Source organism: Legionella quinlivanii, from assembly GCF_003265995.1.
Classification (GTDB): domain Bacteria; phylum Pseudomonadota; class Gammaproteobacteria; order Legionellales; family Legionellaceae; genus Legionella_C; species Legionella_C quinlivanii_A.
Genome location: NZ_MVJN01000002.1, coordinates 230,687 through 288,357, shown reverse-complemented (window position 1 = coordinate 288,357; position 57,671 = coordinate 230,687). Strand labels below are relative to the sequence as shown.

Sequence of the window (57,671 nt, the reverse complement as noted above, 5' to 3'; positions counted from 1 at the left end):
AACCGACCACCAGAATCAAGTCGGCCTGTGCCGCTAACAGATTGGCAGCCTCCGAGCCAGTAACCCCAATACCTCCTAGATTCATTGGATGTGAGGCGGGAAGGGCGCTTTTGCCCGCTTGGGTTTCTGCCACGGGAATATGATGCCGCGAGGCAAACTCAGCCAAGGTATCTGCTGCCAGGGAATAGTGAACACCTCCACCAGCAATAATTAAAGGTTTTTCTGCTTTCAATAGGAGCATGGCTGCTTCATCAATAGCTTCCTGACTGACAGATTCTCTTTCAATTCGCCATACACGTCTGGCAAAAAAGGTTTCCGGGTAATCGTAACTTTCGGATTGCACATCCTGAGGAAGACAAAGGGTCACGGCCCCTGTTTCTGCAGGGTCTGTAAGAACCCGCAGTGCGTTCATGCAGGCGCTTATCAATTGTTCAGGTCTTTGAATCCTGTCCCAGTATTTACTCACCGGTTTGAAGCAATCATTTACAGAAATTGTGTAATCATGAGGCACTTCCAACTGCTGTAAAACCGGATCGGGCTGGCGGCAGCTGAATATATCGCCTGGAAGCAGCAATAGAGGAATTCGATTGGTAGTGGCTGTTGCCGCTGCGGTAATCATGTTGGTCGCGCCAGGTCCAATAGAGGAGGTGCAGGCCAAAATTCCCAGCCGGTTTTTTTGTTTGGCATAGGCTGTGGCTGCATGCGCCATGCCTTGCTCATTATGACCCTGATAGTATGTCAGACCACTGTCATCGTATTCCAGTGCTTCGCCAATCCCGGTCACATTCCCATGGCCGAAAATACCAAAAATGCCCTGTACAAAACGGTATTCTCTGCCATCAAGTTTAATATACTGATTAGCAAGAAAACGAAGTAGAGCCTGGGCGGTCGTTAATTTTATAGTTTGCATTAAACATCTCTCGTTAAATTAATCGCCATACTCTTTGGTTTGCCGAGTCTCTGCGAGTCCAGTCGTGTTCATCAACAAAAGTTGGATGCTCATAAGGTTCACCCGGCAAATGACGTATAAACCACAGGGTGTAAAGCGAATAGCCTGGAGCAGTGCAGTGGGCATGGGTTTTATTGGGGGCTATCTGATAGGTATCGCCATGTGCTATGCGAATTGTCTGCGTTCCATTTTCTGCCAATGCGAATCCCTGCGGTTCTGAAAATCGATAATGGTAAATTTCAGGCTGAGCATGGTAGTGGGAAGGATAACTCGACCAGCGTCCCTGGAAACTGATAATCTCACCCACGACAAGATTTGATTCTGGCCGATTACGCTTGTCAAAAACCGTACGAACTATGCGATAAGCGGTATTCTCCAATTGCTTTTGTCCGCGGTGATCGGTTTCCAGCATATTGCTTTCTGTAAAAACCATCGGTTCAAAAGGAATAGGATTTTCAGTTTCCATAATTAAGAGCTCGCAATCGCTGTGAGCTAGTACGGAAGCTGTGGTGCCGCTTGAACAGTGTAAGACAATCGGGTTTTCAGCAAAATAATCGCAGCGTTGTGCCCTAAGTTGTTTATCTTCAAAGTGAAAATCAACTCGTCCAGTCATTAGCAGTGCGGCAAATTCAAATAAGGGATTGAACTGAAAACTTTCTCCTTTATTTAAACGCAGTGATTTGAAATTCATTTGCATTTCAAAAGGATTATTTTCCATTTCGACAATTGAATTTATGCCATCATTGAATGGATAAGCAGATGTAAGTAGATTAGTTTTTTCGTGTAACTGATTTAAAGCATGACTTTTCCAAACCAGTGGATTATTAGTGAACTCGCGTATAAAGTACTGATGCTCTTCCCAATAAGGCATTGCGGGCGCACAGCCATGTCGCGTCACCAGCAAGGCGCCGCTGGCATTCCCCCACTGCATAGCAGTTTCCCAACTCTCTTCGCGCAGCAAGCCTCTTAACAAGCCGGCCATAAAACCATCACCAGCCCCTAGAACGTTTAGCACTTCAACCGGAAAAGGTTTTGATTCTAGCGTTGAAGCGTTTTTAAAATAAACCTGGCAGCCCAGCTGTCCGCGTTTGACTACAATCGGAGCCTGGCTAAGGGATTGAATACGATGAATTGCCACAGGCAGATTGTCCGCACTTCCCGCCAATAACACTTCTTCCTCGGTGCCAATAATGAGTGAGCAGTCAGCAAGAACCTGTTGGTAAATAGCGGTGACTTCTGTCGCTGGCAGATAGCGGGTTTCGCCATCACCTGCTGTGGTCAGATTCCATAGAACTGGCCGGTAGTCCAGATCCATAATAATAAGTGTACCGGCATTTTTAGCGAGAGCAATTGTATGCTGTGTCGTTGCAAGCATGGTTTTAGTGGATAAACCTGTGCCGGTGAAAAGAAGGGCCTTGGCCCTTTCCAAATCCTCTATTGAAATATGCTCCGCTTTAAGCTGCATGTCGGCGCAGTTATTTCGATAGAACATCAGAGGGAAATGATTCGGTGGACTAATCCCCAAAAGCACCAGCCCTGTCAGGTGGGCATCTGACTCCTGAAGTAAATCAATATTAACGTTTTCGTTAATGAGGGTGTGCTTTAAAAAAGTGCCCATTTCATCCTGGCCCACACAGGAAAACATCTGACAGTTTAATCCCAGTCTCGCTGCCCCAACAGCAATATTCCCTGCACATCCCCCCAGATATTTTTTAAAAGTGCTGGCTTCAGAGAGGGCAAGGCCTATGTCTTCTGCATAGAAATCTACTGCTACTCGGCCCATGCAAATCAAATCGATAGGCCTTGTTTTTACATAATTTAGTTCTGACATTTATCGCTCTCATTTAGAATTACAATTTGACCGGCGCATTCATTTCCAGTGATTGTTTTGCAGCCTGAGCAATTCTTAATGCCTGAAGTCCGTCAAAGGCTGAGACCAGCGCAGGCTTTTCAGAAATCCAGCTTTGATAGAATGCGGTTAATTCAGCTATAAAAGCCTGCTGGTAGCGTTCCAGAAAGAAATACAGGGGATTAGCGGAGTGAATGCCATTCATTGCATAACTAACAACCTGATTAGAAGGTTGATTTCCAGCGAGCAGCATTCCATCTGCACCCAGGACTTCAATCCGCTGATCATAGCCATAGACTGCTTGTCGGCTATTATTGATAATACCCAGTGCGCCATTCGCAAAGCGGAGTTGTATGGTTGCCGTATCAACATCATTCAAGGCTTCAAATTCAGGGTTTATCAGGATAGCGCCAGCTGCATAAACTTCAACCACCTCTGAATTGGCGAGGAAGCGCGCCATATCAAAATCATGAATACTCATGTCCATAAAAATGCCGCCTGAGGTTGCACAATACTCCTTTGAAGGGCAGGCTGGGTCACGTGAGGTAATGCAGATAAGTTGGGTCTGGCCGATTTCACCTGTTTTTATACGGTTTTGCAAGTTTGAAAAACTGGGATCAAAGCGACGATTAAAGCCGACTTGCAGCAGAGTATTATTTTTATTTACTGCTTCAATTGTCTGAAGGATTTCCTGTTCGGATAAGCCTAATGGTTTTTCACAAAAAACAGCTTTTCCAGACTCGCAGGCCGTAAGAATCTGTTGGCTATGCAAATGAGAGGGGGAAGCAATTAATACAGCGTCGATGTCCTGATTATCAAGTATATCTTCAACCGATTTGCTGCAGAGGGGGATATCCAGTGTTTTTGCCCAGTGAGTATCCAGCTGTGGGTCCGCAATGGCGTTCAACTCAAATTGAGGGAGTTGTGATTTTAAATTGGCGGCATGTAATTTTCCAATCCGTCCTGCACCGATGATTCCTATTCGACATTTTTTATTCATTTGAGACTTCCCAGTTTAATGCTAATTTATTTTTTTGCTTGTTAAGATTTTGCCCAAGATCCCTGATTTTGTGACCTTTAAGCAGATTGTCTTCAATTTTTTCGAGAGAAACACCGCTTGTTTCCGGTATAAAATAATAAATAAAGAAAAAAGCGAGTAAACAGAAGCCCCCGTAGAGGGAAAACGTTAATGAGGGTCCGGTATTGGTAAAGAATGCAAGGAAAGAAACCGATACAAGAAAATTCGCCAGCCATTGAATAACAGTGGCGATACTCATGGCAAATCCGCGAGTGGCTTGTGGAAATATTTCAGAAATTAATACCCAGAATAGCGAGCCCACACTGACGCAATAGCCCATTACATAGGTACAGAAAAGCAGGAGAATGATTGCAGGTGATATGCGGTTAAAGCAGAGTGATATGGCGAACAGGCTGAGACTGGCGAGCATCATCCCGTTTAATAACAGAAAACGGCGGCCAAAGCGGTCCACAAAGCAAAGCGTGAATGCTGTGAAAATAAAATTGACTACTCCAATGACAAAGGTGGCGAGAATAGCCGTTTGGATAGATAGAAATCCTGCGCTTTGAAAAATCATCGGACCGTAATACATCAGCGCATTAATTCCTGAGAACTGTTGAAACACGCCAAGAAGCGTTCCAACTGCCAGCACTGAAAGAAAGGGCTTGCTTAATAACAGCGTTTTAGACTGTTTTAGTGGGGAACTATTATTTTTTATTTCGGCGATCTCACTGCTGAGATCGGCACCTTCTGGTCTTATTTTTTTCAATGCGATAACCGCTTTTTCAAGCCCCTGTTTTTTTACCAGCCAGCGTGGGGAATGGGGCACAAACAGCATACCGATAAACAATAAGAGTGCGGGTATTATCCCGGTCCATAAAATCAAACGCCAACTCGAGGCGGCACTATCATGCAATAAATAGCCGATTAAATAGGCAACAGCCTGGCCAAAGGTGAGGGCTAGTCCATTAATCAAAACCAGTGCGCCACGGTTCTTTGGAGGAGATATCTCCGCGATAAATAAAGGGGCGATATAAGAGGCAATTCCTATGCAGACACCTATTATGAATCGACCAAGCAGTAAATAATTAAGTGTATTGGCAAGCGCACAACAGGCGGTTCCCAGGATAAAGCCAATTGCAACTGTTTTTAGCAGCGTTTTACGGCTAATCTGATCTGAAAGATACCCACTTAGTGGAATGCCGGCGACTGAACCGAGCAGACTAAAACTGACAACGAGAGACCATTCCCAGGAATTAAGGGATAGCTGACGGATAATTTGATCCTGAACATCGGCAATCACGCTTGAATCAAAACCAAAAAGGAAACCACCCAAACCTGCGATTATCGCAACCAGTAACATATACGAATTAATATTGCCATCCATTGCCATATCCTGTTTCACTGTTGAGCAGCCTGTGCTTTCTGAAAAGAAAGGCTTAATCCATCGAGGCAAATAGTATCACTGTCTTTTGCAAATGGAAAATCCTATTGCATTTTTTGTGTAATTCAATGACCATACAAAAATCCCGTTTTAAATTAGTTGCCTATGCTTCGTAAATCCAAACGACACTGGTATTGGCTCTTGCTGATTCCCATTCTGGCGGTTCTTCCTTTACCCTGGTACAACAAGCTTGAACCAATACTATTCGGTTTCCCCTTTTTTTACTGGTACCAGTTAGCATGGATTTTTTTCGGCGCGATAATAATTGCAATCGTTTATTGGATGACAGAGGTTGCAAAGAAGTAAATGATAAAGCCACTTAACTCGTAAACTGGTTTAAAGAATTTGGTGCCTCGGGAGCGTCTTCATTGGATGCTTTTTCAATCGACAGGCGAGATTTGATGCTCTGACTAGTCGCTGCTGGATCCTCTGATATTCGAGTCACAGACTTCACTTCATCAATCTGTGTCTTATATTTTTGAGTAGATGAATCAGTCTCGGCTTTTGACGATCTAAAAAAACTGGCTATTTTATCTACTATCATGGAGATAACTGCTCTGAATGACGGTAATCTCCAAATAAAATGCTTAACCTCCTCCTCGTTAGAAGGGTAGGCGGGCATTTCATCCTCTGCTGAATTGAGGTCATTTGCACTGTCCTGTGCCATGCCTGGTTTTTCGGCAACAAGATTTTTTAATATCTGCAGACATTGAGGATTCCCAGCTTCCCGGGCTATTTCCAGCACATTACCGGAATTAATTAATTGAGCGAGATCCAGATCAGGTACATTATCTTTTAGAAAATTTGTAAACATTCGGATGCAATTAGGATTACGTGATTTTGCCGCATGACTAAGAAGTTCAAGCTGGAATTGCATTCCCTGCTTTTCATTTTGTAGTAATTCACTGATAGATGAAGCAATATCCTGATCATTCAGTAACTTACCTAGTGACTCTGCACGTCCCTTCTTCAATGCTACTTTAACCGCGTCATAATAGGCAGAAAGAGGACTGTTTTCAGGATCGTTTAAGCAATGGCGATATTGATTTTGAAGTAGTACATCCAGAGAATCCAGCCGGTTATCCTGAACTGCAACCAATAAAGCGACGTGTGAAGAGGAGCTGCCTTTTTCAAGCCATAATCTTATCATTTCTGTATCATTCACCCTTGCTGCCATAGCCAATTGATTATAGGGTGCTCCATTGCTATTCATTAAAGCGTTATTTGCGGCGTCAGGATATCTGCTGATAAGATTATCGATGATAAAGCTTTCTTTATCAGGGAATTTAAAATCGATTGTCGCCTGTGGATGTGCTACTACGTCAATACTCAATGCCATTTTGTTGGTTTCCATTGCAAATCGCCTGAATAAAAAATTTTCCAGTTGACCTGCTGCTGTGGATTCAGGTTTTGGATGACCATCTTTGAACACCGCTATTTTACGATAGTTAGGATCATAAACCTCGAAGTTACCCTCTTTGTTGACATGAACCGCCACTGCGTGATCAAGAGAGCCTACGTGCCAGGCAGTATCAGGCGCTCTCATCTTATTGAAAATCTGTTTCCATGCTCCCTTTTCTGCAACCAGTCCCAGCTTGTAAACTGATTGCAATTTCTGGGGTTCAGTGATTCTGGTTACATTTCCATCAGGACTTTCTACAGGCTTTTCTACAGGAACCGTTACCAGATGCACGGCATCAACCTGGCTCAGTTGTTTGTCAAATTCATCAGGCAGAAAGCAATAGACGACCTCCTGAATGAAGCGATTGATATCACTATCTGAAATTTCATTATCTGAACTAGTGGACGGAGGAGGGGATTCATCAATCCCCTCCATAATTGCCTGCTGACCTCTCTGATTGATGGCATTCAGCATGGCTGCAAACTCACTGCTTTTTCCCTGCAAAGCATATTTAATGTACACAGCTGCCAGCCCGTTACATATTCCATCATCATTAGCTGTCAGGTTGATGCCTCCTTTTTCAAGAATACGATTGATCATTGGGATCAGGAAATCCTGGGACATTTCCTTATTACTGGTGTAGCCCAGTGGGGCTTGGGGTTCTGAGCCTGGCATAAACTTCTCATTGCAACAACATATATTACAAATGTAGACCATTTATTGACCAATTAGATATAGGCTATCTTAAATAAGCATAAGACTCAGAACTTACTGGTGTTCGCTTGCATTTAATATTTATAATGAGCAGGTTTCAGGGAGTGATTCACAATAATGGAGTAATTCGTGTCTTTTAGCATGTTGCTGATTTTTCTTTTCTTTTTCCTGTTGGTGAGCCTCATTGGTTTTATGGCTGTTCACTGGCGAAAGGCAGACATGGATTCTCTTCATGAATGGGCTCTGGCCGGGCGCAGTTTCGGAACCATTATCTCCTGGTTTTTAGTAGGTGGCGATTTATTCACGGCGTATACCTTTATTGCTGTTCCTGCGTTTATGTATGGGGCTGGCGCTCTTGGATTCTTTGCTATTCCCTACACCTTTATTGTATACCCGCTCGGCTTTCTTATCCTTCCAAAATTATGGGCAGTGTCAAAACAACATGGGTTTATTACGGCAGCCGACTTTGTCAGGGCTCGCTATGACAGTTCACTGCTCTCTTTACTGGTGGCGATAACCGGGGTTATCGCCACGATGCCCTATATCGCTTTGCAATTAGCCGGCATTCAGATCATTATCGCAGCCTTGGGATTTCCCACATCAGGCCTGGCTGGCGAGGCCCCTCTAATCATCGCATTTATTATATTGTCTGTTTATACGTATCGAAGCGGGGTCAGAGCGCCTGCTCTGATTGCAGTGGTGAAAGATATATTAATTTATATCGCTTTAATTGCAGCCATTCTGATTATTCCGGCAAAGTTGGGGGGATTCTCAGCTATTTTTGCAAAAATCCCCACCGATAAACTGCTTTTAAAAGCCCCGGTCGAAGGCAATATGAATCAATACAGTGCTTATCTTACACTGGCATTTGGTTCAGCATTGGCATTACTGTTATATCCGCACAGCATTAATGTGATGCTGAGTGCTAAAAGTGAAAACGCTATCCGAAAAAATATGATACTTCTTGCGCTTTTCTCAGTGTTATTGGGGATATGCGCTTTGCTAGGCTATATGGCCTTGGCGGCTGGTGTTGAAGCAAACCCTCGGTTTACCGCCTATTTCCAACAATATAAAGCGAATTTTGCAGTGCCCGCTTTGTATCTTGTCAGCTTTCCAGACTGGTTTCTTGGCATTGCTTTCGCGGCCTTTGCCATTGGCGGTTTAGTGCCGGCTGCAATTATGTCGATTTCTGCAGCTAATTTATGTACGCGAAACATTTATAAAGAATATACCAGGGCTTCAGTTTCGCTTAAGGATGAGGCGAAAATTGCCAAGATTATCTCCTTGCTGATTAAAGCAGGCGCATTGGCATTTATCCTTTTTTTGCCGCTGGATTATATCATTCAATTGCAGTTATTGGGTGGAATCTGGATTAGCCAGACATTTCCTTCTGTTATCGTGGGCTTGTATACGCGCTGGTTTGATTATCGTGCCTTGATTTTGGGCTGGATTGTGGGAATTATCAGCGGCACCTGGGGGATCCTGTGGTTAAACTTTAAATCCTCCATCTATCCCTTGAAAATAGGGGATTATATTATACCGGGATATTTATCCTGTTACGCATTAATTCTCAATTTTCTAATTGCTGCTTTGGGTACTTTTTTAATCAAAAAAATGCAGTTAAAACCATCTGATGATTTAACGACATTGATGTTAGAATAAATGTAATTCCCCACGTCATCCCGAGCGCAGCGAGGGATCTCCTCGGAGTGGCACGGTCTTTACCATTTCGAGCTCTAATTCATCCTGCCGGAATTTAACTCACTATTCGAGTGTATGAACTGTAAGGAAATCCCTCGCGGTGCTCCGGATGACGTGATTCAAAAATATGCAAAAAAACAACTGTTTAGGCTATACTAATAATATAGAAACTGTATTTTGGAGCACGCTATGGACATTACAATTTTCCTGGCGAAAGTGATCGGCTGGTATTTGGTGATTACCAGTTTATATGTCTTTTTCCGCCGTAAAAATTTACATCCCTTAATCAATGCGATGGTTGCCGATTCACCGTTGATGCTTTTTATGGCCATCATAACGTTAATCTTAGGATTATTGCTGGTCATTAGTCATAACGTTTGGGTAGTGGCCTGGCCTTTGATAATCACAATTACTGGCTGGCTTATACTCTTGAGTGCTTTATTGCGTTTATTCTTCCCTGATCAGGCAATAAGAATGGCTCACTGGTGGTCAGCACATGCCAATGGATTGATGATAATGGCTTTGATCTATTTGTTGATTGGTTTGTTCCTGTTGTACAAGGGTTATTATTATCTGTTTACAAGTTTTTAATCAGAAATTATCAGGACTGCAATTGTTGTAGTCCTGATATAGAATTGTTGTGTTTTACATACAACGTTTATTGGTATATTTAGTGCAGGTGTGAGCGAAATAATATTTTAAATTAGACACGAAAAGATCCCCTTCATGGTCCATTACGAATATCCTTTCAGGCTGCAGCTCCACATAATTTGAAGAGCGAAGAATTCCAGGATAAATAGAGCTGGCATAGGGGCTAATCCATTTGTCGAGAAAAGGTAAAACGACTTCCGGATCGTTGGAATAAAAACGGCTGTAAATATCGGCTATAAGTTCTTTTTTCAAATCATAATTGCTTTTAAAAAAATAATTTCCACGATCCTGGTGATATAAAGTATAAGTGGTTTTGCGCATGTTATTTTTATAACCGGCATTCAGGTTCATGGAGATAACAACGCCCTTCGCACTTTCAATATTAAAAGAGGTTCCTAGCAGATCAGAACCATTATATTCGGCCAGATAGTTATTTAAATAATCGATAGCATTATCTGAAAGCGGATCAAAATAAGTATTGATTAAAAAGCTGGTGGCCAGACGAGTCTGAGGATCATAGCTGCAGGAAATATAAATATTGTAAGTAAACTTATCAGGAGTTATTTTTGATACCATTGCCTTATCAATTGCTTTATTGACCTCATCACAACTTAAATTTTTATCCGCAAGGCTTCCTTTGATTCGAACAATTTGAGTAGGATAATCTATACTGCGCTGGAAACTGGCCAGATCAGCTGTTTTGTCTTCTGTTGTATATTGGCGCAGCACGGTATTTTCAGGAGCGGCGTTTGCAGCAGGTATTACAGGTTTATTTTCAGGAACCTCATCCGCAAATGCTGACAGGGGAGACAGGAGCAGAGCCGCACAAAATAATCTGAACTTCATTACAACCTCCTTGTTGAGAGTTAAATCCTTTTAACATCTATGAAGCATGTGAGGTTTCAGTATACTCCAGCTGACTCATGAATCAATACATTGTAATTTGTGCATAATAATTCAAAAAGTATTAATATTTTAATATTTTGTTAATTTTTGACCTGTAAACTACTCGAAAATGTTCAGTTTTCACTGAAAGTTAAGATTCAATTTCCGAGGTTTAAAATGCGCCAATCTCAGATTCAAGAGTTAATCCTTAATAGTGCTGCCACACAGCAACCAAAAATTAATATCTCCAATAGTAAAGCAAAAGGGATTGCTCATTATTTAACAGAGACTGGTGTAGAGGATAACGACATCGTCAATAAAATCGTTCCTGCGATAATTAATCAGTTAGCCTTGACACCTGCTGCGACGAATAAATTTCCGCATACTAATTTTATTGATCAATTTATCCGTGAAAATAATATAGCTGTTCCGCCTGAGCCACAAAGAACAAGAAAAAACGCAGTAAAAGCACAACGACGAGTCGATAGCTTGAGTCGTCTTATGGCTGTGCATGATACGATTAGCCCCTGTGTTGCAGTCGTATTGCATGAAGGGAAATTTGTAATAGCCTCTAACTTCCCACGTATTACAGCTACTGACGAAGCGGATACCATCAGCAAGTTTACTAAACTGATGGAGCGACGCTTAAATATCGTACAGGATTTCATCAAAAAAATGGAAGCAGATTTTCTGGCTGATTCTAAATTTGAAGTCTCAGATGATATTGATATGTTTCTTACCGATGGTGAATCGCTTGCGGATGAAAAGTTAAATATTGCTTTTAATGCCAAAGGCCTGGCTCTGGCGGCACTGGCAGTCAGGGCTTTAGGTCAGGAAGATGCGGGCGGTTATGCCACGGTAGTGCCGGAGCGCAATAAAAAGTGTGAAAGCCAAAGAGAGCACCTGCAAAAGGCATTATTAAAGCTGGCATCCTCTTATTTTCTGGCAAAATACTATGGTATAACTGATGCAGGGTTATCTGTCGAGCAAGCTAAAGCATTAACATCTGGCAACTACGAATTATTAGTCCGTTCAGACAGCATTGGCAAAGGGAACTGGCATGCAGAACAATTAATAGTTGACTATCTGCGTCAGAACAACTCGATAAAACCAGAGGAACCTGTTCATATCGGTATATCCAAGCTGTGCTGTCAGGCATGTGATAGTGTGTTATCCGAATTTAAAGGTATAGAGTATCGTGGATCGCACGGTGTTAGTTTTCCGGGTGTGCACAATATGTTAACCGGAGAAGTTCATCAGGGACTCAGAACAGGAAAATCAACGCATCTTTGTGCGAGCGATAGTGAGAGTGAAGTCGATTTAAGCAGTTCGAATTCTTCTTTGACCAGCTCAATGGATTTATCCAGTTCCAGTTCACAGATTACAGGGAGCAGTGAATCAGGGAGGGGAAGTCTGAAACGATCCGTTGATTCATTTTACGGCTGTGGTTCAACATTCTTTATGGTGAAGAAAGCACGAGAGGAACATCGTTTAACGGCATCATGCGATGAAATTTCAGTGCCAATAAAAGTCTAAATATAAAACTTAGTGGATAAAAATTGTTATTTGCTGTAAAATTATCAAAGTAACTTGCCGATTAAGGAGCGACTGTGCCGCGCAAAAGTCAGGGTCATTACATTTTTAAGGGAGATAGAGGTGTGTACAATTCAGATCCCCAGCAGCCTGTGTCTCCCGGCTTTAATAAAAAGCAAAGCTCTTATGAAGAGGAGCTCAATGAAGCCTCAAAAAACATTGAGTATAAACTCGATGGAGATTCAAAAAACAATGAATATAAAATTGGCAAAAAAAATACTAAATGTCTTGAGGCTTTTAATTCTGATATGAATGACATGAATACCTTGATTCAAAACTGGGATAATTTTTTTAAGACTAAACTCCCTGAAGACCTTCCCGGGATTGAGAAAGTTCAGGAGTTTCTTGTCAGTCAGATTGAGTTATTCCTGTTACTATTTGCCGATTCATACAAAGTCTTGGCAAATGATAGTCAGAACCCAGCTTATAGCACCTCCGAAAGGCTTGATGCTCAGAAACCGCTGAAAACACTTCATAATCTTGTGAGACCCTGGCTGAATGAATTGCAAGCTACTTTGAATAAAGAAATCAATTTTTTAAAGACGAATGTTGGAAATTTGAAACTTCATGCACTGCTCATCTTTTGCTTGTGTTTTATGGATAAATGCGCAAAGCTCATCCAGGATGACCTTAGTGAAAACAAACTTCCTCATACCTATTTAGTAGATTTGGAGCTGCACCTGATTGAGGTAGCTAAAGAAACTTACAAGCTGGGTAAGGACAAGCGTATCAGATATAATACTGCCATTCTTGAATCATCTAACTCGCATGGGATAGCTAATCCCGATATTGCTGATAATCTTATTGGTAAACTATTGGACAATATTGCTAAAGTACCTGGTACTGGCTTTAATTTAAAAAATGATTTGTAGCCTGTCTCTTGCTATTGTAAACTTCAGGGATTGAAGTAGGAATGAAAGGATTCAATTCAAGATGCTGGTCAAACACAAACCCTGCAATCTCTTTTTATTCGGCACCCAAGGTGACCTGGCTCGCCGAAAACTCTTACCTGCTCTTTATCAATTGGAAAGTTCAGGAATGCTGCATGCGGATACGCTTATCCACGGTGTAGCCCGCGAAGACTTTAATCTCGAATCCTATAGTAATTTCGTTTCCTCCAATCTTAAAAAGTTTCTCAATACTCCTTTTAATAATGCAGTATGGGATCGCCTGGCTTCGCGTCTTCGTTATTCTCAACTGGATTTGTTACAGACTGATGAGTATCGCAAATTAATACAACAAACAGCAGATCATCTGATTCCAATTGGCTATTTTGCAACACCACCTTCATTATTCGGCCATATTGCAGAGGGTATGGCTAAAAATGGTCTGGCTGATTTTCCTGCCCGCATTGTACTTGAGAAACCCATTGGAAAGGATTTGGCTTCAGCGATTGTCATCAATAATCAGGTCTCCTGTTATTTTGCAGAAAACCAGATTTACCGAATTGATCATTATCTCGGAAAAGAAACCGTTTTGAATTTGCTGGCTTTGCGTTTTGCTAACTCATTATTTGTAAATAACTGGGATCATCAGTCAATTGACCATGTGCAGATTACTATTGCCGAAGAGGTGGGGGTTGAAGGGCGGTGGAGTTATTATGATGATGCAGGCCAGATGCGCGATATGCTGCAAAATCATTTGTTACAGGTTTTATCCCTCATCGCTATGGAGCCTCCAACCAGTCTCGATGCGGACAGTATTCGGGATGAAAAACTAAGAGTGCTAAAAGCACTGCGTCCAATCAATCATGCCAATGTTCAAGCCTCGACTGTTCGCGGGCAGTATACTAGTGGATTTGTGAATGGAAAAGCCGTTCCTGCGTATCTCGAAGAAGAGGGAGCCCGTTCTGAAAGCAGGACTGAAACTTTTGTCGCGATGAAGGTCAATATAGACAACTGGCGCTGGGCAGGTGTTCCATTTTATCTGCGAACTGGCAAACGAATGCCGAAAAAGCACAGTGAAGTGGCTGTTTATTTCAAAGCTCCCCAGCACAACATTTTTCAGAAAACCTACAAACAGCTTGCTCCCAACAAGTTAATTATTCGCCTGCAGCCTGATGAAGGGGTCGAAATTCAAATCATGAACAAGATTCCTGGACTTGGGGAAACAATGCAGCTTCAGGAAAGCAAACTGGATTTAAGTTTTGACAAAACCTTTAACAAACAGCGCATCGCTGATGCCTATGAGCGTCTCTTATTAGAGGTAATGCTGGGTAACCAGTATTTGTTCGTACGCCGAGATGAAGTTGAGCAAGCCTGGGATTGGATTGACGGAATTCTAAAGGCCTGGCAAGAGAGCTCGGAAGCACCTCGTCCGTATCAGGCAGGAACCTGGGGGCCGGCGATGGCAACCAGTTTATTAGCACGGGATGCGCATAGCTGGGATGAGTAAATGGATATACATCGTTTTGATAACTGTGAAATGCTTCACGAGGAATTTGCCAATCGATTGATACAAATTCTTGACGAGGCTATTACTGCAAGAGGTGAAGCCTACCTGGCTGTTTCTGGTGGTAAAACTCCGGCTGCATTATTTGAAGTGATGGCTGGCAAAGATTTAAACTGGGATGCGGTTTCGGTAATTCTGGTGGATGAGCGCTGGAATACCGCACAGGACAGCGATAGTAATGAATGGATGGTGAGGAACTGTCTTTTAAAAAACAAAGCCGCTGCTGCCGCCTTCATCAATTTTTCTACTCAAAATTCAACTATTGAAGAGGCTGTTGGCGAAGCTGAAGCCAAACTTGCCAGGATTCCTCTGTTTGACGCGGTGATATTGGGAATGGGAGAGGATGGCCATACCGCCTCTTTATTTCCTGGCAGCAGAGAGCTGGAATATGGCTTATCGAATTTCGCAAAGGACGTGATTGCACTAACAACAACTCAAGCCCCGTTTCAACGAATCACACTAACCAAACCCCGTCTGCTTAGAACCCGAAAGTTGTTTTTGCAGCTAGTCGGTGAGAACAAGATGCGTGTCTTTCAGGAGGCATTAGCAGACAATGACGCACTGACCATGCCTATTCGTGCTTTTATTAATCAGCCTGCGACCCGATTGCAGGTTATGTTTGCTCCCTCTTGAGGTTGTTATGCATTTTCGTATCAGAGACATCACCGATAAAATTAATGAGCGCAGTTTTCAGCTGCGTGAAAAATACCTTTCACAACTGACAGAGGCCAGAGTGCAAGGCCCCCATCGTAAAGGCCTGCACTGCGGCAATCTGGCACATGGATTTGCTGCCTGCCTTTTGCATGAGAAACAGATTCTCCGTGAAATGAGACAGCCTAATATCGGTATTATTTCCGCTTATAATGATATGCTATCCGCGCATCAGCCTTATGAGCATTATCCTTCACTAATCAAGAAGGCGGTTGCAGAAGCCGGAGGCATTGCTCAGTTCGCCGGCGGTGTGCCGGCCATGTGTGATGGTATCACGCAGGGACAGCCTGGCATGGAGTTAAGCCTCTTGAGTCGTGATGTAATAGCCATGTCCGCGTCTATCGGCTTATCTCATAATATGTTTGACGGCGGCCTGATGCTTGGCATCTGCGACAAAATAGTACCTGGTCTGTTGATTTCAGCCTTATCTTTTGGTCATTTGCCCTTTATGCTAATTCCCGCAGGGCCTATGCCATCCGGGATCTCGAACAAAGAGAAGGCGCGAATACGTCAGTTGTATGCCGAAAAGAAAGTGGACAAAGACAAGCTTCTGGACGCTGAAGCGGCTTCCTATCATTCTCCTGGTACCTGTACTTTTTACGGAACAGCCAACTCCAATCAACTCCTCGTGGAAATAATGGGTTTGCAATTACCTGGCTCTTCATTTGTACATCCAAACACAGCTTTACGTGATGAATTAACCAAAGCCGCTGCACAGAAAATTATTGAACTGACCGATTTAAGGGGGGAGTATTTACCAGTTGGCAAAATTGTTGACGCAAAATCGCTGGTGAATGCAATTATTGGTTTACTGGCAACCGGTGGTTCAACTAACCATACCATGCACCTGATTGCGATTGCGCGTGCAGCCGGCCTGATTATCAATTGGGATGATTTTGCAGAGCTATCGAAGATTACCCCGTTACTTGCCCGAGTCTATCCGAATGGTGATGCCGACATTAATCAATTCCAGCAGGCAGGAGGTATGGGCTATCTGATAAAAACCCTGCTTGAAAATGAGTTACTGCATGCGGATGTGCACACTGTGGCTGGATTTGGTCTTCAGCGTTATACACAAAAGCCGACTCTCGATAACGGGCAACTTGCATGGATTGAAAGTGAACCTCAGTCAGCTGATATGAATGTTTTGCGTCCGGTGAGCGACGCCTTCCAACCCCAGGGAGGATTACAGGTGTTATCAGGTAATCTCGGGCGAGCTGTTTTCAAGACTTCTGCAGTGGCTTCGGAAAATCAGGTGATTGAAGCGCCTGCTTTGGTTTTTTCAAGCCAGGAAGAGTTTGAAACGGCCTTTCATGCCGGCGAATTGGAGAGAGATTGTGTAATTGTAGTGCGTTTCCAAGGGCCTAAAGCCTGTGGCATGCCTGAATTGCATAAACTGACTCCGCCACTTGGTGTATTGCAGGATAGAGGCTTTCGCGTTGCTCTTTTAACGGATGGCCGCATGTCCGGCGCTTCCGGCAAGGTGCCAGCCGCTATTCATGTCACGCCTGAGGCTGCAGACCAGGGGCTTATTTCAAAAGCAGAAAATGGCGATATGATCCTTATCGATGGGCAAAGAGGTATTGTCGAACTGCTGGTATCCGCTCAGGAATTAAAAAATAGACAACATGCTGTCAGAACGCTCGAACCAGTTAATGGTATGGGGAGAGAGTTATTTATTCATTTAAGAAATAATTTTTCAAGTGCTGAGGAAGGGGCCTGTAGCCTTTTTCCTGCGGGAGTTGCAGTAAATGGTGAGTGAGCAGTATGCGGTTGCCGCTGACATAGGGGGTACAAATGCCCGATTTTGCCGTGTTGAGCTGAACAGTCTGGCTATAGATCAGATTAAAATCCTTCCCTGTGCCAATTATCAGCGCATAGAGGATGCCTGGATTCACTATCTGAACAGTTGCGAAGTGGAAGATATTAAGCATGCAGCGATTGCCATTGCCTGTCCCGTCAATGGCGATACAATTTCCATGACCAATTCTCACTGGCAATTCTCAGTTAACTCTGTAAAGCAGAAACTAGGTTTAAACCGCTTATATATGTTGAATGATTTTACTGCCACGGCCATGAGCCTTACTGTATTACAATCTTTGCATAAATTGCAGATAGGCGGCGGTTATCCAGAACCAGATCAAAACATGCTGGTTCTTGGTGCTGGTACGGGTCTTGGAGTGGCTCAGTTAATTCCCGGCAGTCATGGGTATATCCCTGTTGCGGGTGAGGGAGGGCATGCTGACTGGCCAGCCCAGACTGAACAGGAGTGGTTCATTTACCAATATTTGTCCCGAAAATACGGACATGTCTCCTGTGAGCGTGTTTTATCAGGAGGAGGGCTTGAAGATCTTTATCAGGCCTTGGCAATGTTTCAAGACCAACCCATTGAGTTTCGATCTGCTGCTAAAATCGCGGAATTGGCGCTCACTACAGCTTGTCCTCTTGCCGTAACGGCGGTCAATCAGTTTTTTGCAAGTCTGGGAAGTTTTGCCGGGAATCTGGCTTTAACAGGTAATTCTCTGGGAGGTGTTTATCTCGCAGGAGGAATTGTTCCCAGGTTATTGCCATTATTGAGCGGTAGTGAGTTTCGTGAACGGTTTGAAAATAAAGGACGTTTTACAGGCTTTAATCAGAAAATTGCAACATTTGTAATCACTGCGGAACAGCCTGGCTTATTGGGAGCTGCTGCATATTTAAAACAAAGGATGAATGAGAATGGAGCCTTTTAACTGGAAACTATCGGCTGAGAAGGTTTTTTCTGCCAGTGCGCTGATTCCTGTCATTGTTATCAGAGATCTTAATCAAGCCTTGCCCTTGGCTGAAGCCTTGTTAAAGGGAGGCATTTGCATCATGGAGGTGACATTACGCACTGAAATCGCTCTTGAAGCGATTCACCTGTTGAGCCAGGAAATGAAAACGATGATTATTGGCGCGGGAACAGTGCTTAATGACTTACAGCTACAGCAGGTGCTCGACGCGGGTGCGGCCTTTGCATTAAGCCCAGGAGCTACCCCCAGTCTGTTATCAGCAGGGCGAGAAACTTCGATTCCTCTTATCCCGGGAATATCCAGTGTTTCTGAGGTCATGCTGGGTATGGAGATGGGATACAGGCATTTTAAATTTTTTCCCGCAGGCGCAATGGGCGGTGTTGCAGCATTGAAATCATTTTATGGCCCATTACCCGATGCTGTATTTTGCCCTACTGGCGGAATTAATAGCAGCAACTGTATGGACTATCTGGCATTGCCTAATGTACAGTGTGTTGGAGGTTCCTGGATGGTTCCTGAAACAGCAGTGCAGAACAGGGATTGGCAATTAATCACGGATCTTTGCAAAAAAGCCAATGCTCTGATTTCCGACAAAGTGTAGATGGATCAGACTGGTAAACTTGAGCTTAATTAAGGATAAGAAATGGCATTATTAGTTGCAATCATTGGATCATTAGCAGGTTTTCTATTTGGCTATGATGAAGGAATCATTGCAGGCTCCCTTGCTCTGGTGAAGGAGCATTTCGCTTTGAATCATACTGAAGTTGGGGTCATGACTTCCGCTTTGCCTTTCGGTGCACTTCTTGGCTCTATGTTGATTGGTGCTTTGCTGGTCTCTAAACTGGTAAAATATTTTGGCAGACGAAGTGCCTTATCGGCAGCCGGCCTGCTCTTTTTTCTCGGCGCTCTGGGAGCAGCTCTTGCTGCCGAGGAGTGGATTCTGATTGTGTCACGCTTTATTCTCGGTATCGCCATTGGAACTGCGGCAGTTATAACACCGCTCTATCTGGCTGAAACTGCTCCTGAAAAATGGCGCGGAGCAATGGTCGCTATTTATCAGCTTGCGATTACGATCGGGATCGTATGTGCTTATTCTGTTAACTATTTATTGATTGAACAAAATGCCTGGCGCGCAATGTTTGCTTCAAGTGCCATTCCAGCCGGCTTGTTAACTATTTTTATTCTGTTTCTACCTGAATCTCCGCGCTGGTTATATAGCGTTGGAAGAAAAAAAGAGGCTGCCAATGCCTTGCAGCGTCTGAGAAAGGAAAACTGCAGTCACGAATTACATCATATTGAATTAACTTTAAGCCGTGAACCGCACACACAGGGCTGGAAGCAATTATTCAGCCGTTCCATGCTGCCGGTGTTATCGCTCGGTATGATGCTATTCTGCTTACAGCAATTAAGCGGCATTAATGTCATTATCTACTATGCACCGGAGATTTTTAAGAATCTGGGTTTCAACAATGCAACCGGGCAAATTCTGGCAACCATGGGGATTGGTTTGGTTAATATGCTGGTCACCATTGGCGCTATATTCTGGGTAGACCAGCTTGGTCGGCGAAAGCTTCTTTTAATTGGTTTCTCTGGTGCATTTATCAGTCTTTTTGCGCTGAGTCTCTTTTCATTTTACCAGACCTCTTTAATCGCTTCTCTTTCTGTCATTTGCCTGACAGTTTACATATTTTCCTTTGCTATCAGCATTGGCCCCATCCCACATATTGCAATGTCGGAAATCTTTCCTTTGCACGTAAGAGGGGCAGGTATGGGCTTATCCTCAATCAGCAACTGGGGTTTCAATACACTGGTCGTTTTTAGCTTTCCTCTTTTGCATGCCGGAATTGGAATCGAATCTACTTTCGCATTGTATGGAGCAATCTGTTTCTTTGGATTGGTCTACAGCTATTATTTCATGCCAGAAACCAAGGGCCTCAGTTTAGAAACTATTGAAGATTATTTAATGAGCGGAAAAGCGCTGAAAGACCTGGGCCGAAGCGATTCAAGCGCTAAAGCCTATGACAACTGGGTTAAAAATTAATTATTGGCTCCCCCCGCAGGGGCTGTCACAAGTCTTGGAGCAATTTACTAGATTATCGTTAGACAACGTGAGCAGGTGTTGCATTAGATCACCAGGATAACGAGATTAGGAGTCATAATGAAGAAACGCAGTGTTTGCCTAATGACATTATCTTGTCTGCTATCAAATCCTTTAATTGCTCAAAGCACTGGGGGCTGGGTAGTCTCTGTGAGTGGGGGGACTGTTTGGACAAAGGCTGGGAAAACACAGACTTTTTTTTTGGCTCCCGAAATTGAGAACACCTATGCAGCGAAAAAAAATCTCGGCTCAACGGGAGCTGGCGAATTATTTATTGGAATGGAGAAAGTATTAGGCAGTGTCTTGCGTGGTCAATTAGGGTTATCGGGAGCAGTGACGGGCGCTGCGCGATTGGATGGCGAAATTTGGGATGACGCAGACCCGCAGTTTAGTAACCATAGTTATCATTACCGTATTAACCACCAGCGCGTGGCTGTACAGGGTAAACTACTGCTTAATAATGAAGCCGGGATTATACCCTGGATAAGCGGCGGTATTGGGGTGAGTTTTAATCAGGCTCATGAGTTTAGCAATAAATCCTTAAGCTGTGGTGTGTTTCCTGTTCCCGATTTCACCGATCATAAGCAAACGGCACTGGCGCTGACTTTTGGGGCTGGCCTACAGAAAATACTGAACAGGCATTGGCAAATCGGGGGAGGTTATACGCTGGCTGATTGGGGCAAAAGCAGTTTGGGCCGCGCTGAGGGGCAGAGCATGAATTCAGGGCTGAAGCTCAACCACCTTATCGCTCAGGGTATTTTATTCAATCTGACATACATTGGCTGAAGGAACGTTTATGGCAAACTTGTTTATTTCCAAAACTATTGCAATGATGATTGGCACTTCGATACTGACGGCTGCCTATGCAGGAATGCCCGTGTGGACATTTACACCATTAACTCAGACAGCCCTGACTGTGGCTGTGAATGACACAGCCACAGTCCAATATCAGATTACCAATCAATCCCTCAGGCCGCATACCCTCATCATGAGACCGATTCCAGGTGTTTCCCAGGTTGTTAGCAGTCCCTGGGATTGTCCAGGCACTATGTGGCTAGGATATCAGCAATCCTGCATTCTGAACTTAAGGATTCATGGCGGTGCTTTGCAAGGGAGCATTAATGGTGGACCGATACTTTGCGACATGGGTAACCCATTGCGTTGTAGTGAGCCATGTGCAGGGGAACAATTAAATATTTTACAGGGGCCTCCCTTGCCCACAACAAATTACTATACAGTGGGCGGAGTGACAAGCTGTCTGAAACAGGGAACCAGTGCAGTGCTTCAAAATAATAAGAGAAATTACCTTGCGATACCTTCGAATGGTCCTTTCGTTTTTTCAGAGGCCCTGGTGGTCGGCTCCCTGTATAATGTTACTGTATTAACTCAACCTGCAGGCCAACTATGTGAAGTTACAAATGGTTCGGGCATAATTACATCCAATGTGACAAATATTGGACTTACTTGTGAAGCAATATTGGCTCAGGATTCTTTCGCTAATGCATCGGCTGTGTTGCCATGGCAATCCTATGGCAGTGCCTGTTTAACAGCAACAGGTGTGAATAATGGAACTATACCGACTTGTCAGGCAGGTACGCCTGGTGGATTAAATGGGAATGTTCCAGATATAAATGGTCAAGGTACATTACGGCTGACGCTAGCCAATTTATTGGATGGAGGCGGGATTATAACAACCCAGCCTGTTCTGACATCACAGGGAATAGATGTAAGATTTACAACCTATTCCTTCGGTGGCGATGGTGCCGACGGGTTTAGTTTTTTTCTATTGGATGCCTCGCAAGGAGTTCCTGCCAATATCGGTGTTTTTGGCGGCGGGCTTGGATATGCAACAATTCCTGGAGGTTACGTTGGTATTGGGTTGGATGAATTTGGAAACTTTTCTAACCCAACCTGTGATCTCCTTATGCCTATCTGTGCTGGCGGACCTGGAAAGCAGCCAAACTCTATTGCAATCAGAGGGCCATCTCCTAATAATCCCTTTATCACAAGCGTTATTCCCGGGTTCAGTTTATGGCAGAACGTAGCATTACGGAATCAGTCAACCCCGCTGAATTATCACATTACTATTACAGGTTCAGGGATATTGAATTTGTATATTAATGGAGCTCAGTATATATCAAACTATAATTTATTTGCGCAAGCAGGAGCGATTCCAGCAACATTGTATTTTGGATTTTCAGCCAGTACTGGAGCTTTCACAAATATACACGAAATCAGCAATTTCTCTGTTACCACTTTCACTGGAGGTTTTTGCTAGGTTCTCTATTCTTGCATGAGGCAGCGGAGCTGCCTCATGTTTACGGTTGTTCAATGCGCCGTTCACATCGTCAGATTAAGAAGTTATTTCTGGTGCTGGCCGTTTAACGGAGACAGGCTGACCAGATTTGATTTGCGGTTGAGACCTGTCCACTGACTCTCTGGCTTCGATTGCTCTCAATACAGCGACATAACTCCAGGTTAAGGAATAGGCGCCTTGCTGTACTCCGGTTTCAAGATTGATTTGCTCGCTCATCAATAAATCAGGGGCATAGTCTTTGATCAGACGTAAATAAGCATCGCCAAGCTGAATGTATTGTTCGACAGTGCTCTTGTGATGCGTATGTTTCAGTTCGTTTGCTGCAAGGGTATAGTAATATTCAGCGGCAGCGGCCGTTAATATAAACCAGGGGTTTCCTTTACCGTCATTGCGATAGCCGTCATAAGTATCTCCCGGGTAACGTCCAAACAACAGGGCATTACCATATTGCTCATTGATTGGATACAGGGATTTAAATTGATCTTTGAGTGCCTCCACCGTGTGCTTAACATAGCTTGTATCGGCTGAAAAGAAACTGTCATGAGTATTGCCTAACAAGACGCCCAGAATTACTGCGCTATCCAGCTCCAGGTTCTTTTGCGGGCCTGAGTGCGGGGGCAGGGTAGCCTGAATCAGGTTGTTTTTACAATCGATATGTTTATAAAGGCGCTTTTCAATCAATCGAGCCTGTTCCAGATAGAATTGAGCAGCAAGCCTGTCATTGAATCGTTTGGCGAAGGCAGAGCCCTCCAGCAGTGCTTTGCGCTGTACCATAGCAGTAAAGAAATGATCGCCTAAAACCTCTTCCCAGAGATCAAAGTTTTTATCCTGCCAATGATGAGCGGTATACTCGAGATCCATTTTGATAGCGCCCATCGTATCCGGGTTTAAGCCTTCAAAGTATAAGTGCTCACGTACATAATTACTTTCACCATCTGCCATAAGGCTATTTGCAAATCGCATCAGGGTAATCGCCCTTATCGCCGGACCATCATTTTGGGGACGACCCCAGGGGCCTGTGTAGGGCTGGCTGGCTAATGGACTGTCAGGCATATAAAATTTGGGTTCTCCTAATATATCCTGCCCTGGTAACGGATCTTGCTGGTGTTGGAGACGTTCAACCCAACTGACATAGTTAAATAACTTTTGTTTGCTATCCTGATCCCGGTATTGCTCATACCAGGAGGCAATAAGATTCATCGATATTGCTGAGTCACGTGCCCAGTCGAAATAGTAGTCAGGATTACTGCGTGAGGGGGAGGCCATAATCGCACCTTCCGCGCTGATATTCGCTTTGAAATGTTCTTTAAGCGTATTCACATCTTCTGCAGTGAAGATTGATGCTATTGCATTGCTGCCAATAACACTCAGCCATAAGACAAATAAAATCCTTTTCATAATTTCCTCTATCAGAGCATTAATATAAAACGCTCACATACTACAGGAAACCTGTGCCGGTGGCTATAACATGCTCCGGGCTTCGGCACACATTCTAGGGGCAGATAGCGATAATCTCGGCGAGCTCAACTGTTTCGCTTACTACTACCGGTAGTTGTGATTCAGTAACAATATTACTCACTGCAGTATTGATTGTCGTGTTTTCAATTAGTGAAGTGGTCAGGCCGATTGTCTCTGTAGCAATCTGGCTATTTTGCTCTATTGTACTGCTATTACTATTTCCTCCCGTTGTCCCCGCGGAGCTATCCGTACTGGAGGTTTGTGTGCTGTCTGAATATTTCCAGGGAATAGGACCGGGTGTAAAATTTCCACTTCTATCGAATGAGCCGCTGGAAAACTGCTGACCCGGCCCTACAAGCTGATTTCCTCCTTTCACCAGTCCCTGTTTTACATCCAGGTAAGTATTGCTGGGAGTTGCAATGGCCTGAAGCTTTGTACCTAGAATGGCCAGTGCAACTACCGGCGTCTGGATGCTTCCTTTTTTCTTTTTACTGGAGGTATACTCGATCGCACCTTTATTTAATTTGGTTTTAAACTCTACATTCTGCTGACTGGAATAGGAGACAATCTGATAGCTGGTGTTTTCCTGTATACTGACCAGGGAACCATCCGTATATTTTATTTCTGCTTTGGCACCGGCGCCGGTGATGATGGTGTCGCCAGTAAACAGTTGCGATCCCCTACCTAATGTACGCTCCTTTCCTCCCTGCTGTGCGCTGACTTTACTGGTGACCGAAAGCACTAAAGCGGCAGGAGCAGTAAAAGCCGTTCCTGTAAATAATATAAAAATCAGCAGTATTATTTTCTTCACTGTCATTCCCTCATCATTTGCTTACATGTCTGAATGTGCCATCCCAATCCGAAGATGGGGGGTGGCTGATAAATGCATTAATTCGCGCCAGATAGAGGCTATAGAGATAGCGTCCTGGATAAGAAGAATGTAAGGTTTCAAATTGAGTTTTTGCAGCCTGCCAGTTTTGTTTATAGTAAGCCTGCAAACCCGCTTCATAATCCCTGATCTCATCTTTTTTTTCCTGGGGAACCTCCGCATAATACCCTTGAGGCTCATAAATTGTAACTGCTTTATGGGAGCCTTTAACAATTACTTTATCAACCGGCATCCAAAGAATGTCGTCCTGATGATGACGGCTTGCTTCTGAAACTAAAATATCCACTCGATAATATTTGGTTAAATCCTGCAGACGAGAAGCCAGATTAACTGTCTCGCCAATCACTGTGTAGGAAAGGCGAAATTTGGAGCCCATATCGCCAACATTCATGATGCCGGTGCTTAGCCCCATCCCAATTTTTACAGAGGGGAGGTTAAGCTGGTTTAATTGCTGATTAATCTCGGGAAGTTTGCCTCTAATCGCCAAAGCAGCGGCTAATGCATTATGACAGTGCTTTTCATCTACTAAAGGCGCCCCCCAGAATGCCATGACCATATCGCCGACATATTTATCGATAGTGCCCTGATGATCAAAGATAATATTGGTTAAAGGAGTAAAAAAGCTATTGAGCAAACGTTTGAGCTCTGTTGCTTCAAGTGATTCGCTTAAAGTGGTGAAACCACGTATATCAGCAAAAAAAACGGTCATCTCACGTGATTCGCCTCCAAGATTTACCTGTTCCGGATGATCGGTAATTTCTTTCATATAGGAAGGAGGAATATATTGGCTGAACAATTGTTTGATACGATTTTTTTGCCGCCTTTCCTGAATAAAGGAATAGGTAAAGTTAGCGAGAGCCTGTAGGCTAATTAAAGCCAGTAAAAGTCCTGGAGCTACGAAGATATTTTTAAAATGAAAGAAGAGGTAGCTGGCTATTAAAATTATTGTGATGAAGAAAAGAAAAAGAATGGGAAGAAGAACAGGTCCCAGGTAGGGAAATAACAAGGTGAACACAATCCCTGATAACAATATTAAGATAATCCCTGTATTGGTATGCCAGTCAAATTGGCTGGTGATCTGTTTTTCCAGAATTCCGGTAATAATATTGGCATTCATTTCCACGCCGGGAAAGCTTTGAGATAAGGGTGCCTGGTGAAGATCCCCCAGTAATACCATAGTAGAACCTAAAAGGGCTATACTGCCTGATAATTCCTGAGAGGATACTTTATTGTGAAGGATATCCGTAGCGGAGTAGGTTGGAATCGTTGCAGGTCCGCCCCAGAAAGGAATCAGCAGCTGCCCTTTGGAATTAGTAGGTATGAAAAGACCGCCCACGTTGATACCATACAACTCTTCTTTTCCCTGAATCCTACGAGTCATCAACTCGACATTGTCTGCTAATAAATAGCGCATGACACTTGAGAGAGCAAGACTTGAATATAGTTGGTTGTTATAAACTGCTAATAAAAGTCCATGACGAACCGAGCCATCGAGATCAGGAACATTGCTGACAAAGCCAGCATGACCTGCCGCCTTTAAAAATAGATTGAGTATACCGTTATAGCCAGTGAAGTGCAGAAAATTGAGTGTTAGTGTATTGACTGATTGTGAATTGTTAAACAGGAGCGGTGAGGGTAAAGCACCCTTTTTAATATCGGGATTGTCATGGAAAAGAAATCCCAGTACCACTTCGTTCTCTGATAGAGTTTTCGCAAAGGCCTGATCGTTATCTATCAGTGGGGCAGCTTTCAGCAGTAAAGGCATTAGCTCTTGAGAAAGTGTCTGGTTATTTATGCTCTGTAATTTTTTTTCCAGTCCTTGGGCATAATTAATTTCCGCCTCGGATAACACAATATCAAAGGCAATTACCACAACCCCCGCTTTTTTTAGATTGCTTAGCAGGGTTACAAATTTGTCTCTCGGCCAGGGCCATCTTCCTTCAGCCTGGGTGGAATAATCATCGATATCGATAATCACCACACGAGGCGGCAGGCTTTTATTGCCAACAGTCAGATGAAGGATCTGGTCATAGATAAAGCTGTTACTTCGGGTTATGAATTGATCAAGATAGGGAAAGGCATTTTTCTGCAGGGCAAAAATAAAAGCCAGCAGCAAAAAACCAATTCCGAATTGAAGTAATTTTTTTTTAAATTGACCTATCAAACAGAACTCCATTTCAACAAGCGGTAACGAACACTTTTTAAGCCATATTCATATGGAGTGAAAGCATTGTCAGATTACTATGATACACACTGCCTCGCTGGCTATACTGATGTTCAATACGCAGGCTTAATTGCTTATATTTGAATGATAAACCGCCTCCTGCGCGATAACCATTCTGATCCAGATTAAATTCAGGCAAAGCACCCACAAACTCTCCCGAAATGCCGGGGCGATTATTGGAAAATTGCAAGACTTGTATTAATCCCGCATTCACAAATGGCTGTACCCATTCTTTTAACTGGTACCCGATTTCTGCGTTTTCAAGCGAAAAGGCCGATTTGTTACGTAAAAATGGCACTCTGTTTACTATCTGATTAGGAATAAATGAATAGTTAAAACTGTCCTGCTCTATCTGACTGTACAATAATCCAATGCTGCCGAGAAATTTCCAGTTAGAAAATGAACGGCTATAAATTCCGTTTACACTTGTAAACCAGTTATTACTGTTACTGTGTGCACGTCCTAATTGCTGGTTCTCAGTCTGGGCCGCAATAGTAGTGGAATAGGAAAGTGAGTTATAGCCCAGCCCCGCCATTAAATCGATAAGTAAATTGGGCGTAATGGTTTTCAGCAGGTGGCCATAAATAGAATCATTTTTAACCTTTTGGTCCGTTTCACTGGGTAAACCGGGATCGATTCGCATCGATGAATGAACATTGCTTTTGACTTCGTAAATATAAAGGCCGGCAGTTAATCCTTCGCGTAAGCGAAAATTATTACCCCCTGCCATATACAAATTTAAATGACCGCTAAAACGATTAAAACTGGTCGGTTTTGTGGAATCAAATTTAAAGCTTTGATAGCCATAGAGAGCACTGAGATTATACCCTTGTTTGGGGGAGGGAGTGTTTGCCTGATCTTTCTCTATAGTAGAGGCCTCGGCCTGCGTATATAGTAATGTCAGTAAACAAACCAATGATCTTCTAATTATTTTTTTATTCATATTTCTATAATACTAGTTCCTGAATGTCATCAAGCATGGTTTGAGATATCTCAGAATCCAATGCATAACCTTTAATGCTTGTATTTGTAATTCATTAATCTGTCATTGAACTATCCTAATTAATTGCAAGGTAGAGGGGACCCGTTATCAGTGTGGCCCCCGCATTAACACAAGCTCCCAGATTCCCGGTTAGCGAATCAATGGTGCATTTGGTAATGGTTGAGTTACCAGGATTGCTGATGTAAGCAAAGGTGTTGGCATCGTCTAAAACAATTCCAAATGACAAAGCAAGTGCCGTGGCTCCGGAGTCGGCACATGCCAGAAACTGTCCAGTTACTCCATTCACAGTACACTGGCTAACACTAGGCGTATCCTGATTCGTGATATAAGCAATGGTCTCAGTAGAATTAAAGGTCAGTGCTCTCACCCCATTAAGCCCGGTCGCTCCTGAATTAACACAACCACTTAAAAGACCTGTACCCGCGTTGATATTACAGACACTAATCGTATCGGTGCCTAAGCTGGTAATATAGGCACGGGTACCCGCTGAATTGATAGCGATTCCACCGGGAGCGAACCCCACTACCGCTCCGGAGGGTACACATCCACTTAAGTTGCCAGCAGGGGCATTCACAGTGCACTTAGTGGCTCCACCGGTGAAGTTAACAATATAAGCGAATGTGCCTGCAGGATTTAGCGTAATTTGCTGAGGCAGAGAAATTCCCGTGGCCCCCGAAGCCTGGCAATTTGTTAATGCGCCCGTTCCGGGGGTCACATCACATTGAGTTACCGAATTACTACTTTGACCGGTGATATATGCGATAGTACGAGCTGGATTGAATGTCATGCCGACAAGTTGCGCTGGTAACCCCCCAGTATTACTACAGCTTCCTAACTGACCTGTGATGGCATTGATAGTACATTGAGTTATATCCACTTGATCTGGTATATACATATAAGATGACTGAATGCTGATATTCGCAGTGATAATAATGGTGTTATTTCCAAAAACAGGAAAATTGGTAGGGATTACAGTAGTGGTTCCAGCAGTATAACTGATTGTGCAACTTGCACCCGGATTAACTACTGCGCAGTTATTTGCTGTCTCGCTGACATTTCCCGCCAATGCAGTTCCTGTAAAATCAGAATGGATAGAAAACGCCGGAAAAACAGGGGAATTATTGGTAATCGTTAGCGATTGTGTCTCACCGGTACGCATTACGATAGGAGAACCTGTAACTGAAATGCTCAGCTGTGTGGGTGCGACGACAGACATAGTAACCGCCGTTGTCGCAGCATTCACTCCAACGATTGAAACTGAGGCTGGCGGATGTACAGTGTTGCCTGGGAGAAAAGAGAGAGTGCAGCTTGATTGTGGTGGTAAAACATTGCATCCCGAGGCATTCTGCACTACATCAGTCCAGCCTGAAGGCAGAATGGCATGAATTTGGGAAGCGGTTACTCGAGTTGAATTATTAAATAATGTCAGTGTGGCAGGAATTCCTGAAGCAGCGGTCATTTGAATAGAGCAGGCGGTAAGATTTTTTTTGCCATAGCAATACTCCCCTTTGGGTTTTACTAGTAATAAGGCTTTATCTTCTGAAACCACTTTCAGATTAAGCATCGTGTTTCTACTTAAGGGCTGGGCACAGTAGCGTGGTTTTGTATTGTCATTAGAGTCAAATTCGCATAATACGGGACCTGAACTAATCTTATCCGGTAAATGGGCTGCATCTATTTCCAGGCTTAAAACACAGGATTTTCCTTCAGCGAGGACAATTTGTGGATCACAGCTATTTTCCCCGTCAATCAGTTGGGTTATGCCACTGATTGGAATCATCTTTAAAAGCCGCGAAGTATCAGAATGATTCACAAGGCGATATTTTATGATAATTTGACTGTCTTTGGGTAGCTCGCTGGAGGTAGAGTTAAGAGGAATGAACTCAATTTGGTTTTTCGCATGGCCTGAAGCCATTCCCAGGGTAAGTAGTAAAAAACACAAAAGTCTCGTGAATTTTTTTTTTGAAAGGTTATTAATCATTAATTGTAATGTTTTTCCTGAATTATCTTCATGATCTGAATAACACATTCAATAAACCCTATCCATTTTAAGCAATCTACCTATCTACCGCAATTCTAAAAGAGAGTCAATAAACGCTCTCTATGATTTGCTGAAAGAGATCAGTATTCATGCAGGCTGCGTAAAAAGTTGATTGAAATCAATAGATATTATTTTTCAAGGTACTAGAAAAAATGATAGTCTTCGACTATATACTAATAAACCAGACTAATTTAGTTAAGGTCACATCATGGACATAAAGCGATACGTATTATCCCTCTCATTATTGGCTGCTCTGAGTCATCCCGCTTTCGCTACTACCCAGGAAGGGGAAGAGGCCTACAATCAGCAACATTACGATAAAGCCTACATTCTTCTGTCAGAGGAGGCAGCAAAAGGCGATCCCAAGGCACAATACCTGCTGGGTAAGATGTATTACAATGCACAAGGTGTGACCTACAATCCGCAAAAAACTGAAGAGCTCTTACTTGCTTCAGCAAATCAGGGCAATGTGGATGCACAAGTACTTCTGGCAGGATTTTACTGGTATCAGAAAACGCCGGAAGGTTATGCCAAAGCATTAACCTGGTATGAAAAAGCGGCATCACAGAATAACGCAGATGCTCAATACGCTTTAGGTTATATGTACAACTATGGCAATGGTGTACCTCAAAATTATGAAACAGCGATGTCCTGGTATAAAAAAGCCGCTGATCAGAATCATTCGGATGCTTTGTTATCGATTGGCTATATGTATGACACGGGCACAGGGGTCACAAAAGATTTGCCAGAGGCTATCAAGTGGTATGGCAAGGCCGCTGATCTGGGTAATGCCAGTGCACAATACAATTTAGGTTCGATTTATGAATATGGTGATGGCGTGCCTAAAGATGAGAAAAAGGCTTTTGAGTATTTTCAGAAAGCAGCAGATCAGGGACATGCCAAATCGCAGCTTGAACTGGGCAGTTTTTATGATACGGGTAAAACCGGCTCGGTGGATCTGCAAAAGGCAGCCTACTGGTATCAGAAAAGTGCTGATCAGGGGAATCCAACTGCCCAGTATAATATAGGGGATATGTATTTTTACGGAGACGGAGTCAGCAAAAACCTCGATACAGCCATGAACTGGATCAGGAAGTCCGCAGAGCAGGGATTTGGCAAAGCTCAAAATCGTCTGGGTGTTTTTTATCGTGACGGAATCGGTATTACTGCAAACCCTGTGGAAGCCTATGCCTGGTTTAGCACAGCAGTAGCCAATAATTATGCGGATGCAAGCAAAAATCGTGATGAGCTTGAGAAGAAATTAACTCCGGATCAATTGAAACAAGCCAAGGAATTGTCTGATAAGTATTCTGCACAATATCAGGCTCCTAAATAGCAGGTTTCACAGAGAGACGGTTGATTTTAAACCCTCTCTAACTCTCACTGCCATTTTTGTCCTTCCCGCGAAGGCGGGAAACCATTCCTCAGTTGGCATTTAGCGAGCTCAGAGATGGCTCCCCGCCTTCGCGGGGAGGACAGTTTATTGGCGGGGAGAGAGGATTTAAAGAGCGAACTCCCTTGTATATTTTTATCCTTCCGCAGTGAAGCGTTTCTCAACATGGATGGTGCTGGCGGCTGGGGCGATGGCATCTTCTGCTTCTATAAATCTTACAACATCACCAATTTCAAGTTTTTCAAAATCATAGGAAACAACGCTGGCACTGGTAAAGCGAATTCGGCGACCGTCAATGGTTTCGATGAATCCATAATCAGCAGGTGGATAAATTTCGGCAATTTTTCCCTGAGGGGCAGTCTGGTGATGCTTGACATGCCCTCGAACCTTTTTTATGTGGCTTTGAAGTTGCCGTTTCATCGCGTTAAAAGCATCGCGGATAGCAACATAGACGTCTTCATGCGCATGTTCATCACCGTGGCTTTTGCTTACCACCAATTCAGAGCCGGGTAGAGTCAGATCAATTCGTACATGATAGAGGTTGCCCTTATAATGATGCCGATGCTCAGATTCAATCACTACATCACAGCGAGTGATATTCTGATAAAATCGATTCAGCTTTTCTGCCAGGTGAATAGCTTTTTCTTCGGCGGTTAATGAACGATCCATATTTCTAAAAACAACATTGATAGGAAGTTTCATGGGGTCCTACCTCCATTGTAAAGTTTATTATTAAGCGAAATGAAAAATAGATTTTTTCTCATCATTCATTATTAATTGTAGAGGAGTTTTTGAGATAGTAGTAATGTTTCTCTGTTATGGGGTTATTTTAAGGGAGTATAGCAATGTCAGTATCCTGCTTGCACTGTTTTATATCAGGCAAAGTTCAAGGTGTATGGTTTCGGGCTTCTGCCAGAGAAGAGGCCGAACAATTAGGCATTAAGGGCTGGGCCCGTAACCTGGCCGATGGCCGGGTTGAAGTGATGGCCTGTGGTGAAAATGAGAAACTGGAGGCGTTTTTTCATTGGTTGAAGCAGGGGCCAAGTCTTGCTCATGTCACAGACTGTGTCAGGGAGGATCTCCCCTGGAGAGAGTATTCAGAATTTCGGTCTTTTTAGTGAGGGTCTATACTTAGAATAAGAGAAACAGTTTAAGGAGAACCTCATGGCTAATAAAAATAATAGAGAAAAAAAGAAAGTCATTCCAGAGTCTGATGAGAACAAATCCAGAAGGGCAGAAGATCCTATACCCAAAACAGAAGAAGAACTGGATGAAACAATTGAAGATACATTTCCTGCCAGCGATGCGACCGCGCAATACTAGACGTAACAGAAATAAAAATAATAGCGGTTATAAACCGCTATTATTTAGTTAGCTCTACTTACTTTGTAGTGAAATAAGTTTCATCATAGGCATAGCAGGTCCATTGGACTTGTTTTCCACCGACTTCAACGTTAATCACTTCATTGTTAAGAGAAGCAAGAGTGGGTTGTTGTTGCAGGTAACAAACGCGATTCGTTCCACCAATAGTCACATAGTTATAGTCAGTAGTTGCGCTGTAACTTTCGGGCACATAATATACATCACCTTTTTGCTCTAACACTACGGGGGAACCAGTAATAACTACTTTATCAGCAAAGGAAGCTGCACTAAATAACATAGCTAAAGCTGCAAAAGCTATAGTAATAATCTTCATTTTGTAAATCTCCTTATTTACATGACTAAAAGTTTAACTGTAGAGAGATGAATGAGTATATGAAAGAGTTACCTACGAAATTTCCAAACACCTTACTCTACAGAAGATACATTTCGCAAACCTCTCCGGTTTACTTTTTAAGTATAGATTACAATTTAAAAATTTAAACCTCATAATTTTAATTTGCTGCTGGATGTTTAACTTTTCTTTGTGGCTGCACAAATTGGATGCAGATAGATCAATACAAAATCTAAATTATACTTAAAGAAGGAGAAAAATTGGTAGGGAGCTGATTATGAAAATCATGGAAGTGTATGTAAGAAAAGACTGGATTAATACCAACACATCCCGAAGGCGTTACCGTCACTCAGATTTTCAGGACTCCCTCTCCGTGCTGACTAAAAGCGCAAAGGCAGTACCCGCATTTTTACTGGCGGGTGCAGGAATGAGCAGGAATCTCCCCAATCAATCGATGTCTTTATCCAACTATGCTATGCATACACTAAAAGAAGTCCATAATGGCATTGGGAATGTCGGGAAAAATAAAGATTGTCGTTTCAATACTCTTGTCGAGGTATCCGGGCAAAATGAATTGAGAAAAGCAGTTGATTTGCATGGGGCTTTGCCTTATTCCAGGGTTTATATCGTAACAGATGACGATGTCACAGAGGATGATCTTGATAGAGGGGTTGTTTTTCATAGCAAAACAGAGGCAATTAAATTTAGTGAAATGTATAAGGATTTAGAGGATTACAGGCAGTCCAGCTTCTATAAAGAGCCGGTTGGAATCTCGGTTACAATCGATAAAAAAGATATGGGTATTTTTTTAAAGGAAATGACTAACTTTATAGATAAAAGAAACAGAAGCTGGCGAGCTGATATGACGGTTATCCCGGAGATCAATGTGGACAGCTTCGATTTATCTTCGGACGATGATAATTATATAATTGATTTTCCTGTTGATATTACTAAAAAAGAATTTAAAAAATATTTTAAAGGTACTTTTCAGGCCAGTACTCAATCAGAACCAGGGCTTTCATCACTGAATATGGCAGGGGGTAGAAGAGGAAAATGGAACCGATTTTCTGAAGAGGAAAAAGAAAAAGAATCCTATGATTCAAAAGAAAGCTCTTCTGAGGAAGAGTTAGTATTAAAAAGAAAACATCCGAGAAGCTACCCATCAGCCACTACAACAACCACGACTACTTCAGTTCAAGTTCCTGCCAGTGGATTGTTAGCAAAATCAATGAGTAAAGGAGTATTCCAATCCGCAGGCGAAAAAATAGCGGGTCCTCAAAGTAGCGATGAGGTTTCAGCGGAACTGCATAATAAAGGGGCAACGCCTTCTCAATGAGCGGATGAGACAGGCTCGGTGAAATACAGGATAAGAATGGCAACCATAATGGGGATATTCTTTACAACGGAGCCAAAGGGTTCCAGCCAGTAATGAGGCAATTGAACACTGATGATTAAGGTATAAATAACAATAATTATGAGCTGAACAATACAATTGCTACGCGTCCTGAAATTAAATAACAGGCCTAGTCCAAGCAGAAAATTAATAAAGGAAGCACCAAACAGCAGCAGGGATTGCAACGTGTCCGGAACTCCGGCCTGCTTTAAAATTAGATAGGATGTTTCCTGGGCAAAGAATGCGCTGGTCAAGGCACTGGCGAACCACATAAAAACTAAACTTAGACGGAGCAATGGTCTTAGCCATCCTAATTGTGCCTGCCAGCGATCTCCATTGGTACCTGGTTTTTTTTCAAGCCCCTCTTTAAAGGATTCAGGGTTGACGCCTGTAATCTGGTAAAACGCTGAAGTCTCTTCGGCTGTGGCTATATTATTACTACTCAACATGCTGATAGCCGGGGAATTAATTTTTGATGAGGAACTGAAATTACCGAACCAGGCCATTGTCTTAATTAATATCATTGGAACTTGAATAAAAATACTTTCTGGTAACTGAAGCCAGTGGCGTAAACTACCCAGAATTGTTTTTAGTGATATTGCTGCAGGAGAAACTGCCGTTAAAACGTAAGATGGGCCGTGAGGCAAAAAAGCCATGTTTGAAATTGCGGTGCATAATGTATCGATATGAATAGGTTGTAGCAGCTGCTCGCCCTTTCCTGGCAGTGGGATAACCGGAAAAGAGGCCATTGTCATTAACAAGGCCATACCTCCCTCTGAACCAGGCCCGTAAATAAATGAGGGTCTGAAAATCAGCGATTGAACAGGTAGTGTTAGTAAATAATTATCAAGCTCCAGTTTGCTTTTGGCATATTCTGACTCATAGTGTTCGACTGCCAGAGCTGAGAGCTGAATTATTTTTTTTACCCCGGCTTTTAAAGCTGCCTCGAAAATAACACGGGGAGAATTAAAATGAATTTGCCAGACTACGGATGGGTTTCGATGATAAAATATGCCGATACAGTTAATGACTACATCCACATTTTTCATGCGTAACATCCACTCTTCGAGGTTTTGCTGTTCTGCAAAGTCGCATTCTATCAGAGTGGCTGAGGGGAACAGTGCCTGACCTGTCTCAATCGTTCTGACGACTGCATGGATCTCATGCTCTTCATCTAAGAGTTTTCTCGTTAAATGAGTTCCAACAAAACCGGTTGCGCCAAGCACCATGATAATCATTACTTAACCTGCTTTTTCTGTTTTTTCTGAAAACCCAGGTAGCCTCCAAGGCTGCTGCACAAGGCGCCGTAAAAAAAGGTCAGAAAGCTTGCTTTGGGTTCAAGCGTAACCATACTGATATAGCCATGCGAGACTGAGAAACCATCATGTAATTCTAAAGAGGTACGGACTATTCGTATGCTGATTGTCCTGAAATGAGCATTTGAATATTGAATGCCATTATTGAGGATTATGATAAGCACTATTAATACTATAGACCAGGCCAGGAAACCAATGAGAAACCCAAAATACTGCTTTTGTATTCCTGAGGTGTAAAGTCGGCCGCTGATAAAGCCGGTGAAATACATGGCAACAGCATAGGAAAACGCCAAAAGAAAAAAAAGAGAGCTGGTATTGGAACTCTCCGGAGCTATCAGATAAACATTAATTAATATGGCAGCAAAGCCGAAAAGCGGAACCAAAAAGAGACCGCTGCTTGCGCCGATAATCAAAGGGATCCAGGAAAAATTGAGTTTGCTCATACTAGTGATTCAGCATTACTTATAGGCAAGTATATGCTGAATCAGGATTTTTGCGAATGATATTCAGGAAGCTCCAGTAACGTCATTCAAAAGTGTGAAAGAAATCATATTCGGAATCTGAGCCTGCTTCATACTGACTATTATCAACAGTAACAGGAGAGGTACATTCTCTATCAAAAAATCGCATACGGTAAAATTCCGAGCCTGATCGTGTCAGATTGACGGCAGGTTGTTCTTCCTCTTCTTTTTCCAGTTCTTCGTTCAGGTTCATAAGTACCAGATCGTCCTCTGCCTGAAAAAAATCATCCATTCCCTCAGGAGAAGGAGACTTTCTGACTTCTTCCTGTGCAAAAACAAAACCGGAAAGACGTAGTGCATTCTCTTGCTTAACCCGTAAACCAGTTGGACTTATAAGCGATGGCAGGCTGCTGGTGCTGCCAGAATAGCTGGAACTCGCAGAGGTTAATCCCTCGAAATCCATATCTGGAAATTGAATTTTTAATCTCGTTTGAAAGTCCTTTATGTCCGGATTAAAATAGAAAACAATTTCTCCGACGGTGCAGGCCATTAGCTGTGTAAGAGGACTGAACATATTATAAAAAGAAGTGACGGAACTCTCCACAAATGGGTCGGAATGTTCAAGCGCATTACGTAAAGAAATGAGATCTCCCAGTTTATCATGTAAGGTCTGATTGATCAGACTTAAATCACAAAGGCTGGATAATTTATTGATGCAAGAGATAATCTGACCAAGCAAATAGGCAATACTTTGTGAAAAACGGATATCATCCTTAATTCTGGTATGTAACAATTCCTGAAATTCACGAAGTGAATCATCATCGAGCTTTTCTTCTTCCAGCAAGGCAGTGAGCAGATCAAGACGATCGATCAATTTTTCCAGTATTTCGGAAAGATCATTGGAGTCATTTTTCTCAGCTTTCCAGAATGTATGTGCAACTTGAAGAATACCTGGATAAAGATTGGTCATCGCATCAGACTGATTTTGTTTAATACGTTGATTATTAAGCGTATCTTCCTTTCTTTTTTTAGTTTCAAAATCGCTTTTATACACTCTGTATATTTTATCGGCTTTCGTCAATAATTTCTTTACTTGCCTTTTATCTGCATTCTGTTTCTTATCTGTAGAGGATAGATTAGCTGTAATCTCGTCGAAAAGATTAAGGGGTGATTTTTTATTGGCGATGAAAAAACTGACGTCATTGGCAAGACAGTCCTTGAGCATTTTATGATGAGCAGGGAGTACCAGTCCCAATAGGGTATCGCGCTCTTTTTCTTCCAAAAGCGGCTTGGTAAGAATGTGAGAAGATGTTTTTTTATCCAGAGAATAATGCTTTTTAATGGATTGCCAATACAGGTCCATGGCATCTTTCCAATCATCATATCCTGAGCTGGTATCCTCTACTTGCCAGTCCAACTCACTTTCGCGTGACACAACGAGCTCATAAACCGAGCCACTGAAAATCATTAATTCATTATGAAGCTGCTCAAGGAGTACTGGATCTTTTTCCAAATCTTTTATAACCGACAAATACTCTCGTTCTTCAGGATGCGAAAGGGCGCTTCTGATTTTCCCAACCATATCAATGTCGATGATATCCAGTGTTTTTTGCTTATTTCCCCAATTTCTGGGCATAAAAAATTCACCGGTCATCTCCAGTACTCGCAAAAGCGATAATCGATTTTTAATACTTAAAAAATCTTCAAAACCAAGTATCTGGAAGCGGGTATGGGGAGCTAACTGATTGCTATCTTTGATAGCACATAATGTGAGCTGTTGTCCCTTGGTAGCTTTTTGAGTCGATTCCAAAAGGGACTGGGACCAAATAGGATGTACCTTTTCAGGTTCAGGCTCAGGTGTTTTATTATCGGCAGGTAAAAATTTATCAATGGGAGTAATCGGTTCTGATTTATTAGCTAGCCATTCACATAATTTTTGCTTGTCAACTGACTCAATCGTATCAAGAGAGACGCCGGTTTCCTGGATAACTTCCAGGCTGTAAGTGGATTTAGCATAATTTCTCGGCAGCAAAGCGATAAGTTTAAGTAAAAGAAAACTATGCTTGCTAAATCGGAGCAGTGTTTCAAGATTCTCAGGCTTTTCCATTGGGGTGAGGGGAGTGCCAGATGAAAGATGATTTTTTACTTGCTCAAAAAAGACAGACAAGAATTCCAAATCTTTAGTAAGAATGTCAGTAATGCTATGCTTAACCAGAGCACGGAATGTAAGCATTACAGAATGAAATTGAATCAACTGTTTTTGCTTTACAACGTCACCATCGAAATTAAAAGGTGCGATAGATAATCCATTTTCAAAACCATCATTAATAAAGCAAAGATCAGTTGTAGCAAAAATGGCACTAAAAAAATCCAAGAGATACCAGGAGTGTTCTCCCCAGGGTAAATATTTTGTCAGAAGTCCGCGCTCACTACGTGGAAAGCGATAAATCGTCTCAAAGAGCATACGTAATATATCGACTGAATCCTCAAGGTAATAATCGTTCGCTGCATTTCTAAATGCACGATCGCACATGCGTTGCATTAGAATTGAAATCCCATTTCTATAACCCGAAAAATAAGGAAGTGTTATGTTACCCATAAATGAGAAGCGCTTTTGAGCCCCCGCTGCATTCTGCTGCAAGAATTCTTCCTTAATAAAGGGAAAAGTATCGTTGGCTTTCAGCATGTGTTGTTTAAGAAACTGAATCAGACGCAGGACCCAGTCAACACGTGCTGAAAAGCTCTCTTTCATTTTGAGAGGATGCTGTGCAAATATTTCATTCTTTTCCGCAAGATAGCTCTCCTTGCATAGCACAGTTGGAGGTATTGTCTGATCAATTGTTTCTTTGGATGTAAAAACGCCCTTGATTTTTGAATGCGCCTCAGCAATAGTCTCTTGCTGTAATTGCAGGATTTTTTGATAGTTATCAGGGCTTAAAACAGTGGTTTGGCTCAATTGTTCCAGGGCTTGGATGGCATCAGCAAATCGTCCGATGTTGCGCATTACGATGGCTTTTCTAATCCCAAAGTCCACTGACTCTTTTGTCAATTCTATTAACTCTTTTTTGAGCATCATTGCCGAAGTTGCTATTTTCGGAGATGTACCAGACAATTTGGGATTGCCCAGTATTTTGTCGCATAGTTGAGCTGCTTGAGTATATTTCTTTTCATTTTTGAATGTTTTTGCTTGTTTTATTAGTGCCTTATATTCTCGGCGAAGCTCTTGTTTGTTTTTCACAATAAGTACCTGTTACAACAAAAGTGTAAAGTATACATTCTGTGAATTAATTAATCAATATGGCTTTTATGCTGTCCATGCAGGCTTTAAATGTTCAGCGTCATTGGACATTGCCTAATTAATTTGCCTATTTTTCTTCAATACTGTATAAAGTGCGCCTTTGACTATGATTAGAGGTACGCCATGTTTAAATTTAATTCTAAAACAACACAATGCGAAGAACTAAACTCTAAGTTCAACAGAACAAATTGCAGAGATGATGCCAAGGCTTATGTTGAATACAATGCCGGAAGCAGATTATTTCGTGTAGTAGTTGAGGATGTTGATTTCTTTTCTTACGAAAAAAAGCAGGATCATGGATTTACAGCTAAATTGGAAAATAAAACAGTTCAAATTGAAATGAGTGTTTCAGAAGATTCAGCAAAAGCAGAAAGTCAGTTTAAGGGGCTTAAGAATTTTATCGCCCGATTAGGCACTGACTCGCACAATAATAAATTTTATTTATCCCGCGCAGATTTTTTTCAGAGACAATGTGACGCTTTTGAAAAATTACTTTTTAATCGCTCGCAGCTAAAGGCTAACCGGGATGCTCAAAGCAGCCATGCTCAGGATCCAGGAAGTTACTCTTGCTGAGCCTGTGACACCTCAAGGTCAAAAGAAGCAGCTACGTATTAGCTAATGATTCCATGCCAGGGAGCTTGCTCATTAGCTAATTCATAGATAATATGGACTTATATTTTGAGCTTGGATAACAGGCTTACTTAGCTATAGGGATATTGTTGCTTCCATGTTCAAATATTGCTGTATATTTTTCTGCCTTACACTTTGTTCATGCATGGTGGGTCCAGACTATAAAGAGCCGCCAAAGCCTGTAGCTGGCTATTGGATACAGAACAGCCCCGTAGTGAAAGCTAGTCCTGCCCAAACTGCAAACTGGTGGAATATCTTCAAGGATCCTGTTTTAACGGAGTTAATTCAGCGAGGCTATCAAAATAATCTCTCCGTGCAAATCGCTGGCGTAAGGGTTCTGCAGGCAAGAGCACAATTGGCGCAATCAGTTGGCGAATTGTATCCCCAACAGCAGGCCATGATTGGTGATTATACCTATTACCGTATTGGCGGCAGCCAACTGCAGACCGTGCTTCCCTCGAGTTTTGAAACCGCTTCGCTCGGTTTTACTGCCAGCTGGGAACTTGATTTCTGGGGAAAATACCGAAGAGCAATTCAATCCAATGATGCAATTTTTCTGGCCTCACTGGCGGCCTACGACAATGCGTTAGTCACCTTAACTGCCGATATTGCGGACACCTATGTCAATATTCGTACTCTTGAAAGACAGGTTGCTGTTACAAAAGCAAACATTCAATTGCAAGTGACCAGTTTGAAAATTGCAAAAGCACGATATCGGGGCGGTCAAACCAGTTTGCTTGATGTGGAACAGGCAGAAACCCAGCTGACTGAAACACAGGCCAGTTTGCCCAAACTGCTGAGTGAATTACAGCATCAGAAAGACATCCTCGGATTACTTTTAGGCACTGTGCCTACCCAGGTGAATCCGCTGATCAGTAATAGCCGCGGTATTCCCCGGGCACCATCTCAGGTATCTGTCGGGATCCCCCGAGAGGTGATTGTAAGACGGCCCGATATTTATCAGTCCCGCATGGAGGCTATTGCCCAGTCCGAAGCAATTGGCGCAATCAAAGCGAATTTGTTTCCTGCACTTACATTAACCGGAAATTTTGTATTTTCATCAAATAGTATCGGCAGTAATTCCATAAGTGATCTGTTCAACTGGTCTAATCGCAGTATTACAGCAGGTCCTTCGCTGACCTGGCCTTTATTAAATTATGGTCAGATTACCAACGCGGTGCGTGTGCAGGACGCGGCTTTTCAACAAGCGCTTCTTAAATATATTAATCTGGTCTTACAGGCACAGCAGGAAGTACAGGATAATATCAGCCGTTATATCGAAAGCAGAAAATCAGTTTATTTTTTACAACAATCAGATCAGTCAGCAAGAGCCTCTACCAGGTTAGCCCTGGTTCGCTACAAAGAAGGCGAAGCGATTTATACAACCGTTTTAGATGCTGAGCGTCAACAGTTAAGAGTTGAAACCTCGCTTACTAATGCGCAGGGCGAAGTTGCGAAATCATTAATTGCACTCTACCGCTCTTTAGGCGGGGGCTGGCAAATCAGAGGCTGTAATGACATCCTGCCCAATTACATCAAGCAACAAATGGCCGAAAGAACCGATTGGGGTAATTTGCTGAAACAGCCAAATCACCAAAGGCCAAATACGCAAATGGATGTTTTAAAACAACTTTATCTTCCAAATTGGTGATAACGATGAATTCCGAGAAGAGACAAAAGCTAAAAATAGCAGCCCTTATAATCGCTGTTCTGCTAATTGTTTATTTATATAGCCATTTTAAGTCCAAAACAAACACTCCGGTACTGCCGACTCCGGTCGTTTATGTTGAGCATCCAAAGCCCATGAAAATGGGAGATTATGTGTCCCAGACAGGTAATACGGTTGCCTTTAACTCTGTCAATCTGGTGGCGCGGGTCGAAGGCTATCTCGATGCGATTAAATTCGTGGATGGCTCATTTGTAAAAAAGGGAACTGATTTATTTATTATTGAGCCCCAGCCTTATCTGGACAAGGTGGACGAAGCCAAAGCCAGCCTGGCTGCACAGAAAGCCGCCTATGCGTTTGCGGTAGCTGAGTATGAGCGTCAGCAGCAGATGTATAAAGAAAATGCTACTTCATTAAAAAATGTGGAAAAATGGGGTGCCAGGCGTGATGAAACCAAGGCGGAAGTTGCCAAAGCTGAAGCTAATCTCAATTCAGCAGAAATTAATTATAGTTACACTCATGTAACCGCGCCTTTTGATGGGCGAATTGGACGCCATCTGGTTGACGTAGGGAATCTGGTGGGGCATGGCGAGGCCACTCAACTCGCCACAATCGAGCAAATTGATCCAATTTATGTCTATATCAATTTGAACGAACTTGATTTAATCAAATTAAGAGAGGCCGGAAAAAGCAAAGGAGTCAATGCGAATAATCTTAATACGGTTCCGGTTTTTGTGCGTATGCAAAATGAAACAGGATTTCCACATGAGGGGAAACTGGATTTCGTCAACACGGGTTTAAATGCCTCGACCGGAACAATGCAGTTCAGAGCACTGCTTCCGAATAAAAACTATCCTCTGGTTCCCGGCTTATTTGTACAAGTCAGAATTCCTGTTAAGAAACCATCCATGCAACTGACTGTACCCGATACAGCCATACAGTATGACCAAATCGGCGCATACCTTCTTATTGTTGATAAAGAAAATCTGGTGCAAATGGCAAGAATTCAAATAGGGAGTATTGAAGAAGGGCAGCGCGCCATCCTTAAGGGAATAAGCCCTCAGGATAATATAATTGTTACCGGTACACAATTCGCAACTCCCGGAACTAAAGTGGATCCCAGAACACAAAGTTCCGCTGATAGTTCATTTGTGGAAAGCGTTCATTAAACGCATGTAATCTCAAATCAAGAAGTGAGAAAAAAACAGAAATGATTTCTAAATTTTTCATTGAGCGTCCAGTACTGGCAAATGTTATTGCGCTTTTAATTGTATTTATTGGTCTGGTTGCTATTGTTGTTTTACCAGTCGCTCAATATCCGGCGATTGTTCCGCCGACAATTCAGGTCACTACAACTTATCCTGGAGCCGATGCCAAGACACTGATTAACACCGTTGCTTTGCCGATTGAACAGCAGGTGAACGGCGTTGAAAATATGCTTTATATGCAATCAACAAGCACCAATAGCGGAAACTATAATCTGATTGTTACCTTCGCTATTGGAACAGATTTAAATTTTGCCCAGGTCCTGGTGCAAAACCGCGTACAGGCAGCAATGGCTCAATTGCCTATGGATGTTCAAAAGCAGGGAGTGCTTGTTCAGCAGAAATCAACCGCTATTCTACAGTTTATTACGCTCACCTCTGAAAATAATGAATATGACGGCCTGTTTCTTGATAGTTATGCCACCATCAATATGCAAAATGAACTGGCTCGCCTGCCAGGCGTGGGTAATGTTATTATTTTCGGATCGGGAAGCTACGCGATGCGCGTCTGGCTGGATCCCCAGAAAATGATGGCCTATTCTTTAAACCCCAGTGACGTTTTAAACGCGATCAGCTATCAGAACAAGGATGTCTCGGCAGGCCAGGTCGCAGCGCCCCCCATTGTTGGGAAAGAATCCTATCAGTTCACGGTGAATGTGCCTGGGCAACTCACTGATCCTGAAGAGTTTGCCAATATTATTATCAAAACTGTGGATACTAGTCCCGATGAAGATGCCAACGCCAGTAGTTCGGCCCAGGTGGTAAGGATTCGTGATGTTGGCAGGGTAGAGTTGGGTTCATCAACATACAGCCAGTTAGCTAAACTCAATGGAAAACCGGCTGCTGCCATTGGGATATTCCAATTACCAGGTGCCAATGCCCTTGATGTGGCCAAAGAAGTGCGATCCACTGTAGCTAAAATGGCGAAAAAATTCCCGCCGGGCTTACAATACTCTATTCCTTTCGATACGACAGTATTTGTCGAAGCCTCTATTGAAGAAGTGTACAAAACGCTTTTTGAAGCGGGTATTTTAGTATTGATAGTGATTGTCGTTTTCCTGCAGAACTTTCGCGCCTCTCTGGTTCCAGCGACGACTGTTCCGGTAACGATAATAGGCACTTTCTTCGGCATGATGTTACTCGGTTATACTATCAATCTCCTGACCTTGTTTGCGATTGTCCTGGCTATCGGTATCGTAGTGGACGATGCGATTGTTATTGTGGAGGGCGTGTCGCAGCATATTGAAAGAGGCCTAAGTCCCAAAGAGGCTTCCATCATCGCCATGAAGGAGTTATTTGGCCCAATCATTGGTATTACCTTAGTGCTGATGGCTGTTTTCGTTCCTGCGGGATTTATGCCCGGATTAACAGGGGCCATGTATGCCCAGTTTGCTTTGGTTATTGCAGTAACAGCATTAATCAGTGCCATTAATGCTATGACTTTAAAGCCCACCCAGTGTGCTTTATGGCTAAGACCGATAGATCCTGACAAAAAGAAAAATGTCTTTTTCAGAGCTTTTGACCGTGTTTACAACCCCATCGAGGAGCGTTATTGCCGTTTTATTGACCGGCTGGTCCATCATAGTAAAACCGTTTGCATGGTGGGCGCATTATTAGTGGCGGTTGCCATTTTTGGTTTAACACGCATACCTACCGGTTTTATTCCTATTGAAGATCAGGGCTATCTGGTGCTGAGTGTTTTGCTGCCGGATGGTGCGAGCCTGGGGCGAACGGATGAGGTATTAAATCGCTTAAGCAGTGAAATTTCCAAAATTGGGGGCATCGACAATGTGATTGGTATTGACGGTATTTCTCTCCTCGATAACAACGCCAATCTGGCCAACGCCGGCGTTTTGTACGTGATGTTTAAGGATTGGAGCCTCAGAGGAAAAGATGAGGATTTACTGGCTTTATATACCAAATTAAATGACATTGCCAAAAAAACCAAAGACGCAAAACTCCTGGTAGTCGTTCCGCCGCCTATTCAGGGTCTTGGCTTGTCTGGCGGCTTTCAAATGCAGGTGGAGTTACAGGACGGCAGCTTTGATTACCAGAAACTTCAAAGTGTGACCGATCATCTCATTGATAATGGCAATCATGATCCGGTATTGCAAAACCTGATGACCTCCTTCAGAGCAAATGTTCCACAGGTAGCCGCCCCCATTAATCGAACCAAAGCGGAATCTTTAGGGGTTACAGTAGGGGATGCGTTTGGAACCCTGCAAACTTATCTGGGATCAAGTTACGTCAATTTATTTACCAAATTTGGACAAGTTTTTCCCGTTTATGTGCAGGCTGATGCGAGCTCAAGAGGGCAGATTGATGATTTACGCAATTATTATGTCAGAAATAAACAAGGGGATATGGTTCCTTTAGGTACCCTGACAGATATTGACCGGGCTGTTGGGCCAGGCTTAATCTCGCTTTACAACTTATATCCTTCAAGCAGCATTAATGGCATGGCCTCCCGGGGATTCAGCTCGGGGCAGGGTATTCAGGCAATGGAGGAAATGGCTAAAAACTTATTGCCAGCCGGGCTTTCCTACGAATGGACGAGCACTGCTTATCAGGAAAAAATTGCTGGTAATTTAAGTTATCTTATCTTTGCCATGTCGCTGGTGCTGGTTTATTTAATTCTTGCCGGACAGTATGAAAACTGGCTGACGCCATCCGCCATTATTTTCAGCGTTCCATTGACGCTGATTGGAACAGTCATCGCATTAACCACTCTCGGGCTGGCCAATAATATGTATACTCAAATTGGCCTGTTATTATTGATTGCGCTTGCTGCCAAAAATGCCATTCTGATTGTTGAAGTAGCGCATGAGCAGCGGCATATACACGGAAAGTCTATTCTTGAATCGGCAGTTATTGGTGCAAGAACCCGATTCAGGCCTATTCTTATGACCTCATTCGCCTTCATCATGGGCGTTATGCCCTTGGTATTCGCCAGTGGTGCAGGGGCCAATGCCAGACGTTCTATCGGGATTGCGGTCAGCAGCGGTATGCTGGCCTCTACTTGCCTTGCAGTGGTCTTTGTTCCCGTTTTTTATGTGCTGCTACAGACCTGGCAGGAGAAGCGATGGGCGAAGAAGCAGGAGAAGGCCAGGATGAAGGCGGAGTTGCCTTCACATTGATCGAATCAGATAGAAATGCAGTGTAGGTAGACGCGCTTCGCCTGGGCTGCATTGGCTGAGGAGAAAGCCAAACAAAAAGACTTCAGTGTTAAACAAGATCTCTGTATTATGGATGAGTTGACTGTATATCGGTTCAGCAACCTCATAAATTAAGATGGAGTTTTACATGAAAAAAGCACACGGGCATCAACCACCAGCACAGGGGCATGGACATGTTACGCCGCATGGGCAGGTACCTTCTTCAGGTCATGTCCACTCACAACACCATGTTCCACCGCATCATAACTTTCCCCAGCCTCCTCATAGTCACAATCACCACCATGGACATGGTCATCCTTTACCGCAAGTCTATACTGTCGGTGGATATGGTGCCAGATCTACATTTTTAGGACATGGATGCGCGCATCAGATGCCTCCTGTCGATGAGCATTATGGGCACACACATACACACGGTCATCCCTGATAGCGAAAATCCCCTCTTCCAAGTTGAGAGAGGGCTGCCATTAAGTTAAGCCCAACTGTATATTAAATTGTCATCCCCGCGAAAGGCGGGGATCTATTTTCTGAGCTCGCTATAATGCCAATTGATGAATGGGTTCCCGCCTTCGCGGCAATGACAAAAATTTCGTGATGACTGTTGAGCCATTTAACGAGTCGCAGCAATAACCAGCGATAAAATATAAGAGCAGTAAATCAGAATTAACAACCCGCCATGCCAGCGGGTAATTTTTTTCTTATGACGCATGTTGAACCAGAATAATAGTAAAGTGGTCAATAACATGACGGGCATATCTCGCCAGATGATGGCATGGCTAATTGCTGATGGATGGATGATGCCGGGAAAGATCATTACTGCCAGCAGATTGAAAAGATTTGAACCCAGGATATTGCCAATAGCGATATCATCGGCTCCTTTGCTGGCAGCGACAATCGATGTTGCAAGCTCGGGAAGACTGCTGCCAATAGCGACTATGCTTAGACCAACAAGCAACTCGCTCATCCCTAAGTCCTTGGCAAACTGGGCACAGTTGGTAATAAGGAGATCGGCACTGAAAGGAAGGATGATTAAACCCACTACCAACATAGCGATATGGTGTTTCAGGCTTTGTTGGCGCAACCTGGCTCGCCAGAATTCATCGGTCAGATGGCGCTGATGAGAAGATTCGCGTGCAGATATTATCAGATAGGCGGTAAAAATCAGACAGACGATTAGGGCCAGACAACTATCGAGGATCCCGAGATAGCCATCCAGCATTAATGAATATGCGAACAGCATTACAATGAATAATAAGGGAAATTCTCTTTTGAGGAAGCTCGACTGGGCGTTTAAAGGCCGCAGTAAAGCAATTAAACCCAACACTAATCCAATATTTGCAATATTGGAACCAACGGCATTTCCAACCGCCAGGTCTGTATAGCCATCAAGAGATGCGGATACCGCAATCACTATTTCGGGTGCAGACGTTCCCAGAGCAACCAGGGAAAAACCAATCCAAAGCGGGGATAACTTATAATAGTGAGCGATACCTGAAGCGCCCACAACCAGATGATTAGCAGACCAAAGCAAGGCAATAAAACTAATGAGCAGCAGAAAAAAATGATACATATTCCAGACTCAAAAAGATTAATGTAATGATGATACGTTAATTAACAGGCAAGACAATAGCTGCCAGCACATTTGTGGAATCTCCCAGGAATGGATCTGATGCTGGCAAGGGTTATTTATGGTCTAATTGTACACATAGTTTTCAAATAGTAGGCTTTTATGTTAGAATAGCCTGCTTAATAATTTTAATAACGAACCAGGGTAGGTGTTTGGCTCTGGGATTTCATCCAGGTGTTACTATGTTTTCCAATCAATATCGCGTGTTGAGCGATGCGAAGTTCAGACGGTTTACATTAAGCTGTATGCTGGCAATGTTCGGTAACGGCTTAACGTATATCATTATGGTCTGGGCTCTGATGCGTTTTGATACCTCTGTTGTCTCGACTTCAATATTAATGGCTTGTTTCTGGTTGCCCAATGTATTGCTCGGCCCATTCTTTGGTGTCCTGGCGGATCGCTGGAACCGAAAAACCTTGCTGCTTATGGCCAATGGCTCTCGTGCAATGGTTCTTTTTGGTTTTGCCTATCTGGCTAATGATCATATGACATCGCTTTCAATCTATATACTTGCCGCACTGATTGGAACGTTGTTGGCAGTTTATATTCCTGTAGCAATGAGTTTCGTAAGAGAACTGGTCAACGAAGAGGAGTTACTGGCCGGGAATGCGATGGTTGATATTGCCTATGAACTGGGAGCTGTGGCGGGCATGGGAGGCGCCGGATTTATATTGGCCAGCGCGTCCTTTGCGGGATGTTTTGCAATAAATGCGGTTTGCTATGTAATGGCAACTTTGTTGCTTTTGGGGATTCCTTTTGTAAAAAAATCCAATGACGAGAAAAAGAGAACCTCTTTCTTCAGACAATTTATAGATGGTGGACGCTATATTTTAGCGCGCCGAACCTTACTATTACTGTATTTAACGCAAGGATTATTTTTTGTCTCCTACATGACGGCACCGGTGTTACTGGCACCTTATGCAAAGACTGTTCTAAACAGTAATGTAACCCAATTTGGCTGGCTTGAAGCAATGCTCTCACTGGGTATCATACTGGGAGGATTTTTCAATCCCTGGCTGGCTTCGATGTTTTCAATGTTTAAAGTCATTGTCGCTGAAATTCTGGCAGGAGTAGTTGGGTTTTATTTATTCAGCCATACTTCAAATATCCATTTAGCCATCTTCTATCATTTCCTGATCGGATTGTCCTTTTCCTCCTGGGCATTGCTCACCACGTTGGCTCAGGAAATGACGGCTTTGGATTTCCAGGGGCGCGTTCAGTCTTTGTTTAACAGCGTCTCCGGTGTGGTGATCGTATTGTTTTATTATCTGCTGGCAAAATGGAAAGATATTCCAGTTCAAAAACTGTACTCTGGTGAAATCGTGTTACTGCTAACAGCCTTGATACTCCTGGGGATAGCGATACTGAAAAAAACCAGTAATGATAATGAGCTTGATTTGAATGAGGATGAGCTTTCTTTTGAGTAAACAATTCAGGTGCTTTGGATAAAATACTTTAGGATATCGCTCACAGGCTTGGCCAGTCCAAGCTGGCTCAATTCATGTTTATTATACCAGAGACCTTGTTTTTCACTGACAGAAAGCACAGAGCCCCGTACTTCTAATGCCATGGCCTGAATGTTTAAGTGATAATGACTGAAACTATGCCTTAAATGAAGAAGGGGAGTGAGTTTCAGACAATCCAGCGAATAGTTATCTTTGATGTAAGCATGAGGGCTGGCATCTGCTTCGATTGCCGGCAGGCACCAGAGCCCGCCCCAGATCCCGTGAGAAGGTCTTTTCTCAAGATAAATTTCGCCCTTTTCATTATGCAGCAATAGAAACTGCTCCAGTTTTTCAGGCAGGCGCTTTCTGGGTTTCTTCTCCGGAAAGTTACTCACTGCACCAGCCTGATACGCTTTGCAGGTTTTCACCAAAGGACAGTTGCCACACTGGGGATTTCTGGTGGTACAGCAGGTTGCCCCCAGATCCATAATGGCCTGCGTGTAATCAGCGCAGCGCTCATCTGGCATACACAAATCAGCATGATACCAGAACTGTTTTTTGGCAGCGCCTTGTTCCGGCCAGCCGGAAAGCATGAAATATCGAGCCAAAACGCGTTTGACGTTACCATCCAGTATAGCCTGAGGCAAATTAAACGCCTGAGACAAAATGGCTGCGGCTGTTGATTGACCCAAACCCGGTAATTCCATCATTTTAACTAAATCAGGTGGAAATTCACCGGCAAATTCCCGAACAATGATTTGTGCACATCGGTGCAAATTCCTTGCTCGGCTGTAATATCCAAGCCCTGCCCATAGCGCCAATATATCGTCTTCTGGCGCATTAGCTAAACCCTGGATAGTTGGAAAGCGCTCCATGAAACGTAGAAAATAGGGAATAACCGTTTTCACCTGCGTTTGCTGCAACATGATTTCAGAAATCCACACACGATATGCAGAGCGCGGATGCTGCCATGGCAAGTTTTTTCTTCCGTATTGGTCAAACCAACTTAAAAGGGGCTTTGCAAAATGATTTGCCAGTGTTTTTTTATCCATAATTATCGGGTAAATATCGATTCAAATTGGTTTTTCAATTTTTTTACAGGCTGAGCGACTGTGTTAATTAACCAGTATTTTCCCAGTTGTGCGTTTACTTTTTTAATGTCAAGCGAAATCAGTGGCTTCACCAGAGTTCCTTTAACCTGTAAAGGAAAGTTGCCACCCAGCATTTGCTGGATTTCTTCAAGCTTGCCAGTTGCGTTTAAGACGCTTGTCAAAAGTTCAGCCGATAAGCTGTAGTCAGTGAGGCTAAGATTTCCATTGCCTTTAAGATGAAGCTTATCCGTTTGTAAAATAATCGAATCAGTCCGCAGCCGGCTTTCAGCTAACTTGTAATTCATCGAAAGCAGCTTAAAGGGGGTAAATCCTTTATTGTTCATCAGTCCGTTGAATTGCTCAAAGTCCAGCATATTTTTAAGACTATCCGTCTTCATTGACGATAACTGATCGATCTTCTGACTCACTTGCTCAATTACCTGATGCAGGTTAACCGTGTCGATTCTTCCATCCTTTATCATTATCGTTCCGTCAGCCATACTAAGATTTAAAGCAGATGGTACATTAGTAATAGCCTCTGCATGCAAAGAAAAGTCGAGCTTTCCTCTGACAATTTTTTCACCAAGAAGATCATTGAATAATTTTTGGGAGTCAAGACCGGCAGCAGTCTGGTTAAATTTTAACTGATGATTTTCAAAATTAAAATTCAAATCGCCGACCGACTCTCCTTTATAAAGGCTAAGAGTCAGAGGAGTTATCTTTAGCATTTTTCTTTTTAAAGAAGCACTGCCCTGAATGCGATTTATCGAAATTTTATTAAGCAAAACATCCTGTAATAGCAATTGCCCGTTAAGAGAAAGAGATTGCCAGTTGGCGAGTGGGTTACTTAAAAAGGTGGGCGAAAAGCGTGTGCTTCCCTTAAACTGGATTTGGGCACGGCCCTTGAGATTTCCTGCATTGGAAAGATTTAGGGCTGCTTTAAACTGCAAAGGGAAGGATGAATCATTTAAGTTTAAGCTCTCTGTACCCATTTGGATATTGGAGAAGATCAATTCATTATCTGAACTATGGAATTTAACAAGTCCCTTGCTCAGCATAAAGCGATCGATAGCGAAATGTTCTGTCAGAATTGTACCCGGCTTGCTATCCTTTGTTTTGGAGTGTTCAGCAGGAGCAGGCAGGTGATCTGTAGATACGTCAGCAGTAAATCCATCCACCTTGAATTCGCTAAAAACCAGAGTACCTCTTAACAGTGGGGTTATTCTCAGATTAAGAATAAGATTATCCAGAATTGCATGAAAATCAGTCTGCCTGTCACTGCCGATTTCTACCTTGCTTATCCTGATTCCTGGTTGTGGAAATAATTGCCAGCTTATGTTCCCTTTAATTGTGGTTGGTTCATGACTTAAAATTGATAATTGACTACTCACGTAATCCCGGATGCTCTCAGCACTGATGGCTTTTGTAAGAAGCCAGAGAGACAAAAGAACGACTATCACTGTACTGAGAAGACCTATTGCCAGCTTCTTGAAAAGATTCATAAGAGGATCATACTGTAAAAATGTGAAGCATAACGATTCATTGATTGCTGTCAAGGATTATTAAAGAAAAAAAACTGAAACTAAGCTTTGAAATATGCTTGATATTAAATTTTTACGAAGGTAATCTGATAGTCTTCTCCATTAAAAATGGAAGAAAATAGCTAACTCCCCAGGTTGTGGATCGTCTCAGCATCAGTTTGAGATCCTTCGCTACGCTCAGGATGACGTACCTGGGGAGTTACGAAAATAGACGTTGATTTTGCTTTAAAGAAGTACTCAGGATGAGTTCGGAATAAATCAAGGAGAGCGTCATGCGCCCAAGCCAATGGGAAATAGTCATATTAAAACCCACAAAACTATTTTTGTCTTTTTTAGCGTCACAATTACCAGAAGTAGACTTACCTTCTTTAAAAATGTTGCAAACTGATAATACAGCCTATGTTATCAGGAAGCAAAAAGATGACGAAGCGACTCTGGATGAGATCGAACGCCATTTCACTTTCATGTTTCGCCATGAAATCAGCCGCTGGTTAGGGGAAGATGCGCGTAATGAAATTGAGGGCAGTTTTCTCGATTTTTTATGCTGCTTTAAATTTGAATTGCATTCGCAAATTGTTCTGATGGAGCCAGCTATGGAAAATGGTCAGTCATTGCTCCGTGTTAAACCTCGCTCTGTCTTGCTGAAATGGATGCGATCCACTGTTGATGAACAAAGTGATCTGATTGAAGTTCTCGATCATATTAACCTTGCTCAATTAGCGGAAAATGCGACTGTGATCGTTAAAAATTTCGAAAATCTCACGGATATTAAACCCTTCTTAAAACAATATTATCGCCCTGTTTTCGAGGCCGAGATGTTGAGAATGTGTGAAAGCTCTGAGCAATGGCCAGAAGTTGACAGTTTTGAAGATTTCAGCCGCTATTTTATGGTAAATGTTCACACGCAATTGATCCATTTGCATTAAGGAGAGCCTGTTATGGAACCAATAACTATCGCCATAATATGCGCAACCGTATTTGGGGTTATTTCCGGTTTGGCAGCTTTTATCAGACAGCTTATTCTTAGCCGCGATAAGGAAATGAATGATAAAGCGCAAAAGAGGGCTCTGAATCAGGAAGCCAGGGAACTCGAGAAGCTCAGAAACCAGATGGTTGATTTCAAGCGTTTTGACTCGCACTATCAAATGTTAGGAAACAATAAAGATGCCATTCAATACCTTGATCAGAAAATTGAAGAAATATTAAAAAGAAAATACGAGTTAATTGAGCGTTATGCCCAGGCTACTATGAAAGAAACTTCGGCGATTATGGCAGGAAACGGATCAGAGGAAAGAAAGGAACTATGCAATAAATTAAAAGCTGAAATGGATAGCGAATTGTCATTCTATGACAGTGAATTACAACAACTGCAGAAAAGACGCGCTACGCTATGGGATTCGCACGCAGAATTACAACATTATCTGGTTGATCAGGAGAAGCTTAAAAATGAGCATCTCGACAATTTATACCAGCAACACACCAATGTATTGGAAAAAGTGTATATAAGACATATTGAAGACAGTGAAGCGATTGCGAAAGACAGTATCGATGCCAGTACTCAAACATTTAAATCCTTGTTCGCCTCACCTATTCAGTACATTCTGGGATTATTCAAGCCTTCTTCCGGATTAGCCGCAGCGCAGGCGCCGAAAGAAGCTGCTGAACGAGGGAATGTCTCTGATATTGAGGGTAGTCTCAATGGCCCAGAGCCAGACATTAACACCCCGTTTAAACCTCAATTTAAATCTGCTGCAAGAAAGCTGGAATCCTTAATTTAGCATCCCTCTATCATCGGCCTGGTTATGTTTAACCAGGCTACCCTCATATTGTTCATAATACTAATAGTCTCCATAATGGATTTTTATTTGTCAATTGCGAGAAAATTATGCATAATTCGGTACATTACATAAAAAGGAATCAGTAAATGATATATGTCAAAAGGAATGAAAAGGGAGAGATCTGTGCTCTATTTGATAAGTCAATGCCTGGGTTAGAGGCTGTTGATTTGGAAAACCCGGAAATAGTCGAGTTTCTTAACCGCTGCGACGGAGAGCATAAATTCAAATTGATTCAGTCAGACCTGCAGCTAATTCGTGTATTGGAAGATTTAATCGAACTGTTAATCAGTAAAAATATTATTTCGATTACCGATTTTCCAGAGCCAGTAATCAGGAAGTTATTAGCAAGACAAGGTATTCGTAAAAAAATTTCAGGTGCAATTGGTATGGAGTTTGATGATGAAAGTTAAAGTTTTACTCGCAGCAGCTTTACTCAGCTTAAGTTTCACGCAGGCAAATGCGGCTAACGTTGAGGAATTATTACCCAATGAACGAAACACCGTGGAAATTTTCCAGAAATTTTCACCGAAGGTAGTGTATGTTCATCGTTTGACGACTGTTGTGAATCATTCCTTTGAGCGTAGCAGCGTTCCCGCAGGTGCTGGCTCAGGGATTATCTGGGATAACCAGGGGCATATCGTGACCAATTTTCATGTGGTCAATGGTGCAGATGGCCTAAGAGTCAGCCTGGGTAAAATGACCGTTCCTGCCAAAGTGGTAGGTGTTGAACCCCGTAAGGATATTGCCGTTTTAAAAATAAGTTCTCCTCAGGCCCTTGAGTATCTCAAAACCTTTGAAGCGTTTCAGTTAGCTCATAGCAATGATTTATTGGTAGGTCAGAAAGTCATAGCCATTGGTAATCCATTTGGCCTGGATCACAGTCTTACTGTGGGGGTAATTTCTGCACTGGGCAGACAAGTTCCAGGTGCCGGCGGAGTCAATATCCGCAACATGATTCAGACTGATGCCTCGATTAATCCGGGAAATTCAGGAGGCCCTCTTTTAGACAGTAAAGGACGATTATTGGGAATGAATACTGCTATTTATTCCAATTCAGGTTCTTCAGCGGGTATTGGTTTTGCAGTACCTGCTGATGATATTGAGCGCATAGTTCCTCAATTGATTAAAAACGGACGCGTAATGCTGTCTGGAATAGGAATTCAGCGTGTTGAACCCAATGTGGCTTCACGTTTGGGAATTACCAATGGGATATTAATTGGCGACATTTTGCCACATACTCCTGCTGACACTGCAGGATTAAAAGCAACCTATCGTGATCACCTCGGTCGGGTAGTACTTGGCGACGTCATTGTTGCCCTGAATGGACATCCTGTAAAAGATTATGACGCTTTATATCAATTATTAATTGACATTAAAGTAGGGGAGCCCATTACTTTAACCGTGAATCGTCATGGAAAAAATCTGAACTTCAAGATGAAAACGATTGATATCGCCGCTTATTAATCCTTATATGCTGTCATCCCCGCGAAAGCGGGGAACCATCTCTGAGCTAGCTATAATGCCAATTGATGAATGGATTCCCGCCTTCGCGGGAATGACAAGATTTTCCGTAACTTAATTTGAGAGAGAGGTTTAAAACCAGGCTCTTAATTTCCAAATTGTCTTAAGCTCCATACTCTTTACGATAATCTTCAAGGCTCTTCAACTCGACACCCATCTGTTTTTTCTTAAGGTAATCTACCAGGTCATGAAAGTTGATCACTGAGACTACTCTAATCCCCTGCCTTTCAATTTCCTGAAGAGTGGATATTTCTCCCTTTCCCCTCTCACAGCGATCAAGTGCAATAATTACAGTCTCCAGGCTGCCGCCATGTGCGTTAATGAGTGCCTGTGATTCTCGAAACGCGGTACCGGCAGTGATGACATCATCAACCATTATTACCGGACCATTTAATGGGGCGCCAATTAATTGACCGCCTTCACCGTGATCTTTAACCTCCTTTCGGTTAAAGGTCACGGTGGCGTTCACATTTTTTTCAGAGAGGGCGATAGCAGTGGATGTCGCAAGAGGGAGGCCTTTATAGGCGGGGCCAAATAGCTGACGGCAGTCAATGTCTTCTTCAATCAGTCTATTAGCATAGAACTGGCCTAAAGTACGAAGAGTTGCACCATGATAAAATAGCCCGGCGTTAAAAAAATAGGGGCTAAGCCGGCCGGATTTTAATGTAAAACTGCCAAACTTCAATACTCCGCAGCTTAAGGCAAACTCAATAAAGTGGTCTTTGGAAAAATTATCTATTGTGTTCAAAAAAAAGTCTCCGCCAATGTTTTTAAAAAAAATCCTTAACAATCAATAAAAAACTGTTATGCTAAGACAAGCCAAATTGCTTTTATATCAAGTAGTATTCTAGCTTAAATGGCTCACACAAGATATTTATTCTAAGCTATAAATGTGGTATGTCTATTATAGAAGTAGACAGATATGACAGAAAGGGGATTGTGATGTCGCAAAGAGAAAGTGGAACTGTAAAATGGTTCAATGAGAAAAAAGGATTTGGCTTTATTGTTAATCAAAATGGTGACGACATATTTGTTCATTATAAAGATATACAAGGCGCAGGATTCAAAACACTTCATGAAAATGATGCAGTAACCTTCGTTCTTGATAAAGGGCCAAAAGGATTGAAAGCTCAGGACGTTATGGTTACTTCTGAATAATATCCCTGGCAACAAGGATTGTTCAGCAAACTAATCAAAGTTCATTACCTGGCGAGGGATGACTGTTCCCTCGCAAGAGGCTTAGCATTTCCTTAATATTGTAACCCAAATATAATTCTCTGCGTCCAGGTTTTTATTTATTTCTTGACCAATATCTTTGGTAGTCGTTATCATCTTATCCTAATAATTTCGAGACTTTCATCTATCCCCATTTGCGGATTGTGACGCTTGCATTATCAACAGTCTCCTGAATACCCCTATTAACCAGAGGAGAAATTGAATGGACTCCGAAAAGCGAGTAGCAGTGATCACTGGTGCTGCCAGCGGAATTGGATTGGCATTAACTGAAAAATGTCTGGCCGAAGGAATGAATGTGGTAATGGCTGACATATCCGTGGCGACTTTATGTGATAAAGTTGAACAATTAACTGCAAAGTTTGATTCAGATATCCTTGGGGTTGTTTGTGATGTCAGCCGCCCGGAAAGTCTTCGACATCTTGCCAAACAGACGATCGAGAAATTTAATCGGGTTGACTGGTTATTTAATAATGCCGGGATTAGCGGCCATTTGGCTCCATTATGGGAGTTGACCAATGAGCATATTCGCAAAGTGATGGATATCAATCTCTTTGGAATTATTCATGGTGTTCAGGCTTTTCTGCCTTTTATGTTCAAGCAGCCGCATCGAGCGCATATAATCAATATGGCCAGTCTTTATGGGTTATGCAGCGGTTCCCAGATGACAGCTTATGCCATGTCGAAACATGCTATCGTGGCTTTATCCGAATCTCTCCACTTTGATTTGCAAAGACTATCCAAACCAGTAGATGTTTCTGTAGTATGTCCTTCATTTGCAAACACTCAATTACTAAGCAACTCGTCTCCTTTGCATAATGATGTATTTCATGACATGTTAAGCGAGTTAATAGCACGGAGCCGGCCTGCAGAGGATGTTGCTGAGCATATTGTGAA

Annotated in this window: 49 protein-coding genes (2 of these 49 running past the window's edge); 29 read left to right on the top strand and 20 right to left on the bottom strand. The window is 42.7% G+C overall.

Annotated elements, in window-relative coordinates:
• The 4 genes in view from iolD to B1207_RS03245 are tightly spaced (at most 19 nt apart) and all read right to left on the bottom strand, a layout consistent with a single transcriptional unit that may run on beyond the window.
• Positions 1-910, bottom strand: the 5' portion of a protein-coding gene (gene iolD, locus B1207_RS03260) for a 3D-(3,5/4)-trihydroxycyclohexane-1,2-dione acylhydrolase (decyclizing) (protein WP_112218570.1). Its footprint begins 965 nt before the window's first position; 910 of the gene's 1,875 nt are visible here — the first part of the coding sequence; the start codon lies at positions 908-910; the stop codon falls past the left edge of the window.
• A gap of 13 nt (positions 911-923) precedes the next feature.
• Entirely contained in the window at positions 924-2,780 is a 1,857-nt protein-coding gene (gene iolC / locus B1207_RS03255) for a 5-dehydro-2-deoxygluconokinase (protein ID WP_112218569.1), read from the bottom strand.
• A 19-nt stretch (positions 2,781-2,799) separates the two neighbouring features.
• On the bottom strand, positions 2,800-3,798 hold the full coding sequence (iolG, locus tag B1207_RS03250; RefSeq protein WP_112218568.1) for an inositol 2-dehydrogenase: 999 nt from the start codon (positions 3,796-3,798) through the stop codon (positions 2,800-2,802).
• Positions 3,791-5,203: a sugar porter family MFS transporter gene (locus tag B1207_RS03245; protein ID WP_112218567.1), complete on the bottom strand. Its 1,413-nt coding sequence runs from the start codon at positions 5,201-5,203 to the stop codon at positions 3,791-3,793. The genes iolG and B1207_RS03245 overlap by 8 nt, the downstream gene beginning before the upstream one ends.
• 162 nt (positions 5,204-5,365) lie before the next feature.
• On the opposite strand from B1207_RS03245, the gene B1207_RS03240 reads away from it, so the two are divergent.
• Complete coding sequence (locus B1207_RS03240; protein ID WP_112218566.1) at positions 5,366-5,566, top strand: DUF3311 domain-containing protein; 201 nt, start codon at positions 5,366-5,368, stop codon at positions 5,564-5,566.
• Between the two features lie 13 nt (positions 5,567-5,579).
• Here the strand turns inward: B1207_RS03240 and B1207_RS03235 are convergent, their stop codons facing one another.
• On the bottom strand, positions 5,580-7,337 hold the full coding sequence (locus B1207_RS03235; protein WP_112218565.1) for a hypothetical protein: 1,758 nt from the start codon (positions 7,335-7,337) through the stop codon (positions 5,580-5,582).
• 168 nt (positions 7,338-7,505) lie between these two features.
• On the opposite strand from B1207_RS03235, the gene mctP reads away from it, so the two are divergent.
• On the top strand, positions 7,506-9,038 hold the full coding sequence (mctP, locus tag B1207_RS03230) for a monocarboxylate uptake permease MctP (protein ID WP_216362450.1): 1,533 nt from the start codon (positions 7,506-7,508) through the stop codon (positions 9,036-9,038).
• A gap of 228 nt (positions 9,039-9,266) precedes the next feature.
• On the top strand, positions 9,267-9,668 hold the full coding sequence (locus B1207_RS03225) for a hypothetical protein (RefSeq protein ID WP_112218563.1): 402 nt from the start codon (positions 9,267-9,269) through the stop codon (positions 9,666-9,668).
• A gap of 54 nt (positions 9,669-9,722) precedes the next feature.
• Here B1207_RS03225 and B1207_RS03220 read toward each other — a convergent pair whose 3' ends face one another.
• Positions 9,723-10,574, bottom strand: coding sequence for an Lpg0189 family type II secretion system effector (locus B1207_RS03220; RefSeq protein WP_112218562.1), 852 nt, complete (start codon positions 10,572-10,574; stop codon positions 9,723-9,725).
• 216 nt (positions 10,575-10,790) lie between these two features.
• Here B1207_RS03220 and B1207_RS03215 point away from each other — a divergent pair, with 216 nt between their 5' ends.
• The 10 genes from B1207_RS03215 (at position 10,791) to B1207_RS03170 (ending at position 22,515) form a co-directional block, all read left to right on the top strand.
• Entirely contained in the window at positions 10,791-12,149 is a 1,359-nt protein-coding gene (locus B1207_RS03215) for a nucleic acid/nucleotide deaminase domain-containing protein (protein ID WP_112218561.1), read from the top strand.
• 74 nt (positions 12,150-12,223) lie between these two features.
• Positions 12,224-13,078 carry a hypothetical protein gene (locus tag B1207_RS03210; protein ID WP_112218560.1) on the top strand — a complete coding sequence of 285 codons (855 nt, stop codon included), beginning with the start codon at positions 12,224-12,226 and terminating at the stop codon, positions 13,076-13,078.
• Positions 13,079-13,139: 61 nt separating this feature from the next.
• Positions 13,140-14,600, top strand: a complete 1,461-nt coding sequence (gene zwf / locus B1207_RS03205; RefSeq protein WP_112218559.1) for a glucose-6-phosphate dehydrogenase — start codon at positions 13,140-13,142, stop codon at positions 14,598-14,600.
• Positions 14,601-15,290: a 6-phosphogluconolactonase gene (gene pgl, locus B1207_RS03200; protein WP_112218558.1), complete on the top strand. Its 690-nt coding sequence runs from the start codon at positions 14,601-14,603 to the stop codon at positions 15,288-15,290.
• Positions 15,291-15,297: 7 nt separating this feature from the next.
• Entirely contained in the window at positions 15,298-17,130 is a 1,833-nt protein-coding gene (gene edd / locus B1207_RS03195; RefSeq protein ID WP_112218557.1) for a phosphogluconate dehydratase, read from the top strand.
• Entirely contained in the window at positions 17,120-18,100 is a 981-nt protein-coding gene (glk, locus tag B1207_RS03190; RefSeq protein WP_112218556.1) for a glucokinase, read from the top strand. Before edd ends, glk begins: the two co-directional genes overlap by 11 nt.
• The gene (locus tag B1207_RS03185; RefSeq protein ID WP_112218555.1) at positions 18,087-18,740 is read left to right on the top strand and encodes a bifunctional 4-hydroxy-2-oxoglutarate aldolase/2-dehydro-3-deoxy-phosphogluconate aldolase; all 654 of its coding nucleotides are present in this window, start codon (positions 18,087-18,089) and stop codon (positions 18,738-18,740) included. Before glk ends, B1207_RS03185 begins: the two co-directional genes overlap by 14 nt.
• A 42-nt stretch (positions 18,741-18,782) precedes the next feature.
• Entirely contained in the window at positions 18,783-20,180 is a 1,398-nt protein-coding gene (locus B1207_RS03180; RefSeq protein ID WP_112218554.1) for a sugar porter family MFS transporter, read from the top strand.
• A 117-nt stretch (positions 20,181-20,297) separates the two neighbouring features.
• Positions 20,298-21,023, top strand: a complete 726-nt coding sequence (locus tag B1207_RS03175; protein ID WP_112218553.1) for a porin family protein — start codon at positions 20,298-20,300, stop codon at positions 21,021-21,023.
• A gap of 10 nt (positions 21,024-21,033) precedes the next feature.
• On the top strand, positions 21,034-22,515 hold the full coding sequence (locus B1207_RS03170; RefSeq protein ID WP_112218552.1) for a lectin-like domain-containing protein: 1,482 nt from the start codon (positions 21,034-21,036) through the stop codon (positions 22,513-22,515).
• A gap of 75 nt (positions 22,516-22,590) precedes the next feature.
• On the opposite strand, the gene B1207_RS03165 is transcribed toward B1207_RS03170, so the two are convergent.
• The 5 genes from B1207_RS03165 to B1207_RS03145 all read right to left on the bottom strand — a co-directional run bounded on the left by B1207_RS03165 (position 22,591) and on the right by B1207_RS03145 (position 30,157).
• A complete protein-coding gene (locus B1207_RS03165) occupies positions 22,591-23,952 on the bottom strand; it encodes a glycoside hydrolase family 15 protein (protein ID WP_112218551.1) in 1,362 nt (453 codons plus the stop codon).
• 94 nt (positions 23,953-24,046) lie between these two features.
• Positions 24,047-24,823: a FecR family protein gene (locus B1207_RS03160; protein ID WP_172458094.1), complete on the bottom strand. Its 777-nt coding sequence runs from the start codon at positions 24,821-24,823 to the stop codon at positions 24,047-24,049.
• A gap of 13 nt (positions 24,824-24,836) precedes the next feature.
• A complete protein-coding gene (locus B1207_RS03155; RefSeq protein WP_253255775.1) occupies positions 24,837-27,065 on the bottom strand; it encodes a CHASE2 domain-containing protein in 2,229 nt (742 codons plus the stop codon).
• Positions 27,066-27,102: 37 nt separating this feature from the next.
• On the bottom strand, positions 27,103-28,068 hold the full coding sequence (locus B1207_RS03150) for an autotransporter outer membrane beta-barrel domain-containing protein (protein ID WP_112218549.1): 966 nt from the start codon (positions 28,066-28,068) through the stop codon (positions 27,103-27,105).
• Positions 28,069-28,183: 115 nt separating this feature from the next.
• Positions 28,184-30,157 carry a YncE family protein gene (locus tag B1207_RS03145; protein ID WP_112218548.1) on the bottom strand — a complete coding sequence of 658 codons (1,974 nt, stop codon included), beginning with the start codon at positions 30,155-30,157 and terminating at the stop codon, positions 28,184-28,186.
• Positions 30,158-30,377: 220 nt separating this feature from the next.
• Between B1207_RS03145 and B1207_RS03140 the strand changes: the two genes are divergently transcribed.
• Entirely contained in the window at positions 30,378-31,505 is a 1,128-nt protein-coding gene (locus tag B1207_RS03140; protein WP_112218547.1) for an SEL1-like repeat protein, read from the top strand.
• Between the two features lie 192 nt (positions 31,506-31,697).
• On the opposite strand, the gene B1207_RS03135 is transcribed toward B1207_RS03140, so the two are convergent.
• A complete protein-coding gene (locus B1207_RS03135) occupies positions 31,698-32,264 on the bottom strand; it encodes an HPF/RaiA family ribosome-associated protein (protein ID WP_112218546.1) in 567 nt (188 codons plus the stop codon).
• Positions 32,265-32,407: 143 nt separating this feature from the next.
• Here B1207_RS03135 and B1207_RS03130 point away from each other — a divergent pair, with 143 nt between their 5' ends.
• The gene (locus tag B1207_RS03130; RefSeq protein WP_112218545.1) at positions 32,408-32,680 is read left to right on the top strand and encodes an acylphosphatase; all 273 of its coding nucleotides are present in this window, start codon (positions 32,408-32,410) and stop codon (positions 32,678-32,680) included.
• A 46-nt stretch (positions 32,681-32,726) separates the two neighbouring features.
• On the top strand, positions 32,727-32,885 hold the full coding sequence (locus tag B1207_RS15905) for a hypothetical protein (protein ID WP_165483033.1): 159 nt from the start codon (positions 32,727-32,729) through the stop codon (positions 32,883-32,885).
• 58 nt (positions 32,886-32,943) lie between these two features.
• Here B1207_RS15905 and B1207_RS03125 read toward each other — a convergent pair whose 3' ends face one another.
• Complete coding sequence (locus B1207_RS03125; RefSeq protein ID WP_112218544.1) at positions 32,944-33,258, bottom strand: hypothetical protein; 315 nt, start codon at positions 33,256-33,258, stop codon at positions 32,944-32,946.
• Positions 33,259-33,553: 295 nt separating this feature from the next.
• On the opposite strand from B1207_RS03125, the gene B1207_RS03120 reads away from it, so the two are divergent.
• Positions 33,554-34,612, top strand: a complete 1,059-nt coding sequence (locus B1207_RS03120; RefSeq protein ID WP_112218543.1) for a hypothetical protein — start codon at positions 33,554-33,556, stop codon at positions 34,610-34,612.
• Here B1207_RS03120 and B1207_RS03115 read toward each other — a convergent pair.
• From B1207_RS03115 to B1207_RS03105, 3 genes are all read right to left on the bottom strand, one after another.
• Positions 34,606-35,907 (bottom strand): SDR family oxidoreductase, encoded by a 1,302-nt coding sequence (locus tag B1207_RS03115; RefSeq protein WP_112218542.1) that lies wholly within the window; start codon positions 35,905-35,907, stop codon positions 34,606-34,608. The genes B1207_RS03120 and B1207_RS03115 overlap by 7 nt on opposite strands.
• Positions 35,907-36,428: a hypothetical protein gene (locus tag B1207_RS03110; RefSeq protein ID WP_112218541.1), complete on the bottom strand. Its 522-nt coding sequence runs from the start codon at positions 36,426-36,428 to the stop codon at positions 35,907-35,909. Before B1207_RS03110 ends, B1207_RS03115 begins: the two co-directional genes overlap by 1 nt.
• Positions 36,429-36,510: 82 nt before the next feature.
• A complete protein-coding gene (locus B1207_RS03105; RefSeq protein ID WP_112218540.1) occupies positions 36,511-39,684 on the bottom strand; it encodes a hypothetical protein in 3,174 nt (1,057 codons plus the stop codon).
• A 183-nt stretch (positions 39,685-39,867) separates the two neighbouring features.
• Between B1207_RS03105 and B1207_RS03100 the strand changes: the two genes are divergently transcribed.
• The 5 genes from B1207_RS03100 to B1207_RS15850 all read left to right on the top strand — a co-directional run bounded on the left by B1207_RS03100 (position 39,868) and on the right by B1207_RS15850 (position 46,905).
• On the top strand, positions 39,868-40,317 hold the full coding sequence (locus tag B1207_RS03100; RefSeq protein WP_112218539.1) for a hypothetical protein: 450 nt from the start codon (positions 39,868-39,870) through the stop codon (positions 40,315-40,317).
• Positions 40,318-40,471: 154 nt separating this feature from the next.
• Positions 40,472-42,025, top strand: coding sequence for an efflux transporter outer membrane subunit (locus B1207_RS03095; RefSeq protein ID WP_112218538.1), 1,554 nt, complete (start codon positions 40,472-40,474; stop codon positions 42,023-42,025).
• Positions 42,026-42,030: 5 nt separating this feature from the next.
• The gene (locus B1207_RS03090) at positions 42,031-43,209 is read left to right on the top strand and encodes an efflux RND transporter periplasmic adaptor subunit (protein ID WP_112218537.1); all 1,179 of its coding nucleotides are present in this window, start codon (positions 42,031-42,033) and stop codon (positions 43,207-43,209) included.
• 41 nt (positions 43,210-43,250) lie between these two features.
• Complete coding sequence (locus B1207_RS03085; protein ID WP_112218536.1) at positions 43,251-46,442, top strand: efflux RND transporter permease subunit; 3,192 nt, start codon at positions 43,251-43,253, stop codon at positions 46,440-46,442.
• Between the two features lie 166 nt (positions 46,443-46,608).
• Positions 46,609-46,905, top strand: coding sequence for a hypothetical protein (locus tag B1207_RS15850; RefSeq protein ID WP_146740003.1), 297 nt, complete (start codon positions 46,609-46,611; stop codon positions 46,903-46,905).
• 183 nt (positions 46,906-47,088) lie between these two features.
• Here B1207_RS15850 and B1207_RS03080 read toward each other — a convergent pair whose 3' ends face one another.
• Positions 47,089-48,048 (bottom strand): calcium/sodium antiporter, encoded by a 960-nt coding sequence (locus B1207_RS03080; RefSeq protein ID WP_112218535.1) that lies wholly within the window; start codon positions 48,046-48,048, stop codon positions 47,089-47,091.
• 239 nt (positions 48,049-48,287) lie between these two features.
• On the opposite strand from B1207_RS03080, the gene B1207_RS03075 reads away from it, so the two are divergent.
• Positions 48,288-49,532, top strand: coding sequence for an MFS transporter (locus tag B1207_RS03075; protein ID WP_112218534.1), 1,245 nt, complete (start codon positions 48,288-48,290; stop codon positions 49,530-49,532).
• 5 nt (positions 49,533-49,537) lie between these two features.
• On the opposite strand, the gene mutY is transcribed toward B1207_RS03075, so the two are convergent.
• Both mutY and B1207_RS03065 read right to left on the bottom strand, forming a co-directional pair.
• Positions 49,538-50,602, bottom strand: coding sequence for an A/G-specific adenine glycosylase (mutY, locus tag B1207_RS03070; protein WP_112218533.1), 1,065 nt, complete (start codon positions 50,600-50,602; stop codon positions 49,538-49,540).
• 2 nt (positions 50,603-50,604) lie between these two features.
• Positions 50,605-52,143, bottom strand: a complete 1,539-nt coding sequence (locus B1207_RS03065; RefSeq protein ID WP_112218532.1) for an AsmA family protein — start codon at positions 52,141-52,143, stop codon at positions 50,605-50,607.
• 311 nt (positions 52,144-52,454) lie between these two features.
• Between B1207_RS03065 and B1207_RS03060 the strand changes: the two genes are divergently transcribed.
• From B1207_RS03060 to B1207_RS03045, 4 genes are all read left to right on the top strand, one after another.
• On the top strand, positions 52,455-53,108 hold the full coding sequence (locus B1207_RS03060) for a hypothetical protein (protein WP_112218531.1): 654 nt from the start codon (positions 52,455-52,457) through the stop codon (positions 53,106-53,108).
• A 12-nt stretch (positions 53,109-53,120) separates the two neighbouring features.
• Entirely contained in the window at positions 53,121-53,960 is an 840-nt protein-coding gene (locus B1207_RS03055) for a hypothetical protein (RefSeq protein ID WP_112218530.1), read from the top strand.
• Between the two features lie 146 nt (positions 53,961-54,106).
• Positions 54,107-54,430: a hypothetical protein gene (locus B1207_RS03050; RefSeq protein ID WP_112218529.1), complete on the top strand. Its 324-nt coding sequence runs from the start codon at positions 54,107-54,109 to the stop codon at positions 54,428-54,430.
• On the top strand, positions 54,417-55,484 hold the full coding sequence (locus B1207_RS03045) for a S1C family serine protease (protein WP_172458092.1): 1,068 nt from the start codon (positions 54,417-54,419) through the stop codon (positions 55,482-55,484). Before B1207_RS03050 ends, B1207_RS03045 begins: the two co-directional genes overlap by 14 nt.
• A gap of 160 nt (positions 55,485-55,644) precedes the next feature.
• Here B1207_RS03045 and pyrE read toward each other — a convergent pair whose 3' ends face one another.
• On the bottom strand, positions 55,645-56,280 hold the full coding sequence (gene pyrE / locus B1207_RS03040) for an orotate phosphoribosyltransferase (RefSeq protein ID WP_112218664.1): 636 nt from the start codon (positions 56,278-56,280) through the stop codon (positions 55,645-55,647).
• Positions 56,281-56,483: 203 nt separating this feature from the next.
• Between pyrE and B1207_RS03035 the strand changes: the two genes are divergently transcribed.
• Together B1207_RS03035 and B1207_RS03030 are read left to right on the top strand one after the other, a co-directional pair.
• On the top strand, positions 56,484-56,699 hold the full coding sequence (locus tag B1207_RS03035) for a cold-shock protein (protein ID WP_112218527.1): 216 nt from the start codon (positions 56,484-56,486) through the stop codon (positions 56,697-56,699).
• Positions 56,700-56,979: 280 nt separating this feature from the next.
• Positions 56,980-57,671, top strand: partial view of an SDR family NAD(P)-dependent oxidoreductase gene (locus B1207_RS03030; RefSeq protein ID WP_112218526.1) — the 5' portion only. Its footprint extends 160 nt past the window's final position; only the first 692 of its 852 coding nucleotides appear in the window; the start codon lies at positions 56,980-56,982; its stop codon lies off the right edge, out of view.

Bases quoted from the DNA above. Each gene is read 5' to 3' on its own strand.
- B1207_RS03065 (WP_112218532.1), bottom strand. From the start codon at position 52,143: ATGAATCTTTTCAAGAAGCTGGCAATAGGTCTTCTCAGTACAGTGATA.
- B1207_RS03235 (WP_112218565.1), bottom strand. From the start codon at position 7,337: ATGCCAGGCTCAGAACCCCAAGCCCCACTGGGCTACACCAGTAATAAG.
- B1207_RS03245 (WP_112218567.1), bottom strand. From the start codon at position 5,203: ATGGATGGCAATATTAATTCGTATATGTTACTGGTTGCGATAATCGCA.
- B1207_RS03150 (WP_112218549.1), bottom strand. From the start codon at position 28,068: ATGAATAAAAAAATAATTAGAAGATCATTGGTTTGTTTACTGACATTA.
- B1207_RS03215 (WP_112218561.1), top strand. From the start codon at position 10,791: ATGCGCCAATCTCAGATTCAAGAGTTAATCCTTAATAGTGCTGCCACA.
- B1207_RS15905 (WP_165483033.1), top strand. From the start codon at position 32,727: ATGGCTAATAAAAATAATAGAGAAAAAAAGAAAGTCATTCCAGAGTCT.
- glk (WP_112218556.1), top strand. From the start codon at position 17,120: ATGGTGAGTGAGCAGTATGCGGTTGCCGCTGACATAGGGGGTACAAAT.
- B1207_RS03085 (WP_112218536.1), top strand. From the start codon at position 43,251: ATGATTTCTAAATTTTTCATTGAGCGTCCAGTACTGGCAAATGTTATT.
- B1207_RS03220 (WP_112218562.1), bottom strand. From the start codon at position 10,574: ATGAAGTTCAGATTATTTTGTGCGGCTCTGCTCCTGTCTCCCCTGTCA.
- iolG (WP_112218568.1), bottom strand. From the start codon at position 3,798: ATGAATAAAAAATGTCGAATAGGAATCATCGGTGCAGGACGGATTGGA.
- B1207_RS03045 (WP_172458092.1), top strand. From the start codon at position 54,417: ATGATGAAAGTTAAAGTTTTACTCGCAGCAGCTTTACTCAGCTTAAGT.
- B1207_RS03140 (WP_112218547.1), top strand. From the start codon at position 30,378: ATGGACATAAAGCGATACGTATTATCCCTCTCATTATTGGCTGCTCTG.
- B1207_RS03090 (WP_112218537.1), top strand. From the start codon at position 42,031: ATGAATTCCGAGAAGAGACAAAAGCTAAAAATAGCAGCCCTTATAATC.
- B1207_RS03050 (WP_112218529.1), top strand. From the start codon at position 54,107: ATGATATATGTCAAAAGGAATGAAAAGGGAGAGATCTGTGCTCTATTT.
- B1207_RS03125 (WP_112218544.1), bottom strand. From the start codon at position 33,258: ATGAAGATTATTACTATAGCTTTTGCAGCTTTAGCTATGTTATTTAGT.
- B1207_RS03075 (WP_112218534.1), top strand. From the start codon at position 48,288: ATGTTTTCCAATCAATATCGCGTGTTGAGCGATGCGAAGTTCAGACGG.
- B1207_RS03120 (WP_112218543.1), top strand. From the start codon at position 33,554: ATGAAAATCATGGAAGTGTATGTAAGAAAAGACTGGATTAATACCAAC.
- B1207_RS03060 (WP_112218531.1), top strand. From the start codon at position 52,455: ATGCGCCCAAGCCAATGGGAAATAGTCATATTAAAACCCACAAAACTA.
- zwf (WP_112218559.1), top strand. From the start codon at position 13,140: ATGCTGGTCAAACACAAACCCTGCAATCTCTTTTTATTCGGCACCCAA.
- B1207_RS03240 (WP_112218566.1), top strand. From the start codon at position 5,366: ATGCTTCGTAAATCCAAACGACACTGGTATTGGCTCTTGCTGATTCCC.
- B1207_RS03095 (WP_112218538.1), top strand. From the start codon at position 40,472: ATGTTCAAATATTGCTGTATATTTTTCTGCCTTACACTTTGTTCATGC.
- B1207_RS03130 (WP_112218545.1), top strand. From the start codon at position 32,408: ATGTCAGTATCCTGCTTGCACTGTTTTATATCAGGCAAAGTTCAAGGT.
- B1207_RS03035 (WP_112218527.1), top strand. From the start codon at position 56,484: ATGTCGCAAAGAGAAAGTGGAACTGTAAAATGGTTCAATGAGAAAAAA.
- B1207_RS03180 (WP_112218554.1), top strand. From the start codon at position 18,783: ATGGCATTATTAGTTGCAATCATTGGATCATTAGCAGGTTTTCTATTT.
- B1207_RS03080 (WP_112218535.1), bottom strand. From the start codon at position 48,048: ATGTATCATTTTTTTCTGCTGCTCATTAGTTTTATTGCCTTGCTTTGG.
- B1207_RS03100 (WP_112218539.1), top strand. From the start codon at position 39,868: ATGTTTAAATTTAATTCTAAAACAACACAATGCGAAGAACTAAACTCT.
- B1207_RS15850 (WP_146740003.1), top strand. From the start codon at position 46,609: ATGAAAAAAGCACACGGGCATCAACCACCAGCACAGGGGCATGGACAT.
- B1207_RS03145 (WP_112218548.1), bottom strand. From the start codon at position 30,157: ATGTGTTATTCAGATCATGAAGATAATTCAGGAAAAACATTACAATTA.
- B1207_RS03170 (WP_112218552.1), top strand. From the start codon at position 21,034: ATGGCAAACTTGTTTATTTCCAAAACTATTGCAATGATGATTGGCACT.
- B1207_RS03175 (WP_112218553.1), top strand. From the start codon at position 20,298: ATGAAGAAACGCAGTGTTTGCCTAATGACATTATCTTGTCTGCTATCA.
- B1207_RS03165 (WP_112218551.1), bottom strand. From the start codon at position 23,952: ATGAAAAGGATTTTATTTGTCTTATGGCTGAGTGTTATTGGCAGCAAT.
- pgl (WP_112218558.1), top strand. From the start codon at position 14,601: ATGGATATACATCGTTTTGATAACTGTGAAATGCTTCACGAGGAATTT.
- iolC (WP_112218569.1), bottom strand. From the start codon at position 2,780: ATGTCAGAACTAAATTATGTAAAAACAAGGCCTATCGATTTGATTTGC.
- B1207_RS03135 (WP_112218546.1), bottom strand. From the start codon at position 32,264: ATGAAACTTCCTATCAATGTTGTTTTTAGAAATATGGATCGTTCATTA.
- B1207_RS03185 (WP_112218555.1), top strand. From the start codon at position 18,087: ATGGAGCCTTTTAACTGGAAACTATCGGCTGAGAAGGTTTTTTCTGCC.
- mutY (WP_112218533.1), bottom strand. From the start codon at position 50,602: ATGGATAAAAAAACACTGGCAAATCATTTTGCAAAGCCCCTTTTAAGT.
- B1207_RS03055 (WP_112218530.1), top strand. From the start codon at position 53,121: ATGGAACCAATAACTATCGCCATAATATGCGCAACCGTATTTGGGGTT.
- edd (WP_112218557.1), top strand. From the start codon at position 15,298: ATGCATTTTCGTATCAGAGACATCACCGATAAAATTAATGAGCGCAGT.
- B1207_RS03115 (WP_112218542.1), bottom strand. From the start codon at position 35,907: ATGATTATCATGGTGCTTGGCGCAACCGGTTTTGTTGGAACTCATTTA.
- B1207_RS03225 (WP_112218563.1), top strand. From the start codon at position 9,267: ATGGACATTACAATTTTCCTGGCGAAAGTGATCGGCTGGTATTTGGTG.
- B1207_RS03110 (WP_112218541.1), bottom strand. From the start codon at position 36,428: ATGAGCAAACTCAATTTTTCCTGGATCCCTTTGATTATCGGCGCAAGC.